This is a genomic window from Pseudooceanicola algae, assembly GCF_003590145.2.
Classification (GTDB): domain Bacteria; phylum Pseudomonadota; class Alphaproteobacteria; order Rhodobacterales; family Rhodobacteraceae; genus Pseudooceanicola; species Pseudooceanicola algae.
Window position 1 is genome coordinate 1,863,898 of the sequence record NZ_CP060436.1, and the last position, 57,671, is coordinate 1,921,568.

Genomic DNA, 57,671 nt, shown 5'->3' on the forward strand with positions numbered 1-57,671 from the left:
GCACCCAGCGGACCTGCCCATCTGTGCGCCGGATCACGCGGAATTCATGGGTCACATGGGCACCCGTCCGAACCCGGTCAATCGCCGTCTGGAAGGACGCGCGGTCGTCGGGGTGAATCACCCCCTGCCACTGATCCAGCCCGGCCGAGATCACCTCGTCACGTGAAATGCCATAGATCGTCTCGAACGCGGGGCTGACATATTCAAAGGCAGCGCGCTCCGCATCGCAGACCCAGACCACGTCCGAGGACGCCTCGCCGATCTGGCGGAACCGCTCTTCGCTTTCGCGCAGTTTGGCATCGGCGCGGGCACGTTCGACGGCGGCCCAGGTCCGGTCAGCGGTTTCCCGGATCAGCGCCACGTCGATATCCGTCCAATGGCGCGGCTTTCGGTCCTGCACGGTCAGGACCGCTTCCAGCCGGCCGCCCTTGATCAGGGGCATCGACAGGAACGAGCCGCGCGATTCAGCGGCCAGCAGGCTTGCGCCCCGCTTGGCACGCGGGTCGGGATCACCCGACAGGTTGACCATTTCGACGGGTTCCCCCCGGCGGAACCGGGCCAGCAGCGGCTTCCCGAAATCGGCCAGCCGATAGCGCATCTGCTGGCTGGGGCTGATGCCATCGGTCCAGTCGACCAGCACACTGGCCTCGCCCCCGGCCTCGTCAATCTCGGCATAGGCCACGCGGCCGACACCCAGATGCTGCCCCAGCACGGTACTGGCCGCATGCATCAGGTCGGAAGGGTCCGAGACGGTCAGCAGGGCATCGTTCAGTTCTCCGACAAAGCGTTGCCGCGCTGCGCCTTCCTTGATCGCATCCATGGCTTCGCGGCGCACACGGCCCAGATCAAGGTTGGAATGCACGCGCGCCAACAGATCCATCGCCTGGAAGGGCTTGACAAGGTAGTCGTCTGCCCCGGCCCGCAGCCCGTCGGCCTGCGCCTCCTCGCCCGCACGGGCGGAAAGCAGGATAAAGGGGATATCGCGGGTTTCAGGCGCGCTGCGCACGGCCTTGAGCAGTTCGAAGCCATCCATCTTCGGCAGCATCACATCGGACAGCACCAGGTCGGCGCGCTGCGCCTGCAACAGCGCCAGGGCCTGCACACCATCCGCCGCGCTGCGCACCCGGTAGCGCGGGGTCAGCAGCTTCTCGATATAGCCGCGCATATCGGCGTTGTCGTCCACCAGCAGCACCTCGGCCGTCCCTTCGCCCCCCTGATCGGCGGCTTGCGGGGACTGCGTCGCGGCGGCGGCCGGTGCCTCGGGCAGCCAGCGTATGGCCTCTTCGACATAGGCCTCGGCGCGGATCGCGGTGTCGGTGTCGGTATCGGACCGGTCGGTCAGACCGCTGCCTGCAGGCAGATGGTCGGTGCCGAAGGGCAGCCGCACGGTGACTTCGGTCCCGCAGCCAAGGGTGCTTTCGACATCGACCGACCCGGCGTGCAGAGCGACAAGATCGTGCACCAGCGCCAACCCGATGCCGGACCCTTCGTGCGACCGGCCACGGGCGTTCTCGACCTGGTGGAAACGCTCGAAGATCCGGGGCAGTTCGTCCTGCGGGATGCCCGTACCGGTGTCGCGCACCCGCAGCACCGCCATGTCGCCCTCGGCCGCGACAGAGATCGCGATGCCGCCCTCGAACGTGAACTTGAAGGCATTGGACATAAGGTTGAGGACGATCTTTTCCCACATGTCGCGGTCCACATGGACCGGCTCCTGCAAGGGCGGCACATCAAGGGTCAGCGACAGCCCGGCAGCGTCGCAGGCAGAGCGGAAGTTGCTGGAAAGCTGGGCGGTCAGCCCGGCAAGATCGACAGGTTCATAGCGCGCCTGCATACGCCCGGCTTCGGCGCGGCTGAAGTCGAGCAGCGTATTGACCAGTTTCAGCAACCGCAGCCCGTTGCGCTGTATCAGCGCGATCTGGTCACGGTCGTCCCCTTCGATGGAATCCCGCGTCAAGAGGTCATCCAGCGGCCCCAGCATCAGGGTCAGCGGTGTGCGGAATTCGTGGCTGACATTGGAAAAGAAGGTGGTCTTGGCGCGGTCGATCTCGGCCAGGGCTTCGGCGCGCTGGCGTTCTTCGTCATGGGCGCGGGCGTTGCCGATGGCCGCAGCGACCTGGCGCTGCAACAGGGTCATGAAGGTCTTGTAGCCCTCGTCCCAGACCAGCCGCGGGCTGAGCCCGGCGACAAGGAAACCTTCGGCCGTGTTCTGTTCGCCCCGCGCCAGGGGCAGCAGGATCGCGTCCAGTGTGGGATCAGGCCAGAAACCGGCCGAAGCATCCCCCATCCGGTCCGCGATGTTTTTCACCAGAACCGGCTGGTTGGTCTGCATCCCCTCATCAAAGGGCCAGGCCGCTGCGGCGGACGCAAGCCGCACCTGTTCGGGGCAGCAGGCATGGCCCGGCTCCACCCCGGTGCGCCCCGCCAGGGTGATGCCCGCCCCATCCGGGTCAAGCCGGTACAGCAGCGCGAAAGGCAGATCCCGTTGCGCCCCCGCAAGGGTGTCGACGATGGCGGCACAGGTCTGTTCCATACCGGCGGCATTCGTCGTCCGGTGGCCCAACTCCTGCAAGATCGCCATGCGCCGGTCGCTGAGCACCCGCTGGGTTTCCTCTGTACAGGCGCAGAACAAACCTCCGATGCTGCCGTCCTCGTTGGGGATCGGGCTGTAGGCGAAGGTGAAATAGACCTCTTCGAGGTAGCCGTTGCGGGTCATCGCCATCTCGAGGTCTTCGCTCCAGGTCGACAGCCCCTCCTGCATGACCGCCTCTGCCAGCGAGCCGACCAGGGGCCAGGCATCCGACCAGACCTCGGGCGCGGGTTTGCCAAGGCCCCAGGGGTGCCGCTTGCCCATGACCGGCGTATAGGCATCGTTGTAAAGCTGGATCAGGTCCGGCCCCCACCAGATGAACATTGGATAACGGGAGGCCAGCATGATCTCCACGGAGGTCCGCAGGTTCTGCGGCCAGGCGCTGCGGGGGCCAAGGGCGGTGTCCGCCCAGTCTTCCCCCTCGATCAGCTGCCGCATCTCGCCCCCGTGAAGAAGGTCAGCCCTTGGCTCGATCTGCTGTTGGCTCACGCGCTGTCTCCCATCCCTTTGCCCGGCCCGACACCCCTGTGGGCGCATCGCAAATGCGCCAACCATGTAACCCGGCGTTCACCGCCGGGTCCTGCATCCAAATGACACGGCGACAACTGCCTCGGTCTCATCAGTTTCCCTGGGGGCGCAGCCGTGACCGGGCCGCCTTCACAGAGCTAATGGTCCGGCCCCCGAAGTCGAGGCTTTTCTTCATGTCCGACGGCGGAAAAATGGCGCCGTCCGTCCGGCGGTTTCCCGGACCCTGCAAGGACCTGCGCCGGTGGGACGGGCAGATAGGGACCCCAGCAGGTGTTGGACCTGGCTTGGGCCCCGAGGGGACGAAAGGGAAATCCGTGCCCCCCGCTCCGACCTCATGTGGAAAGGGCGCCTGTATCCGCCACCAGATCCTGCCCGACCTGCCGAAGGATCGCGCCCAGCGCCCGGAAGACCTCCTCCCGCGCCGTGCCGGGACGCCAGGCGATGGCGACTTGCCGGGGGTAGGCGTCGGGCAAGGGGGAAAGCCGGACATTGGCGTGATCGGCCACACCAGCGGCCACCGCAAGGTTCGGCAACAGCGTGACGCCAAGCCCCTGCGCCACCATCGACACCAACGTGGTCAGGCTGGTGGCGGCAAAGCTGTCATCGGCAGAAAGAAGGCGCTCGGGATAGGCCGCCAGGGCGTGACGCTGAAGGCAATGCCCCTTCTCCAGCAGCATGAGCTGGCCACTTTGCGTCAGCGGCGCCTCTTCATCGGGGGCGGGCCAGTCCGAGGGTGCGGCGAACTGATAGCCGTCCTCCAGCAGCGGCATGATCTGCAAGGCGCCGGTGTCGAACGGCAATGCGATCAGGACCAGATCAAGGCGTCCATCGGTGAGGCCCTCGATCAATGCTTCGGTCATCTCCTCGCGCAGGTAGAGGCGCAGAAGAGGAAACGCCCGGCGGATTTCCGGCAAGGCGTGGGGCAGCAGGTAGGGCCCGATGGTGGGGATCGAGCCAAGCTTCAGGTCGCCCTTGAACGGATCCTTGTGGGCCTGCGCCAAGGTCTCGATCTCGGCGGCATCCAGCAGCAGACGCCGGGCCCGCGCGGCGATCTGCGCGCCCACCGGGGTCAGGATGACGCTGCGCCGCGTGCGCTCGATCAGCCGCACGCCAAGGCGTTCTTCCAGCTCCTTGATGCCCGCGCTCAGCGTCGGCTGGGTCACGAAACAGATCTCGGCCGCGCGCGAAAAGTTCAGGCAATCAGCAACGGCAGTCAGGAACCGCAGTTGGCGCAATGTCATCATTGATAGGCTTCCTCTATTACAGACGTAAATTTATTCAATTTCCCCTATATACCGCAAGGGGCTATCTTTGGGTCAACGCAACGAACCAGAGGAAGAAAGCCGCGAAGGAACGAACGCCCACCCCATGCCCGCGCGTGCAGAGGACCCCGGCCGGTCGGCCTGTCCCGATGTGCGGCGCCCGCACCGGGTGGCGCGCCAGTCCTGGCCCCCTACCTTCTACAGACATCGATACCTTCAGGAGACAGAACAATGACCACCCAGACCCAAACCCATATCGACGCCCTGAATGCCGTTCTGGGCCAGACCTTCCGGCTGTACGTGCAGACGCACGGCTATCACTGGAACGTCGAAGGCCCGATGTTCCGCCAGCTGCACAACCTGTTCGAGGCACAGTACCAGAACCTCTGGGCCGCACTGGACGAGATCGCGGAACGTATCCGGACCCAGGGCGCCTATGCCCCCGCCAGCGTGGCCGACCTGATGGCCCTTGCCGCGCCCGAAGCCGCCCCGGCCCAGTCCGCCAAGGACATGGTTGCCAAGCTGGTCGAGGAACACGAGGCCATTGCCGAAACCCTGCGCGGCGCCATCAGTGCGGCGGGCGAGGCCGGCGACGAAGCCTCCGCAGATCTGCTGACCGGTCGGCTGGCTTGGCATGAAAAGGAACTCTGGATGATGAAGGCAAGTCTGCGCTGAACCGATGGGTGGGCCGCCGGCCCACCCCATTCCACACTGCCAGGAACCACGAAAATGACCAACCCCATCGTCAAATCCTTCTGGGACAAGGCCACCGGAAGCTGGCAATATGTGTTCCACGACCCCCGGACCATGAAGGGCGCGATCGTCGACCCGGTTCTGGATTTCGACCCCCTGGCCGGTGCGACATCCACCGCGAATGCCGAGCGGCTGCTGAACTATGTGCGGCACACCGGGATCGACCTGATCTGGATCCTCGACACGCATCCCCATGCCGATCACTTTTCGGCCGCGCCCTGGCTGAAGGCGCAGACGGGGGCCGCCACGGCCATCGGAGAAAAGGTCACCGGGGTGCAGAAGCTCTGGCAGGATATCTACAACCTGCCCGATGATTTCCCGACCGACGGCAGCCAGTGGGACCGCCTGTTCGCCGATGCCGAGACCTTCATGGTCGGAGAGGTCCCGGTCAGGGTGATGTTCTCGCCCGGCCACACGCTGGCCTCGGTCACCTATATCGCGGGCGATGCGGCCTTCGTGCATGATACGCTGATGATGCCCGACAGCGGATCATCCCGCGCGGATTTCCCCGGCGGCAGTTCCAAGGCGCTGTATGACAGTATCGCGGCGATCCTTGCCCTGCCGGAGGAAACAAGGATTTTCGTCGGCCACGATTACGCTCCGGACCGGGAGGCGCGCTGCGAAGCGACCGTGGCGCAGCACCGCGCGGCGAACATTCACTGGAAAGATGCGCCGACAGAGGCCGAATACCGCGCCCTGCGCGACGCCCGCGACGCGACCTTGCCGCTGCCGAAACTGATGCTGGCAGCGCTGCAAATCAACATCCGGGGCGGCAGAAAACCCGCGCCCGAGGATAACGGTCGGTCCTATCTGAAACTGCCCCTCGACTATTTCGAAAGCCGCTGAGGCGCGGCTCTTTCGACGATCCCGCACCTGGTCCCACGCCCGCGCCCGCAATTGCGGACAAGGCAGGCCGGGCTCGGCCGGGATCGATCGACGCCAGAGGCTGACATCAATTCGGCATGGCCCGACAAGATGTCGCTATCGTACATTCTCCCGTCATCCGCTACCTCATGGACCAGGTCCAAATGCTGAAGGAGGCCGGGATGGCCCGTTTCAAGGAAATCACGGTCGCACTGGTGTTGGTGCTGGCGGTGTGGTGTGGCGTCACCATGCCCCTCGGCATGGCAGGCGACCAGGCGGCGATCTTCGGGATCGTGCTCGTCACGCTCAGCCTCTGGGCCACCGGACTGGTGCCGGGTTACGTCGCTTCGATGTTTTTCTTCACCGCGCTGCTGCTGGGCGGGTTGAGCACACCGGATGTCGTCTTTTCCGGCTTCACCTCTTCGGCGATGTGGCTGATCATCGCGGGCTTCATCATCGGGGCGGCGATCACGATATCCGGCCTCGGTGCGCGGATCGGCGGGCTGACCCGGCGCTACCTGTCCCGCAGCTATCCCGTGTTGATCGGCGGGCTGATGCTGGTCTCCATGGCGCTTGGCTTCGTCATGCCGTCCTCGGTGGGTCGCGCGGCGGTGATGGTGCCGATCGGCATGGCGCTGGCCGAGGTACTGGGCCTGACAAAGGGCACCACCGGGCGTACAGGCGTCGCCGCGGTGATCGCCATCGGGACCAACATGCCGAGCTTTGCGATCCTGCCATCGAACATCCCCAACGTGGTCATGGCGGGGCTGGCCGACCAGCTTTTCGACGTGCATTTCGGCTATACCGAATACCTGTTGCTGCACTACCCGGTACTGGGTCTCTTCAAATCGGCGGTGATCGTCGGGCTGGTGCTGGTGTTCTTCCCCGCCCGGCTGACCGCCCCGCAGGACCAGCCGCCCGCCCCGGAGCCCCCCGTTGGCGGCAAACAGGGGCTGTTGCTGGTCATCCTGCTGGTCACGCTGGTCTTCTGGTCCACCGACCAGATTCACGGGATCAACCCGGCCTGGATCGGGGCGGCCACGGCCCTTGTGCTGATGGTGCCGCAGTTCGGTTTCGTTCCACAGCCTGCCTTCAAGTCCGCGATCGACGTGGGCACGCTGTTCTTCATCGCCGGGGCCCTTGCGCTTGGCGTCGTGGTCAACAAGAGCGGCCTTGGCGACATCATCGCGCGCGAGGCCTTTGCCTGGCTGCCCATGCAACCCGGCGCGGATTTCCGCAACTTCATGTCGCTGGCGCTGATCGGCGCGGGGACTTCGATCTTTACCACGATGCCGGGCGTTCCGGCGGTTCTGACACCGCTGGCGCCCGACCTGGCCGCCGCCACGGGTTTCTCCCTTGAGGCCGTTCTGATGACCCAGGTCATCGGGTTCTCGACCGTCCTCTTCCCCTACCAGATCGGGCCGTTCATCGTCGCCATGGGCCTTGCCGGCGAAGCCCCGCGCCGGCTGCTGAAGGTGACGCTTTCGCTCTTTCTGCTGACGGTCCTCTTTCTGATACCGCTCGATTTCCTGTGGTGGAAACTGCTGGCTGTGATCTGAGCAGGCTGTCGTGGAGGCCACCTCAAGGCAGCCTTCAAGGCAGATTTCCACCGCGGGCAACAGAAAGACATCTGCGTCCGCCGTCAAAAGCGCTGCATCCCGACGGTGGACGCAGCCAAGGCAAGATGAAGCCACTGCACATGTTTTCACCATCAGGCGCCCAATTTCGACCGGCTTCCCCTGCTTTTGTTGATTGCTTCCGGAATTTATTGACCTTTTGATAAAAAATCCGGTCATAGTCCTCAAAACAGCAGGAGGGATGCGCCATGACGATTGATCTGACAACACACTTTACCGGTCTCAAATTCGTAAACCCGTTCGTTCTGGCCTCTGCGCCGCCGACGGAAAGCAAACGCAAGATCATGAAGGCCTTCGACGCCGGCTGGGGCGGGGTCGTCACCAAGACCATCGGCCTGCACCCGGTGGAAAACGTGGCCGGGCCGAAAACGATCTACCAGCGCACCGGGGAAACGAAACCTTACGTGTCGCGCGAAAAGCGGCCCGATACCGTGTCGCATTCCTCCTGGAACTGGGAGTTGATCTCTGATCAACCGCTGGACCAGTGGTTGCCCGACCTGAAAGAGATCAAGACCGCCTATCCGGACCGCATGGTCATCGCCTCGATCATGGCCGGGGCCGGCAATGACGAAGAGATGGCGAACTGGCAAAAGCTCGCCCGGGCCTGCGTTGACGTCGGCTGTGATGCGCTGGAGCTCAACCTGTCCTGCCCGCACATGGACCGCAAGGACATGGGCGCCCATATCGCCAATGACGAAGACATCATCCGCTGGGTACTGAAGGCCGTCACCGATGCCGTCGACGTGCCGATCTGGGTCAAGCTGACGCCCTCGTCCTCGTCCCTCGTCAGCGGCGCCGCAGCGGCCTATGCGGCCGGGGCCTCGTCCATTTCGCTGTGCAACACCTTCCCGTCCCTGCCGCTGATGGACCCCGAGACCCTGAAATTCGAGGTCGAGGTAGACGGGCTGGTCACCTCCGGTGGGCAGGCTGGTCTGGCGATCCTGAACCAGGCGCTGGAGCGTGTCTCGTCGATTTCGCGGGCTCACCCGGATCAGGCGATTTCCGGCATCGGCGGGATCAAGGGCTTCCGCGAGGCCTTCAACTTCATCGTCCATGGTGCCGGCAACCTGCAGATCTGCACCGCCGCGATGGAGGAAAAGGGCAGCGGTGGCGTTGGTGTGAAGCTGATCCAGGAACTGACGGGCGATCTGTCCGACTACCTCGAACGCAAGGGCTATGCCTCGATCGAAGACTTCCGGGGTATCGCCCGCGCACGGATCGTCGAGCATTCGCAGATCCGTCGGAAAAGCGAAGACTACAACGGCGGCTATGCGGAATCGGCCTGATCCAAAGGCCTGTCTGCCGCAGCGAAATATCGAGGGCGGGCGGGTCTTTCCGGCCGCCTTCGCGTTCTTCCCCAAGCATGCAGGTTGGAAACCAGGGCCGCACTTGCCATAGGGGGACCGGCCCTGAAACCACCGCAACCCGCAGGATGAATTGTTCAGGCAGGGCAGAAGGCCCCGCCTGAACCCTGTTGCCCGTCCGACTGCCAGGCCGGGGGTCAGGGGCCCTTGCCCCGCCGCGACGGATGGCTCATGACGGGCCTCTGGCTCGGCCGCGCGCCACGCGCTGGCCGCCGCTTTCGCCGAAAACGGCGGCAGCGCGCCGGGTCAATGGCAAACCAAAGACGGGACAAATCGGTATGAACGTCGAGCAGCCCGGACTGGGCAAACGCGGAACCCTGTTTCTGCTGATCATCCTGGGCGCCTTTCCCCCGCTGACCATGGATCTGTACCTTCCGGCGCTTCCGACGATGGCGGATATCTTCTCTACCAGCCACGCGATGATCAACCTGACGCTTGGCGCCTACATGGTCGCCTTTGCCATCGGGATGCTGTTCTGGGGTCCGCTGAGCGAACGGACGGGGCGCAAGCCGATCCTCTACATCACGCTCGCGATCTATGTTGCCGCCAGCCTGCTGTGCGCCATCGCCTTCAACGTCGAAAGCCTGATTGCCTTCCGCGTCCTTCAGGGGCTTGCAGGCGGCGGGATCACGGTCATCGGCACCTCGATCGTGAAGGATCTGTTTGACGGGCGGGACCGCGAAAAGGTCATGGCCACGGTCATGTCCCTGGTCATCATCGCGCCGATGATCGCGCCTGTCCTCGGGGCCTTCCTGCTGAAAATCGCGTCCTGGCGGGTGATCTTCCTGGTTCTGGCCGTCTTCGCCTGCATCGCGGCGGGGCTGGTCGCGCTGTCCCGGGAAACCATGGTGGACCGATCCACCGCCCCGATCCTGAAATCCTGGAACCGGCTGAGCGTGGTCCTGCGGAACCCGCACTTTGCCACGTTGCTGCTGCTGTTCTCGCCGGTGCGCATGTGCATGATGGCCTTCATCGGCATCGCGGCCTACGTCTATATCGACGGCTTCGGCATGTCCGAGCAGGAATTCAGCTACATCTTCTCGTTCAACGCGGTTTGCGCCACGCTGGGGCCGGTTCTGTACCTGCGGCTTTCCCGCGTCGTGCCGGTGCGGGCGATCATCCTGGGCTGTTTCGTCGTGATCGTTTCGGGCGGTGTCGTGATGTTGTTCTTCGGGGCGCAATCGCCCTGGATCTTCGCGGCGGTCGCGGCCGTGACGACCATCGCCGTCATCGCCATGCGGGTGCCCGGCGCCAATCTGATGCTGGATCAGCAGACCCGGGACACCGGATCGGCCGCCGCCCTGATTCAGTTCAGCGGCACCCTGATGGGGGCCGCTGGCGTGCAGATCGTTTCCGCCAATTCCCATGATCTGATCCGGAACTACGGCATCATGCTGATCGCCATCGGCACCGCCTGCGCCGTGCTCTGGCTGATGGTCCAGAACCGGCCCTTCGTCACGGAAAACCTGTCCGCGCCATCCTGAAGCACGACGGCCGGGACCATCGTTTTGCCGCCAGCAGAAGCCGCAGGTCTTCTTCGGAGCGACCTCAGGGTCGGCTTCGGTCAAAGGGTGAACCCCGGCCAGGGCAGCGGGTTGCAGGCTCAAAGCCTGGGCAAGGCGCATGAACATGGCTTCGGTCGGCGCGACCATCATCGGCAAGGCCCCTTCAAGGCGCGACACCTGCCGTTCGGAAAGCCCGGACAATTTCGTCAGCTTCGGACGGCCAATGCTGCGCAGCTTGCGGATTTCACCAAGATGTTCGGGGGCAATCGCCGGCATGTCGCCTTTTTGCCGGTCAGGGACAGCGCCACATGCGTCTGCCCCCTGTGACCCCCACCCATAGCGGAAGTGGCTCGCACCGCGCGAGTCGGCGCCCTGACGAGCAAGGGCCGGGGGCGCCCGCGCCTACTGACTGGCCATGCCGGCCAGCATGGCGCCCAGAGCGACCAGGTGCACAAGCATGATCGCCCTGTCCTTCCACAGCACCCCGACCATCAACCATCCCAGAACACCCACCAGGAACAGGTAAAGGTTCCACGGGGACCAGCCGAAACCGGTGGCCGCGTAGCCCATGATCTGAATGATCGAGGCGCCCCATTTCACCAGAAAGGCCATCTGCCCGTGGTCACTGGCTCTGCTAATTTCAGTGGCCATGGGGCAACCCTCCGTCGATGCGCCGGTTCCGGCCAGCGACTTGGGCGCCATTCTGCGTCATGAGCCAGGAGATGAGAGAGGCGACGCCCCTCCCCCTGCCACCCAGCGCGCTTGGCAATATTTTTTCTGCCGACATGATCACTGCCTCCTTGCGGCCTGAATAGGCTCGACTGACGTAACAAATCAGATAATAATTGATTTCCGTATCCTTCATCCAGTCAGAAGCCCTGCTGAGAGCATGTAGAAAATCTATCGTGGTGACCAAAACCGACCTGCCCCCTCTGAACGGACTGCGCGCCTTTGCGGCGGCGGGCCGTCACCTGAACTTTCGCGCGGCAGCCGGGGAACTTGGGGTGACTCAGGGCGCCGTGGCACAACAGGTGCGCGGGTTGGAAGACCACCTTGGCCTGCGCCTGTTCCTGCGCGAACCGCGCGGCCTGGTGTTTACCGACGAAGGCCGGGTCTACCACGCGGCCGTGTCCCGCGCCTTTTCCCAACTTGTCGAGGCGACCGGCGCGCTACGGTCCAGCCCGGCCCGGGTCACGATCAGCGTCACCCCGACATTCGCGTCGAAATGGCTGATCCCGCGCCTTGCGGACTTCACGCAGGCGTATCCCGACATCGACCTGCGCATCACCGCGACAGACCGTGTGTCCAGCTTTCATGCAGACGGCATCGATCTGGCGGTCCGGCAGGGTCAGCCCCCGTTCGGGGCCAGCCTGCATGCGGATCTCCTGTTCCCTCAGGAGGTCATCGCGATCTGCTCCCCCAACCTCGTGGCAGAGGATGATCTCCCCCTCGACGCCGCGGCCCTGTCGCGCAGGACATTGCTGAACGATACCCATGATCTGTGGCCGAAGTTCAGCGCAGCCGCCTTCGGGCAGGTGGTCGAAAGCCGCCGCGAACTGCGGTTCAACCAGACGACGCTCAGCCTTGATGCTGCGCTTGCCGGTCAGGGGGTCGCCCTTGCGAGCCGGTTTCTGGTGCAGCGGGACATCGAGGCCGGGCGTCTTGTGCAACCGATCGGCACCGCCCTTGATGGTGGTCTCGACTTCTTTCTGCTTGTGCCCCGTCAGGGTGCTTCCAGCGCCTCGACCCATGTGCGCAGCTGGCTGCTGGAGGTCGCAGCGGGGCAAGGCCGCAGTCAGCCGCAGACCTAGGCGAGGTCAGCTTGCAGCAGGCTGCGCGGGCTGTCGCGGCCTATGCTGAACCTTCGGGCGTCCGCAGGCTATGCCCCAACCGCTTCGCCCCCCGCACCGCGTCGCCTTGCAGGGACCAGGTCTGAGTGAGGCCTTCCAAGATGATCAGCAGCTCGGTCTCCTGCCCGGCAAGACCGGTCGCGACGGCGGCCCGTTGTGCCACCTCCTCCTTGTGTCGCCTCAGCATCTCGCGAAGCGGGCTGCTGCCCGGATCGGCGGCCACGGCACCGTGGAAAAGGCAGCCATGTGCGGTTTCGGTCCGCATCCAGTCCCCGACCCGATCAATCAGCGTCTCCAGAGCCGCTTCGGGCGCCTCCGGCAACCCGTCAAACAAATGCGCCAGGTAGCGCGCATGGCGGCTTTCCAATGCCGCCAGCACCATGTCGGCGCGCGAAGGCATATACTTGTAAAGCGTGCGCAGGCTGACCCCCGCTGCGTCGCGCAGGTCCTCGACGCTGGGATCGGCAAAGCCCCCGGCGGCAAAGGCGCGCTCAAGCCCGGCGGCAATTCTGGTTCTGGTATCCATCATGCTTGACGATGTAGAGAGATCCCTCTACCTACGCAAGTAGAGTAATCATTCTACATGCAGGAGCGGACCATGACATATCCCGAAACGATGAAGGCGATGGTGCTGACGGGCCATGGCGGGCTGGACAAGCTCGAGTGGCGCGAAGATGTGCCCGTGCCCCGGCCCGCGGCGGGCGAGGTGCTGATCCGCGTTGGCGCCGCGGCGGTCAACAATACCGACGTGAACACCCGCACCGGCTGGTATTCCAAGGCGGTGCGCGGCGATACCAATGCCGCCGCCGCCACGGGCTATGACGGTGCTTCGGATGCCGATGGCGGCTGGTCCGGCGCGCTCAGCTTTCCGCGCATCCAGGGGGCCGATTGCTGCGGCCGGATCGTTGGGGTCGGCGACGGGGTCGACGCGGCGCGGATCGGAGAGCGCGTGCTTGTGCGCCCAATGCACCGCCCGGCCGGCGGGGACGAAGACACCCTCGTGACCGTCGGATCGGAACGTGACGGCGGTTTCGCGCAATTCACCACGATGGAAAGCCGCTACGCCCTGCGCATCGATAGCCCCCTGTCGGACCTCGAACTGGCCTCCTTTCCCTGTGCCTTCTCGACCGCCGAAGGCATGATCCAGCGGTCCGGCCTCGGGGCGGAACGGGTGCTGATCACCGGTGCTTCGGGTGGGGTCGGTTCGGCGGCAGTGCAGCTTGCAAAGCGGCGCGGGGCCCATGTCACGGCGATGACCAGCCCGGCCAAGGCCGGGGACCTGAAGGCCCTTGGAGTCGACGTGATCCTGAACCGCGATGACGCCCTGCCCGGGGGCGCGTTTGACGTGGTGCTGGACCTTGTCGGCGGTCCCCGCTGGCCCGCACTGCTGGACGCGCTGGCGGTTCGCGGCCGCTATGTGACCTCGGGGGCCATCGCCGGGCCGATCGTCGAGTTGGACCTGCGCACGCTCTACCTCAGGGACCTGACCCTGATCGGCAGCACTCGCCAGACGCCGGAGGTCTTTGCCGATCTCGTGGGCTATATCGAGCGCGGGGAAATCCGGCCCGTGGTGGCCGCGTCTTACCCGTTGGAAGCGCTGCGCGAGGCCCAGGAAGCCTTCCTTGGCAAGGCACATATGGGCAAGATCGGGATCGAGATCCCGGACTGAAGCGACCCGCCCGGCTTGCCGGGGGGGGTGAAGCGGATCATACCGAAAAGCGGTCGCTTCACCGCCTCTGCGCGCCGCTTTTCGGCAAGGCGCGCAGGGCAGACACCGCCTGCCCTGCCCGCTCCCATCGGCCCGAACCTGTGGCAGTGGCGCGGCGAACGCCTCCGAAAGCGCTTCGGCGGCCGGACCGGGCGGCGCAGTGCCGCCTGATCACCCATCCTGTCGGCGGTGATACGGACGGCCCCGCCCAAGGTCTGGTATATAGCGCGCAAACTGCCTAGATACCTCGGGATTTCCCAGGAGCCGGGCCGAAGATGCGTCAGTACCTTTCAGATTTTCTCGACCGTCCCACGACGCGTTACACGATCATGGGGGTGATCCTGTTCAACGCGATCATTCTCGGCCTCGAAACTTCGGGAACGGTCATGAACAGGGCCGGCGGGCTGATCGTCGCGCTGGACACCGCCTGCCTCGCGATCTTCGTGGCAGAGCTTCTGGCAAAGCTCTACGCACGCGGTCTGCGCTTTTTCCGCAATGCCTGGAACATCTTCGATTTCCTCGTGGTCGGCATCGCCCTAGTGCCGGCCGCCGGCGGGCTGTCGGTCCTTCGGGCGCTGCGTATCCTGCGGCTGATGCGGGTGATCTCGGTCGCGCCGACGCTGCGCCGCGTGGTCGAAGGCTTCATCTCGGCGCTGCCGGGGATGGCCTCGGTCTTTCTGCTCATGGGGGTGATCTTCTACATCGCCGCCGTGATCGCGACCAAGCTTTTCGCCACGACCTTCCCCGACTGGTTCGGCTCCCTCGGCGGGTCGCTTTACACGCTGTTCCAGGTGATGACGCTGGAAAGCTGGTCGATGGGCATCGTCCGCCCGGTGATGGAGGCCCATCCCGCCGCCTGGATGTTCTTTGTACCCTTCATCCTGATCACCACCTTCGCGGTCGTGAACCTGCTGGTCGGCCTGATCGTCAATTCGATGCAGGATGCCCATGCCGCGGAAACCAACGCCGCGACGGATACCTACCGCGACGAGGTCATCCGCCGCCTCGCCGCGATCGAAGAACGGCTGAAAGACGACCCGTAAGCCTGCGCTGCCGCGTCCCGGTCAGTGCAGGATTGGAACCCCGTCGCCCGAAACAGGCTGCCGCAACTCGGCGCGGGCCTGGCGGATGATCGTCACCGCCCCCTGAAGCGCCAGCAGCGCCATGATGCCGGCCACGATGATGTCGGGCCACCCGCTGCCGGTGCCGAAGACACCAAGCGCCGCCCCCATGACCGCCAGGTTCGCCACCACGTCGTTGCGCGAACAAATCCAGACCGAGCGCATGTTCGCATCCCCGTCACGCCAGGCATAAAGCAGCGCCAGGCAGGCCGCGTTCGCGATCAGGGCGGCAATGCCGACGGCCCCCATGGTGCCCCAGGCAGGCACCGTGCCGGCGAGCGCGTGCCAGATGACAGTGCCGATCACCCAAAGACCGAACAGCCCCATCGAGGCCCCCTTGACCATGGCGGCGCGGGCGCGCCAGTGCAGCCCCAGACCCAACACGAACAGACTGATCCCGTAATTCGCCGCGTCCGCGAAGAAATCGAGCGCATCCGCCTGAAGCGCGGCCGATCCGGCGGCAACCCCGGCCACGATCTCGACAAGGAACATCGTGGCATTGATCGCCAGCACGATCCACAGGACCGCGCGGTAGCGCCCGGTCGCAGCGGTGTTGGACGAACATGTATCGGTGGAACAGCAGGGCATGGGATCTGGACTCGCTTTTTGACTTACGCATCTTAAGTTGGGGTCTATAGCCACTATAGGGTCAAGGGGGCGCCATGACGGACCACGCATTGAAGATCGGCGATCTGGCCCGGAAAACCGGGACCAAGGTCGTTACCATCCGCTATTACGAGAAGATCGGCCTGCTGCCGGAGCCGCAGCGCAGTGCGGGCAATTACCGTGCCTATACGGGCGACGACCTGGACCGGTTGCACTTCATCCGGCGCTGCCGGGCGCTCGGCTTTCCGCTGGACCAGATCCGCGCCCTGCTGGACCTGTCTTCGGAGGGCGCGCAGCCCTGCGACGATGTCGACCGGATGGCCGCTGCTCACCTGGCCCGGATCGAGCAGAAGATCGCGGATCTGACACGACTGGCGCAGCAGTTGCGCAGTATCTCCGCCTCTTGCCAGGGCGGCGGAACGATTTCGAATTGCTGTATCGTCGATGCGCTGTCGCCCCATCAGGATGCGGACGCGGCCTGAGGCAGCTGTTCAGCGGTGATCCGACCCGCCGGGTGCATGCCCGCCGGGTCGGATCTGTTTCAGGGCGGCCCTTACCAGGAGGTCAGGACGGTGCCCTTGTATTTTTCATCGATGAAGGCCTTCACCTCGTCCGAATGGTAGGCCTTGACCAGCGGTTCCACCCAGGGTTCGTTTTCGTCACCGGCGCGCACCACGATGATGTTCACATAGGGGCTGTCGGTTTCCGTGGCGATGGCGTCATTGACCGGGTCAAGACCCGAGGCGATGGCGTAGTTGGTGTTTATCATCGCCGCGTCCAGATCCTGAAGCGAACGCGGCAGTTGCGCGGCATCCAGCTCCTGGATGCGGATGTCGCGCGGGTTCTCGGCAATGTCGAGAACGCTGGGGACAAGCCCCACGCCTTCGGCCAGGGTCAGAAGACCCTTCTGTTGCAGCACCAGCAGCGCGCGCCCCCCATTGGTGGGATCGTTCGGAATGCCGATGGTCGCGCCGTCGGGGATCTCCTCGGGCGAGGCGAAGTCTTCGGAATACAGGCTCATCGGCGTGTTGATGGTTGTGCCCACCTCGACCAGGTCAAAGCCGCGATCCTCCATCTGACGTTCCAGATAGGGGCGGTGCTGAAAGCTGTTGGCTTCGATGTCGCCATCGGCCAGCGCCTGGTTCGGCACGACATAGTCGGAAAATTCGACGATATCGATGTTCAGCCCGTCCTTGGCCGCGATCTTGGCGACCTGTTCCATGATCTCGCCATGCTGGCCGGGCGACACGCCGACAGAGATGTCCTGGGCTGCAGCGGCTCCGGCGGTCAGGGCCAGCACGGAGGCAAGCGTCATCAGTTTCTTCATATCGGGTACTCCTTCTTGAGGGGGCGGGTCAGGCGCCGCGGTTGCTGGGCGCCCGCTTGTCCACGCGTCGGGCGATCCATTCACCGATGGTCTGCACCAGTTGCACGAGGACAATGAGAATAAGAACCACGAGGCCCATGACCTCGGGCATGAAGCGTTGATAGCCGTAGCGGATACCGAGATCGCCCAGGCCTTCGCCGCCCACGGCCCCAACCATGGCCGAATAGCCAAGCAGGCTGACCACGGCAAGCGTCAGGCCCAGCGTGATGCCCGACAGCGCTTCGGGGATCAGCACCTTGCGGATGATCTGCATCGGCGTGGCGCCCATGGACCGGGCGGCCTCGATCAGGCCGCTGTCGACCTCGCGGATCGCGTTTTCGATCAGCCGCGCGATGAAGGGGACCGCGGCGATGGTCAGCGGTACGATGGCCGCCGTGGTGCCGATCGACGTGCCGGCGACGATCCGCGTGAAGGGGATGATCGCCACGACAAGGATGATGAAGGGCACCGACCGCGTCGCGTTCACGATGATGCCCAGCACCTTGTTCACCCAAGGCGCCGAGAGCAGTTCGCCCTTCTGGGAACAGGCCAGGAAGACACCGATCGGCAGCCCGCCAAGCGTGCCCAGCATCGCGGAAACGACGACCATGTAGATGGTCTGCCAGGTTGCCTCCATCAGCATGTTGATCAGGTTAGCGGACATAGCCAAGGACCTCCGTGCGTTGTTCGTGCTGGCCAAGGAAGGCGCGGGCGGCGTCGGCGCGGTCCGCATCGACCGAAATCAGCAGATTGCCGAAGGGGCGCGGACCGATCTCTTCGACGGCGCCGGCCAGGATATTGACGTGAATGCCCATTTCGGTGCCCATCCGCGCCAGCAGCGGCTCGGTGGCCTTTTCCCCGACGAAGGTGATGCGCAGCACTTCCTGCGCGGGGCCTTCGGGCCGGGTCTCAACCAGTTGGCGGGCGATGAAATTGGGCATCGTCACGCCGGTCACGCTGGACAGGAAGCTTTTCGTCGTGGGGTGGCGCGGCGCGGTGAAGACGTCGTAGGTCGCACCCTCTTCGACGATCCGGCCGCCTTCGATCACCGCCACGTGGCTGGCGATATCGCGCACGACGGCCATTTCGTGGGTGATCAGAAGGATCGTCAGGCCGAGGTCGCGGTTGATGTCCGCCAGCAGCTTCAGCACCGTCTGCGTCGTCTCGGGATCAAGCGCGGATGTCGCTTCGTCCGACAACAGCACCTTGGGCCGCGTGGCCAGCGCCCGCGCGACGCCGACGCGCTGTTTCTGCCCGCCCGACAATTCGGAAGGATAGCGGTTGCGAAACGCCTCCAGTCCGACGCGGGCGATCAGATCGTCCACACGGGCCCTGATCTCTGGCGTGGGCGTGCCGGCGATTTCCAGCGGCAGGGCCACGTTTTCGGCCACCGTGCGCGATGACAGCAGGTTGAAGTGCTGGAAGATCATGCCGACTTCGCGGCGGATATCGCGCAGCCCTGCGGCGCCGGCGGCGCCGACGTCCCGGCCCGCAACGACGACCTGGCCCGAGGTCGGCTTTTCCAGACCGTTGACCATGCGCAGCAAGGTGGACTTGCCCGCCCCCGATCGCCCGATGATGCCGGTGATGGTGCCCGGCTCGACGCTCAGCGAGATGCCTTCCAGCGCCATGACATTGCCACCGCCCTTCTTGGGGAATGTCTTCCCGACCGCGTCGAAGGTAATGGCCGCTCCTGTCGTGGTATCAGTCTGCATTCCGCTTCGGGTGCCTCCGGCTGTTGCTGTTGGCGGCGGTAGACCGGAACCGCCGGCGAGGGGCAACCCCCCCTCGTGGAACTCTGGGAAAAGGTCCCGAAAGCCCATGAAACTGCGAATAAAACAGGCTTCCGTGATGAAAGCCCCGGCCTGTGGGAAACCTCCCCGCCCCTATGTCAGACGCTGCTTTCCCGGTTGCAGGGGGCAGCGATTTCGCCGTTTGGCGGCCATGGCGGACCCTGGAACATTGTCCGCCCCGGCCGAACGGCAAGAGCCTGGTTGCGCAAATTCTTCCTACCTCATCCACCAGAAAGCAGCCCGGGGCGCCTTCTGCAACGCTGCCCTATTGCCATCAGTTGACGGACTTCACCAGCCCGAACCCTAAGGTACCCCATCAGATTTCCGAGGCGTCTGTGCGCGTTTCCACGACTGGAGCCGTCGCAGCCCACCCCCCGACATCCGGCAAGCGAGAGATTGGCGGCAGGTGCAGACCATCGCCGGGCTGCCACAAGGGCGGCGCGGCCTACTGCCCCCAGGTGCGCTCCAGCGTCGCGACCCAGTTGCGATGCGCGATCTTGGCAATGTCCTCATCGGAGTAGCCCGCACGCGCCAGGGCGCCAAGCAGGTGCTGCACGTCCGAGACGTCGCGCATCTGGCGGGCCATGAAGGTCCCGTCGAAATCCGAGCCGAGCGCCACGTGGTCGATGCCCACCCGCTCGACCAGGTAGTCGATATGGCGCAGCATGACATCCAGACCCATCTCGGGATCGCGGATGCCTTCCGGATGCAGGAAGCGCACGCCGAAGTTCAGCCCGACCAGCCCGCCCGTGTCGCGGATCGCGTCCAGCTGGCGGTCGGTGGCGTTGCGGCTGTGCGGGCAGATCGCGAAGGCGTTGGAATGCGAGGCGACCAGCGGCGCATCCGAGATCGCGGCGATGTCCCGGAACCCGGCATCGTTCATGTGCGACAGGTCGACCATGATCTTCAGCTCGTTGCAAAGCCGGATCAGGTCCTTGCCTGCCGCGCTCAGCCCGCCGCCCAAGTCCGGGTCGTGGCCCATCACGAAGGGCACGCCATGGGCAAAGATGTTCGGGCGGCTCCAGACCGGGCCAAGCGTGCGCAGACCGGCGGCATGCAGCACGTGGATCAGGTCCAGGTCCGGCGTCGCGGCCTCGATCCCTTCGATATGGAAGACGGCGGCGAAACTGCCGGCGGCCATGGCGGCGCGGATCTCGGCGGCGCTGCGGCACAGGGTGACTGCGCCGTTGGACTGGCGGGTGATGCGGTGCAGCAGCGCCGCCTGCGCGAGGGTCTGTTGCAGCGCGGCAGGCTGGGGCACCGGGGGCAGGTCGCCATTGGCGTCCAGCGTCTGGTCATCCGTGCTGACCCAGACGGCGCAAAGCCCGCCCGCAAACCCCGATGCCTGGGCGCGCGGCAGATCCACCTGCATGTCGGGCGCGCCTTCCAGGAACCGGGTCTCGGCCCCTGCGGGGCCGCGCAGCAGCTTGGACAAGACGTCGTTGTGACCGTCGAAGACGGGGATTGGGGCGGTCATGGCTGCACCTCGTGGATCTCGTCATGGGTGGCGACGAAGGCGCGGCCCTCGGGGGTGACCCAGCCCCGGAACATGCCGGCGGTGTTGTAGGGGGCGCTGACCGCGCCGTTGCCGTCCAGCGCCACCAGCCCGGCGCCGACGATCCCCGTGGTCTGCGACGAGCCCGACAGATCCACGTGGACCACGTGTTCGGCGGCCTGCGACAGGCTTTCCCCCAGGTAGGAGACCCGCGCGGCGATCTCGTGGCCCACCACGTGGCGGATGAAGAATTCGCCCTTGCCGGTGCCCGAAACGGCGCAGACGCCGTCCCTTGCATAGGTGCCCGCGCCGATCACCGGGGTATCCCCGACCCGACCCGCCGGTTTGTTGGTATAGCCCCCGGTCGAGGTCGCGGCCGCCAGGTGCCCGGCCGCGTCCAGCGCGACCGCGCCGACCGTGCCGTGCTTCTCGTTCTCGCTGGCCTCTGTCCCGGCGGCGGCATGGGCCTTCATCGCGGCCAGCGCCTCGATCCGCTTCGGCGTGGTGAAGTAGTCCTGCGGCATCACCTGCAGGCCCGTTTGGGCCGCGAAATCATCCGCGGCAGCACCGGTCAGGAAGACCGCGCGACCGTCCTTCATCAGGGCACGGGCGGCCCGCACCGGGTTGCGGATGCCGCGCGCCGCGCTGAGCGCGCCGGCTTCCAGCGTGGCCCCGTCCATGATCGAGGCGTCCAGCTCGTGAATCCCGTCCTCGTTCAGCGCGGCGCCGTGGCCGGCGTTGAAATGGGGGCTGTCCTCCATCACCACGACCGCGGCTTCGACCGCCTCCACCGAGGTGCCGCCGCCCTTCAGCACCGACCAGCCGGCGGACAGGGCGCGGCCAAGATCCTGCCGCGCCTCGGCCCAGTCCGCGTCGCTCATGCTGTCGAGCGGCAGCACGCCGCAGCCTCCGTGGATCGCAAGTGCAGTGGTCGTCATGTCGCGTGTCCTGTTCTGATGCGGGACCGCCCGGGCCGGGCGGCCCGTTGGTCAGCCAAAGCTGATATCACCGATGACCCGCACGCGCACCCGCCGGGCGCCGCCGGGCAGGTAGGCGATGGGGATGTCCTCGACCTCGAGGACCTGCAGGCTGGCCTCATCTGCCCCGGCATCGATGGCGGCCCTGCGCGCAGCGGCCTCGGCCTCTGCCAGGGCCTGTTCGCGGGTCATGTCGGAAAAGACCTGGTCGACCTCGCCCGACACCTGCGCCATGGCCGCGCCCAGGGCATTGGCGACCCCCGCATTCTCGACCCGGATCACGGCGCTGGCACCCGGAACCTCGTCCGGGATCAGGAAGGCCCCGCCCCCCACCGCGATCAGCGGAACGTCTTCGGCCGAGGTCTTCATCTGGTCGAAGTTCTCGGCCACCATGGCACGGATCCGCGCCAGCGCGGTCTGCACGAAATCGGGGTCCAGATCGGCCACAAGCGCCGGGTCGCCCATCTCGATCAACCCCGCCGCCACGGCGATGTCCGAGGTGGTCAGCGTCGCGCCGCCAAAGACGCGGGCGTCCTGCAGGATGCGGTAGCCGACCGATTTCGGCCCGATGGCGCCGGTTTCGGGATCGACGATCGTGCCGCCGCCAAGCGCGACCGGCAGCAGGTCGGGCATGCGGAACAGGGTGCGCACCCCGCCGATATGGACGATGTTGTTCGCCTCGCGCGGGAAGCCCCCGACAAGGCAGCCGATATCCGAGGTGGTCCCGCCGACATCCACCACCATCGCGTCGCTCAACCCCGTCAGGAAGGCCGCGCCACGCATGGAATTCGTCGGCCCGGAGGCAAAGCTGAACACCGGATTGGCCGCGGCCACATCCGCCAGCGCCACGGTGCCGTCGTTCTGGGTCAGGAAGAAGGGCGCCTGCAGCCCGATGTCGTCCAGCGCGGTCTTGAAGGCCTGCACCGTGGTCTTGCCAAGCGACTGCAGGGCGGCATTCAGCAGCGCGACGTTTTCGCGCTCCAGCAGGCCGATCCGGCCCAGGCTGTTGGACAGGGTGATGCGCGCCTCGGGGATGACCGAGCGGACGATCTCGGCAGCGCGGTCCTCGCATTCGGTGGTCAGGGGCGAAAAGGTCGCCGAAATCGCCACCGAGGTCACCCCGGCATCGCGGATCTTCAGCGCCGCATCGCGCACCTCGTCCTCGCGCATCGGGACCAGCGGGCTGCCGTCGTATTCATGTCCGCCATGCACCATGAAGATCATCGGATCGACGGCGCGGTAGAGGTCCTCGGGCCAGTCGCACATCGGCGGCAGGGAGGCCCCGGTGGGCAATGCGACGCGGATGGCCGCCACCCGTTCCAGCCGGGACCTTTCGACCACGGCATTGGTGAAATGCGTCGTGCCGATCATCACCGCGTCCAGCGGGCGGGGCGTGTCGTTGATATGCGCCGCCACATGGGCCAGCGCGGCCTTGACGCCGGACATCACATCCTGCGTCGTGGGAACCTTGATCGAGGCGATGATGCTGTCACCGTCGATCAGCACGGCGTCCGTATTGGTGCCGCCGACATCAATGCCGATACGTTTCATTGGAATACCGATTCAAAGTCAATGTCATAGCCGAAGGCACGGGGACCGACAGCCGCCACGCCCGCGGGCGTCGTCAGGATCTTGGGCGCCGGCAGGGCCACCACGCTGACGCGCTGGCCATAGCGCACGGCCTCGGTGCCGATGGCGCCGCCCGACAGGCTGTCCAGCAGGCACAGCAGATCCGGGGTCATCGCCACCGGCACGCCGTCGCGGATGGCCACGGCCCATTCGTTCTGGAACGCCAGTTCAAGCGTCGCGCCGCGATCCGCGTCAATCCCCTCGATCACGGTCTTGCCGCGCAGGAAGCCGCCCGTGGTCGTGCGGTCCACATCGACCACCTTGCCGCGAAACACCTGCTTGCCCTGCGCATGGTCAAGCACGGCCGCCACCGGGTCATCGTGGCGCGCGCGCGCGTCCAGCACCACGCGGCCAAGCGCGGTCGCCTGGGTGATCGTGTGGTGGATGCCCCAGTCCTTCACCTCGCGCCCCGTGCGGGGGGCCTTGCAGGTCGCGGCAGTCGAGCCGACGGCGGTACAGGCCGCACGAGAGATCTTCTCCATCCATTTCCAGCTTTCGGCGCGGGCGACGATCACCTCGTTGTCGCGCACGTCCACCATCGACAGCGGGAACATCGACAGCCCGCCGATCGCGAAGGAGGTCATCTGCGCCTCGGGATAGGCGCGGCCCATGCAATCGGCATTCACCACCGGACGCCCCAGCAGCGCGGCCGCCAGGAAGGGCGACAGCGCATTGGCCCCGCCGATTTCCAGCGCCATGATGGCGCGGAAAGGGCGGCCCAGGTAATCCTCCATCAGCTCGACCGCGCGGGCCATGTGGCGCGGATCCTTCAGGCGCTCCTGCCCGACCAGCGGTGCGCCCATGCCCGAGACCACGGCGACCATGTCGTCATCGGCCAGGTCCTCGGGCTGGATCACCTGCACCCGCGCGCCATCGGCATAAAGGCGGCGCAGGTTCAGCGTCGAAAGATAGGGGTTGCCGCCGCCACCCGTACCCAGAATCCACGCGCCGGTGGCGAGGGATTCGATATTCTCTTCGGGAAATTCCTGGAGCATGTGTCTGCCTTGGCCTTGTGTCTGCCGGCCCCGCAAAAGGCGGGACCGGCGTTGTCCATCGGGTCTGCTCGGGCCGATCAGTCGACCGGGCATTCCCAGGTCATGGTCCAGAAGTTCAGACCCCAGCTTTGCATCGGGCGGAACTCATAGCCCTGCAGGCAGGCGTTGGCAGCGTAGCGGCGCATCGGGGCCACGGCCCAGACGGCCGGCTGCAGGTCGTAGATCTCCTGCTGCAGTTCCTTGTAGGTGGCGTTGATCTCTGCCGGGTCGGTCTGGTCACGCGACGTGTCGATCAGGGCGTCGATCTCGGGGTTCTGCAGCCATTCCATGGACCACCAGGTGCCTGCGGCCTTGGAATGGTACTGGTTGAAGAACATCGAATCCGGCGAAGGGTAGCTGGGGCTGACGTTGACCTGGGTCGAAGCCGGAGTCGTTTCCGGGCTGGAGGCCAGTTCGACGATGCGGTTCCAGGGCTCGGGCCGGATATCGAGGGTGATTCCGATCTGGGCAAGGTTGGCCTGCATCAGCAGCGCGATTTCCTGTTCGAAGGCCAGCGAGGCGACGTAGCTGTTGACCAGCGTGATGTCTTCCCCGGCGTATTTCGACAGGGCCAGTTCTTCACGCGCCTTGTCGAGGTCATATTCCCCGGCCGGGAGATCACCCTTGAAGGCTTCCTCGAAACGATCCGACAGGGGGCCGTGCATCGGCACACCGGGATAGATGATCTCCTGGATGGTCTCGTAATCCGTCGCATAGGCGATGGCCCGGCGCACGTGAACGTCATCGGTCGGGTAAGTCTGGGTGTTCAGTTTGATCTGGAAGCCCCCGGCGGTGCGGGACTCGAGCAGCTTGTAACCCGACATGCTGCCGATGGCCTCGAAGGTGTCGTTGCCGAGCCCGTGCGAGGACAGGCCAAGCTGGCCCTGTTCGGCCAGCGCGCGCACCGTCGCGTCGTCAGACGTCTGCACGAAGCGGACCTCGTCGATGGGCGTGCCCTTGTCCCAGCCCAGGAAGTAATCCGGGTTGCGTTCGATCACCATGTCGGCCGAGCGGTTGTAGCTGGTCAGCGCATAGGGGCCCGAACCTGCCGAGTTGTCGCCGACGAAGGCTTCGCCATAGGGATCTTCGTCGGTCGCGTTGGCCTCGATCAGCGACTGGTTCAGGACCAGCAGCACCGGGGACGAAGCCAGGAAGGGCGAGAACGGACGGTTCAGCGTGATTTCGACGGTGGTGTCATCGGGGGCGGTGACGTTTTCGGGGTCGATCAGGTCGATCAGCAGGTTCGACGGACCCTTGTTGATCTTCAGCAGGCGCTGGATGGACCAGACCGCGTCAGAGGCGCCGAGCGCGCTGCCGTCCTGGAAGGTCACGTCGTCGCGCAGGTGGAAGGTATAGGTCAGACCGTCTTCGGAGATGTCCCAGGAGTTCGCCAGGTGCGGCACGATCTCGCCCGCGGGGGTGACCGTGGTCAGACCGTCGTACATGTTCACGGCCGCCATGTAGCCGGTGTAATCCGAGATCTTCGCCGGATCGAGCGAGCTGAAGATCTGCATCGTGTTGACCACGGTCGAGATACGCTCCTGCGCAGTCGCCAGCGGCGCGGCACCAAGGCCAAGCGCCACCGAAAGGGCAAGGGCGGACAGCCCTGATTTGCTGAATTTTGCAGTCATTTTTTTACTCCTGTTGGGTCGTTTATCGGTTCAGGCCGTCTGCGTATGTGCGGCAAGCGGCGCGAAGGGGATCTCGGGATAGCCGAAGGCAGCGGGGCCGACGACTTCCAGCGCCTTGCGGGTGCGCAGCAGGTCGTGACAGGGCACCGCAAGCACGGCAACCCGCTGGCCGTAGCGCAGCATTTCGGTGGTGATCGGGTAGCCGGTGTCGACGTCCAGCACGATGATCAGGTCGGGCACCGTGACCTCGACCTCACCTTCGCGGCGGAAGATCAGGAACTCGTTCTGGATCGCGATGCTAGCCGTTTCGCCCTGGAAGGCATCAAAGCCGCCCAGTTCCAGGTCGCCCACCGCAAAGCCGCCCTTGAGGTGCCGCTTGAGGTCGGTGATCTTGCCGGTGAAGACATGCCGCCCGCCTTCCAGCGCGCAGACCGTCGCCACCGGGTCGTCGCCGGTGCGCCGCGCATCCAGAACCGCCCGGCCCAGCCGGATCGCCTTGGTGTAGCTGCGCGGGATCGCGTTGGCATGGACGAAGCTGGCCTGCATCGGGGCCGTGGCCAGCATTGCCGCGCCGCCCTGTGACACGACACAGGCGCGCGCCATGCGCTCGTGAAAGACCTCGGTCACGGCGTTCTGGAAGACCACGCTGTTGCCATGCAAATCGCACATCACCGACGGGGTCGAGCTGTGCCCGTAGATCGAAAAGGTCGTCATCTGCATTTCCGGAAACGCGCGGCCCATGCCGTCGCAATCCAGCACCGGCAATCCGCCAAGCGCCGCCGTCACCAGCGGGTTCATCGCGTTCGCGCCGCCGATCTCCTCGCAGACGATCGCGTCGATCTTGCGGCCGGTCAGCTGCTCCATGCCCTGCAGGCAGCGCAGGCCCTCGCGGCCCTCGCGGATGCGTTCGGTGCCCACCACCGGCGCGCCGATGCCGCCGATGGACATGCAAAGCGCGTCCCCGGCGATCTTGTCGGTGGCCAGGATGGACATCTTGTGTCCGGCCTTCATCGCCTCGCGCGTCAGCAGCTTGCCCTGATAGGGATTGCCGCCGCCGCCCGTCCCGAGGATCCCCGCGCCGACTTCCAGCGCGTCCAGATCCTCGAATGTCAGCTCCCACAGGTCGGCGGGATCATAGGTCAGTTCCGGGGTCTCAGACATTTTCGGCTTCCATTTCTGCAAGGGCACCCATCTCTCCCACGACCTTGACGTGGATGCGGGTGGCGTTTCCGGGCAGGTACGCGAGCGGCATGTCCTCGCGTTCGATGACCTCGAGGGTCTCGGCCAGCGCCCCGGCGGCGATGGCCTGGGTGCGGGCCTCGGCCTCGGCTTCGGCCAGGGCGCTGTCGCGGGTCACGCCGTCGGTCAGGCTGAAGATGCGGTCCGTCTCGCCCGAGATCTGCGCGATGGCGGCCCCCACGGCATTGGCCACGGCGAAGTTTTCCGGGCGGGTCACCTGCAGGTCCCCGATCCGGTCGGGCATCAGGACGGACCCGCCGCCGACCGCGATGACCGGCACAGGATCTGCGGAAATCCGGGCGCGTTCGACGCAGGTCTCGAACATCTCGGTCACCCGCGCGGCGGCCGCCGCGACCAGTGCGGGGTCAAGATCGGCCAGCAGGCCCGCATCGCCGATCTCGGCCTTGCCGGAGGCGACGGCGATATCGGTGGCCGTCAGGATCTGCCCCCCGAAGACCCGCGCATCCTGGCGCACGCGGTAGCCCACGGATTGCGGCCCGATCGCGACGTTTTCGGCAGAGCCCGTGACCCGCGACCCGCCGCCCAGCCCGATGGAAAAGACGTCGGGCATGCGGAAGTTCGTGCGCACCCCGCCGATATCGACCGAGGTCGAGGCCTGGCGCGGGAACCCGTGCGACAGCGCGCCGACGTCCGACGTGGTGCCGCCCACGTCGACCACGATCGCCTCTTTCAGCCCGGTCAGGAAAGCCGCCCCGCGCATCGAATTCGTTGGGCCCGAGGCAAAGGTCAGCACCGGGAAGGCGCGCACCGTGTCGGCGGCCATCAGCGTGCCGTCGTTCTGGGTGATGAAGAAGGGCGCATCGACCCCGGCCTGCTCCAGCGCCTGGCCGAAGGCCCGCACCGTCTTGTCCGCCAGCCGCAGAAGCGAGGCGTTCATGATCGCTGCACTTTCCCGCGCCAGCAGCCCGTGGCGTCCGATGTCGCGCGACAGCACCACGCTCAGATCCGGGCATTCCTCTTGCAGGATCTCTCGCGCGCGCAGCTCCATCGCGTCGTTCACGCCCGAGAAGATGCAGGTGACGGAGGCGGCGCGGATGTCCTTTTCGCGGATCTCGCCGGCGATCCGGCGGATCTCGTCCTCGTCCAGCGGCGACAGCACGCGGCCGTCGAATTCATAGCCGCCCCGCACCTGGTAGCCGTGATCGCCGACGATGGCGCGGATATCCTCGGGCCAGTCGACCATCGGCGGCAGGCCCGCCCCGGCCGGCAGGCCCAGCCGGATCGCGGCCACCGGGTCAAGGTGGCGCCGTTCGATCACGGCATTGGTGAAATGGGTCGTGCCGATCATCACCGCGCCGATCCGGGCCCGGTCGATACCGGCGGCCCCGATCACCTGTTCCAGCGCCTCGAGCACGCCCGAAGTCACGTCCTCGGTCGTCGGAGCCTTGATCCCGGCCAGGACGGTTTTGCCCTGCAGCACGACGGCATCGGTATTCGTGCCGCCTACGTCAATTCCTACGCGATACACCTGGGGCTCCTTCATCAATCGGTTGTTTGCACCAGGAAAGCGGCGCGCTCTTCCTGGCTGACTGCGGGCTTCAGGCGGTCCTCGTCGTCGGTAACGACCGGGATCGCCGAGATCAGCGCGCGGGTATAGGGATGTTGCGGATCGGCAAAGACGTCCGGCGTGGCGCCTTCCTCGACAATCTCGCCGCGCAGCATGATCGCCAGCCGCGAGCAGAAATTGCGCATCAGCGACAGGTCGTGCGAGATCATGAAATAGGTCAGGCCAAGGTCGCGGCGCAGCTGCAGCAGAAGGTCGATCACCGTCTTCTGCACCGAGACGTCCAGCGCCGCCGTCGGCTCGTCCAGGATCAGCACCTTCGGATCCGCGGCCAACGCGCGGGCAATGGCGACACGCTGCTTCTGACCGCCCGAAAGCTCGTGCGGATACTTCGCAAGGTAGGATTCTGGCAGGCGTACCAGACCCATCAGCTCTGCCATCCGCGCCGCGCGGGCGTCACCTGTCAGCCCGGCGTGTTTCAGCGGCAGCGACAGGGTCTGCTTGACCGTCCGCTTGGGGTTCAGCGAGGTGCCCGGGTTCTGGTAGACGATCTGTGCCAGCGGCCGCCCGGCAATGGGGGTCCCGTCCTGCGTGACGGTGCCGGCGGTGGGTTGCGACAGCCCCATCATCATCCGCGCCACGGTGGTCTTGCCGGACCCGGATTCACCCGCCAGGCCAAAGATCTCGCCCTCGCGCAGGGTGATCGAGACATCGCGCACCGCGGCAAAGCGCTTGCCCCGGCGGCCGAACGACTTGTCCAGCCCGCTGGCGGTGACGATGGGCGCCGCGGCGCTGACCTGCTGCGTCTGAACGCGCGGGCCGTAAAGCGGCGGCACCGCCTCCAGCAGGCCCTTGGTATAGGCGTGCTCGGGCGCCTTCAGGATCGTGTCCACGGGCCCGGTTTCGACGATATCGCCATGGCGCATCACCACCACCCGGTCCGACACCTTGCGCACCACCCCGAGGTTATGGGTGATCATCAGCAGCGCCATGCCCTCTTCCGCGACAAGGGTGTTGATCAGGTTCAGGATCTCGTCCTGGGTGGTCACGTCCAGCGCGGTGCCCGGTTCGTCCGCGATCAGCAGCTTGGGCTGGTGCAGCAGCGCGAGGCCGATCAGCACGCGCTGGCGCATGCCGCCCGACAGTTCGGACGGATAGGCGTTCATCACCCGCTCGGGGTCGGCCAGCTGGACCCGCCGCAACACGGCGGCGATCCGGTCGTGGCGCCGCGACCGGCTGTCGTTCACACCGTTGCGGCGGTCCGCGAAACGCAGCACGTCGTCAAGGTGCGTGCCGATCTTGAACACCGGATTGAAGGACGACAGGGGGTCCTGCATGATCAGCGAAAAGGCCGTGCCCTTCAGCGCGTCGCGCGCTCCGCGCGACATTTGCAGCACATCGCGGCCCTCGACCTCGACCCGCCCGGCGCTGACCGTGGCATTGCGCGGCAGCGTGCCCAGAATGGCCTTGGCGGTGACGGACTTGCCCGACCCGGTTTCCCCGATCAGCGAGACCCGTTCGCCGGCACCGACCGTGAAGGAGATGTCGCGCAGCACCTGGTTGGTGCGCCCGTAAGCGGTGAACAGAACATCCAGCCCTGCGACTTTCAGAAGCGGAGTATTCATCTCAGCCCTCCATATCGAAGACGTCGCGCAGACCGTCGCCCAGCAGGTTGAACCCAAGCGTCACGTAGAAGATCACGCCCCCGGGGCAGAGCACCTCCCACCAGAAATCCGGCATGAACTGGCGCCCGTCGGCCACCATCGAACCAAGGTCCGGCGTCGGCGGCTTGACCCCGAAACCAAGGAAGCTGAGCGTCGCGCCGAACAGGATCACGAAGGCAGCGTCCAGCGTCGTCTTGACGGAAATCACCGAAACGCAATTGGGCAGGATCTCGCGGAACAGGATGTGCATCGGTCCGGCGCCCGCGATGCGGGCCGCTTCGATGTAGTCTTCCGAGGCGATGGATTTCGACACCGCGTAGATCAGCCGGGCGTGCCAGGTCCACCACAGCAGGGTGATGGCGATCATCGCGTTGGCCAGCGTCGGCTCCAGCAGGTTGGAGACGGCCAGCGCCATGACCAGCGGCGGCATGGCCAGCATCACGTTGGTCAGCCCGGTGATCAGCCGCTCGGTCCAGCCGCCGAAATAGCCCGCGATCAGGCCCAGCACCGTCCCCACGGGCACCGAGATGCCCAGCACCCCGAGGACCAGCAAAAGAGAGACCCGCAGCCCGAAGACCGCCCGGGAAAAGATGTCGCGGCCGACCTTGTCGGTGCCGAACCAATGGGTCGCATCGGGCGGCAGGTGGCGGGCGCGAAAGTTGACCACGGCGCCGACATCCTGCGGGTGCGGGGTGACAAAGGGGGCAAGGATCGCGAAAAGGATCGCGGACAGGACGATCAGGCTGCCGATCACCGCCGCCGGGTTGCGGCTGAAGCGGTACCAGGTCATGTAGCCGGCGCTCAGCTCCTTGTTGGCTCCGTCCAGAGCCATGTTAATCTCGGACATCAGCTGGCCTCCTTTCGGCGCATGCGGGGATCAAGGATCGAGATCAGGATGTCGACCACCAGGTTGGCGGCGATGAAGAACAGGCCGGAAACCAGCACCACGGCCGTGACCGCGTTCAGGTCCTTCTGCAGGATCGCGTTCAGCCCGTAAGAGGCGAACCCACCCCAGGAAAAGACCATCTCGATCACGAAGGCATTGCCGATCAGCGAGGCGAACTCGAGCCCCATGATCGTCAGCGGCGCGATCGACGACAGCTTCAGCAGGTAGCGGAAGATGATCACCCGTTCGGGCACGCCGAAGCTTTGCAGGGTCAGGACGTGGTCCTTGCGGCGGTTCTCCAGCATGGCAGAGCGTGTGATGCGGGTGATCTGCCCGATCCCGGCCATCGCCAAAGCAATGGCAGGCAGCGCCAGGTGCTGAAGCGCACTGACAAAGACGTCGAACCGCCCGGCCAGCAGCGAATCCACCAGCATCAGCCCCGTCGGCCCGCCCGAAAACTGCAAGGCGTGGTCCATCCGCCCGATGATCGGCCAGTCGCCGAAGTGACGCGCGGCCACCAGTTGCAGCGAGATGGCAAAGAGGAAGCTGGGGATCGTCACGCCGATCAGCGACACCAGCCGCCCGACGTGATCGACCCAGCCATCACGGAAATGCGCCGTCATGACCCCCAGCGGGATGGCCACGGCGAACATGATGATCACCGCCACCAGCACCAGCTCGACCGTGGCGGGGACCGTCTGGCCCAGGTCCGCCGTCACCGGGCGCTGCGACATCAGGGACATGCCGAGGTCGCCGCGGATGGCACCGCTCATGTAGGACAGGTACTGCACCCCCAGGGACTGATCGAGGCCCATCTGGGTGCGCAGGGCGCCCACCTGTTCCGGCGTCGCAGTCGGCCCCAGGGCCATACGCGCCGGATCGCCCGGAACCACGCGTGCCAGCACGAAGATCATGATCGACAGCACGATCATGACCAGCAGGAACGTGCCAAGCCGCGTCAGGATTGCAAGAAACGGATTTTGCTGCATTGGCTGGAAACCCTTCGAGGTTGGTCGCTTTGCAACAGATTAATCCGCATCCCCGGGGGCTCGACAATTTGGGTATGGGATAGGTTTTTTGAAAAATGGTATAGGTTTTTTCATGACTTCTCCCCCCGCGCTTCTTCGCCCCCTTGGGCGCCCCCTTCTGGTTGACCGGATCCTGCGCGCCGCGCCCGGCAGCACGGTCTTCCTGCGCGCGCCCGCCGGGGCCGGCAAGTCGGTGCTGATGCATCAGGCCGCAGAGCGGGCCGGAGTCACGGTCTGCGACCTGCACCACCCGCGCCTCAGCGACGTACAGGACGGCTGGCTGTTCTGGGACGTGCCGGGATCGGCCCGCACGGCGCGCCTGTCCGCGCAGGTCGCCGAGACGGTCGAGCATCTGGTGATCGCCCACCGCCCGGCGCAGAAGATCACCGGGCTGGCGCGGCGCATCCTGCACGGCGGCTCGGGGACGGTCGATGCCGATGCCCTTGGCCTGAGCGCCGCAGAGATCGGCACGCGCCTGCCCGCCGCTGTTACCCGCCGTCTGTGCCGGGAGTATGCGGGCTGGCCGGCCTTCCTGCCGCTTGCGGCCATGCGCGCCCCCACCGCTGGCCCCACCCCCGACACGGACACGGACCTGGCCACCAGTTACGTCAGCGAAACCTTCCTGGCCCAGCTTTCGCCCGGCCCGACGACCCGGCTGTCGCTCTGGCTGGAGGCCCCGGAGCCCGACCCGCGTCAGGACCCCGCCCAGGACTGGTGCGATGCCCTGCCCCCCTTTGTCCTTGCGGCGCCGGATCCGCAGTCCGACCTGTTCGCGGCCCTGCGCCGTGCGGTGGCGGCGCGGCTTGAGGGGTTCACCAACTCCGGCGCGGTGACCGAGGTCGCCCGTGCGCTGGAGGCCGCGCAGCGCCCCTTGGCGGCCATGGAACTGCTGCTGGATCACGGGCATGAATCCCATGCCGCGCAGGTGCTGGAGCGGTCCCGCGGGCTGGAGTTGATCTACGACACCAACCTCGAAGGGTTCAGCCATGCCGTGCTGCGCTTTTCACAGGAGATCATCGCCACCAACGAGACGGTCCTGTTTGCCATCACCCGCACGCTGATGAAGCAGGGAGAATTCCAGCGGGTCCGGCATCTGGTGGTCAAGCACCTCGGCTCGGACTACCTCGACCCGCTCAAGGTGCTGTCACGTGGCGCGCGCTTCAGCTTTGCGGCGCGGCGGTTTCGGCTGAACATGATGATCAGCGAAGACATGATGCCGTCGGATGCCATGATGCAGCGCCTTGGCGAATTCATGGCCGATTACCCTGTGGGCGACGAACAGAAGTGGGCCGCCTTCTACAACGCCCTGCTGGAATTCGAGGTCCGGCGCCGCAACTTTCGCGCCGCAGAAGCCGCCGCCGCCCGGGCGCTGATCTACTTTCGCAAGATGGGCGGGCACCCGCTGCTGGAATTCTTCATCCACCTGCATCTTGCCGTGCTGCACCTGACCAATGGCGACGCCCGTCTGGCCCGTCCGGCGGCCCGGGATGCGCGCTCGGGGCTGGAGCGCGTCACCCATCCGGTCGCGCAGGAATACCGGATGCTGCGCCTCATCGAGGCCGCCCTGGCCTATGAAGAAGGCCAGCCGCAACGCCTGGTCACCTTCCTGCAGGATGAATTCAACGACTTCGCAAGGGCCGAGATCTGGCCAAGCCTGTTTCACTTTGCCATCCGGTATGCCTCTCAGGTGGTGATGGACCAATACCCGGCCAGCATACGGCCCGGGTTCCTCGACGGTCTCTGGCTGCATGTGGCCGAACGGATGAACCTGCTGCCCACGATCCAGATCCGTACCGCCACCGCCTATCAGAACGAAGGCCGGATCAGCGAGGCCGAGGTCACCCTTCAGGCCCTTGGCACCGCCCGCAACACCCCGGCCGAGGAGATGACGCCGGACGGGCTGTATCGCCTGGCGGACCGCGACGACATCGGTCTGGCCATGGCCCGCCTGCGCTGCAGCGTGCAGCATCCCGCCCCCGGGCCGCTGGTGGACCGGCAGATCGACGCGCTGGAAAGCAACCCGAAGATCACCCTGCGCGAGGCGATTGCCCTCAAGATCTGGCGGGCTCATCTGGCCCGAAAGCGCCGCGATACGGCAGCGGCGCGCACCCACCTGCAGGCCGCCTTCACCTCGGCTTCACGGCTGGGCTGCTTTGGGGTGCTGTCGGAACAGCGGATCTTTCTTGCGCCGCTGCTGCGCGAAGCCCGGATTCGCAATCACCTGGAGACACGGCCGGACATCCGGGCCACGCTGACGATCTATACCGGCTCCATTTCCTCGCCCAATGCCAAGGCGCGCGCCGGCGGGCTGACCGAACGCGAGGCGCAGTTGCTGCACCTGATCGCCGGCGGACACCCCAACAAGCGGATCGCGCAAATGCTGCACATCGCGGAACCGACCGTGAAGTTTCACCTGTCGCGCCTCTATGCCAAGCTTGGCGCAAGCAAACGCGCCGAGGCGATAAAGACGGCGCATGCGTTGGGGTGGCTTTGATGACGGGGTGGCCTTGGCAATGTCATCGTCACGGCCGGCCGACCGCACCAATCAGACGCCACCTTCGCAGCCGTTGGGGAAGCACAAAGGGCAACTGCGGCAAGGGTCACCGGGCGACCCCCACGTTCCCGCGGGCCACAGGGCACATCCTGGAGCCAACTGCGCGAGGGCCCTCAGATTACTTGCCGGTGCTGGGCAGGATGAAACCTTGCGCCGGATAGACGCTGCCGTACTGGTTCGGAGTGCTTTCGAGACGCACCTTGGACCAGTCGTTCTTTTCGGACACATCGATCACATCCATGGCGACCGAAATCTTGTTGCGCTCCCAATTGGCATGATCGACCCGGATTTCGCGGCTCGACTTGATGCTGGAGACGACAGCGACATGGCCCAGAGGCATCTTGTTGGTCGCCTTGAAGGCCATCACTGCGCCGACTTTCGGCGTCTGGGATTGCGGGAACCGACCACGGGCCTGCGACCACCAGGTACGGGCATCACCGTAGATATCGATACCGCTGATATTTCGCGCGAAGGGCACGCACCAGACCCGGCGACCAGCAGCCTGGAGGTCATGCACCTGGGCAAAGGCGAATGCCGCACGGTCCGGATCAAGGCCGTCAGGGGAATCCATGGTCGTTTGCGAACAGGCCGCAGCGGTCAGAAGGAGTGCGCAGACGAATGGCAGTTTCAGCCAGGTCGCACGGGCGTGTTTCACGCTCATTCGATCTCTCTAGTCCAGGTTGCAAACAGGCCCCTGTCCCGAGCGGCCCAAGCAGACCATCGGAGACTTCATGGTAAATTCAAAGTGCGTTGTTGGTGAACGGCAGATTTCCGCCGCCCGCTTTCGCGGCGCTTCCCGGATGCCAGGCAGATGCACAGAGGTTTGCTGAGGAAAGCCTGATTTCCCTCGTCGGCGACGGCCCGCGGCACGAGGCATCTTGAGAGGTTCAAATCCCCAAACGTGGGGTACGGCGCGGGGTATCAAGCAAGGGCGCGTCTGGGCGCTTCTTACGACTGGGTACCCAACAAGCTACGCAATTGGGAGGGAAAGAGCTGCATCATCCAGGTCTCTGTTCCCGCCTTGCCGTTGGCTTCGACATACATGCGCAGATCAATCGGCGTGTCGTCATCTTCGGCAACGTCGGAAAAATCCAGATCGAACATGGCCCGCCAATAGGTTTCGTCCACAACGTCATAGGCTGCGAGGTTTGCGATTGTTCCGCGCGACGCTGTCACGACGGGTTTGATCGTGGGATCACGCTTCAGATCCTCGAAACCAAGATTGTCGAAGTCGCAGACGATCTTGACAACCCCTTCCGGGCGCGGCTGACCAGGGACGCCGCCCGCGCCGATACGGGTAGAGGTAAACCGCGCGGCATTGGGTGTCACCGGCGCATCTTCGAACCACGTCAGCCGATAGTTGAAGGTATAGGCGTTGCCCTGCGTGGCCGCCTCTGCCGGGGTCCACATTGCAACAATGTTGTCATGGATTTCATCATTCGTGGACAGTTCTATCAGGGAAACAGAACCATCGCCCCAATCACCGATCGGTTCAATCCAGGCGGAGGCGCGCTTTTCGTAAAATACGCCATCGTCCTGGTAGTTTTCAAAATCGCGTTCGCGCTGCATCAAGCCGAAACCCTTGAGGCTCGGTGCATGAAAACTGTTCGCCATGGGGCGCGGCGGATTATTGAGTGGACGCCAGATCCGTTCGCCATTGGCCGTGTGGATTTCGAGCCCATCACTATCGTGGACTTCAGGACGCCAGTCAGGCGCCGAATGGGCGTCTGGTTTCCCGAACCAGTACATCGAGGTGAGCGGTGCAACCCCTAGACGTTCGACATTGTCGCGCAGGAAGATATGGGCTTCGACATCCTGTGACGCCCCCTTTTCGGTCTGCACCGAGGCGATCTTGTATGCACCGGTGGCCCGCGGACTTTCCAGAAGCGCATAGGCGGTCAGCGCGCCGCCCTCGCCTTGCTCTAGCCAGAACCGGGTGAAGCGCGGAAACTCCTCCGGCCCGTCCGCAATCGCGGTATCAAGCGCCAGACCACGCGCCGACAGGCCGAACTGCCCCGAATATCCGGAAGTTCGCCAATATGACGCGCCCAGGAAGGCCATCCAATCGTCCCCGCCGGGCTTGTCCTGCACGCGAAACCCGGCAAACCCTTCGGTTTGGTCCAGCGCCCGGGCCGGGTTTGCCTCAGGGATCTGGAAATAATCGACCGAGAAAGGCACTTCACGCGCCATGCCATCGTTCAATGCATAAATATGCACGGGCTCCGGGAAATACATTCCGGGAAAGAAAAACTGGACGGGGGAAGATCCTTCTTCATTCCAAAGCGCGTGATCCTGCAGAAATGAAATCTGATTGTGCCGGTCATAATCGATTTGATCGAGCACCTCCCGGTCAGCGACGCGCATCGGCGTATAGGGTTCGCCGGCAAGCCCCTTTGCGGTATTTCGAAGCTGATCAAAGGAGAACGGCTTAGGCTGACCGAGATCAATGCCACCGGATTGTTCCGCCTGCTGCGCACGGGCCACTTCAGGTAGCAGAAAGAAAGCGCCCGCCCCAAGAGCGGAGGCAAGCGTTTCACGTCGGTTCAGGTGCGTCTTCGTCATCCAGACATCTCCAGCGTTTCTCTTTCCAGAGGAAGATGACCGTAACGGATAGGAATGCCAATTTCCCATCTCGCAGTCGGCAAAAGCATGCTGATCGCTACGAAATACCGCTGACGGCGGCGCCTGTTCCGCACATTTCAGTCGTCCAAACGGCTTTGTTGCACACATCTTGGGAGGTCCATTTCCGACCGAATTTCCCGGTCGCCTGAAGCACAGGCTTCGGATTTGCCCCGCTTGCCCTCGGGGAGGTCCTTGGGGGGCTACATCTGTCATCCCGGAACGCTCACGACCATCTCGATCTCAAGCTGCAGGTCCGGGGATGCCAGCGCACTGACGCCGATGCCGGTCAGGCTGGGCTGCGCACCGGCCAGGAATGCGCCAAGTTGCGCCATGACCACCCCCTGCGTTTCCGCGCGCAGATCGGTCATGTAGATACGCATCTGCACAATCTGCGCCGGTCCGGCCTGCAGCGCATCCAGCGCATGTGACAGATTTTCGATGACGACCCGGGTTTGCTCTGCCAGGTCAGCAGAGACCGCGCCGCCGTCGCGCTGCCAGGCAACCTGCCCGGACACAAAGGCCAACCGCCCCGGGCAAACCACCGAAATCTGGGAATAGCCCACAAGACCGGCATCGGGCAGTGTGATCGGGTTCTGACGGGTAACGGGAACGTCCATTCTTGTTTTCCTTTTCTGAACACGGGCGATTGGAGATGAATGTCGCCTCAGGCCCCCTATCTAAGGACGTGTTCGACGAATGGAGTTCACCACCATGACGACCCACAGGCACCAATGAACCGCCCTGCCCTGTCCGGAACGCAGGTTGATGAAATGCTGACCTTCCTCGCCGTGGTCGAGGCCGGAAGCTTTGTTGCGGCGGGCCGTAGCCTCGGCCTGTCGCGCTCGGCCGCCGGCAAGGCCATCGCGCGGCTCGAGTCGCATTGCGGCGCCCGCCTGTTGAACCGCACCACCCGAACCCTGAGCCTGACGGAAGACGGGCGCCGGGTTCTCGCCCACGCCCTGACCTTGCGCGGGGCACTCGAGGCTGTCGGCAGCGACATCACGACGGGTGGCGGTGATCCGCGCGGAGAGCTGCGCATCAGCGCGCCCGATGCCCTGGGGCGACGGTTGATATTGCCGATTGTGGGCCGATTCCTGAAACAATGGCCGCAGGTGCAGGTCGAGATGAGCCTGTCGGACCGGATCACGGATATGGTGTCGGATGGGGCGGACCTTGCCATCCGGATCAGGGTCAGCACCCCGAACCCGGGGCTGATCTGCCGGACGCTGCGAAAGGAACCATTGGTGCTATGCGCCAGTCCTGAATATCTGGACCGGACCGAGGCCCCGACCCGTGTCGAACACCTCAGCCGCCACGACCTGCTGATCCACACCAGTCAGACCAGGCGACTGACCTGGAAGGTGCAGGAAAGCGACGGCACCTGGGTGCGTGTCACGGGGCGATCCCGTCTGCGGCTGGATTCCGGCGAAGCCCTGCGGGAGGCCGCCCTGTCCGGACTGGGTGTGGCCCTGTTGCCGACCAGTGTCGTTCATGGTGACCTTGACGCAGGCCAGTTACGGCGCGTCCTGCCTGACCACGACGCGGGATCGGTCGAGATCGTGGCGCTTTATCCGCACAAGCGATTGCTGGATGGAAAGGTCCGTCATTTCGTCGACATGCTCGCAGCCGACCTAGCGGACTGAGGACCTTGGCAGGGGCAGGGGCAGGGGCAGATCGCCATGCATGGACAAGGCTGCCCGGCAAGCTTCCCACCGCCGATAGCCGCCCCCCCTGAAAGTGAACGCGTCATGGAAAAGCTGGATGCCGGCACAACAGGCCTCTGCCGGAAGGGCCCGGTCTTCTTGCGGCGACAGGATCGGCAGGCACCCCTTCGCAGACCATCAGGGCCGCGTAACCGGCGGTATCCTGAGGAAAGGCATGCTTGCTTGTGCCTGCCTTTGTCACAGGTGCATCTGCGGGCCGACAAGAGAGCGGTGAGGTTTCCGACCCGCCAAGGCCAGGTCACCACAGGCATGCACGCCCCTCGCATAAGAAACTGGAACGGACCTTCGTACACGCTAAAGTTGCAGGGCGGCCACCATGCCCGCGCAGCTTCCCGCGATGACGAAGACATCTAAAATCATTCAGGGCTCTTTCCGGTTGGACCGCGCAGCGTGGCGCGCGACGACATCCGTGGCGAGGTCTGTCTGACAGCGTGATTTCTCCGAAACGCGCCAGCAACAGGGCCCCGGCCTCGCCAAAGCTTTGGTCCAGCGCCGCGTTGACCGCCTGCTCGACCAGACAGGCCGGCGCGCCGTTGCGATTTCCGTCGGCGAACAGCGCGGGTTCTCCCAGGGCATTGCACAACTGGCGTTTCGAAACCTTGGACAGATCCGCCGACGGCCGTTTTTGCCCCCCGTCCTTCCCGTTGTCGGGGGGCGTCTTTTCAGGCGGCCTTGTTCCCGCTCCAGATGTGTCTGTCGGTGAGGCCTGCGATGCGTTCGATGAGGGTTGAGAGGGCCTGTCCTTCGGCGGCGATGCTCAGGGCCTGCATGCTGGAGGTGAACAGGGCCCAGTGGGCTTGGGGATCCGTGCGGATATCATGCGCGCGCCAGCGCATCACGCGCCAGAAGGCGGCCGTTCCGGCGGCGCGGATGACCTGGTCGGGGACGTCCTCGACGATCGCCATGTGAACGCCGGTAGTCAACCTGACGTAGTCGTCCGCCGTCTTGTCTCCGGCGCCGTTCAGAACGGCCACGACGCCGCTCAGCTCGATCCGGGTTCTGGCTTGCAGGGGGATGCCGTCGCAGTGCCGCGCCGCGATCAGCATGAAGTCCCGGTAGAGCGCCAGGCAGCTTTGACGCGAATCCTCGGCAAGGCGCACAACCTCCGCCCCGATGCTGGGCTTCACTTCCACCAGCCCTTCGCGGACCAGCTGCTGGACGACCTGACGGACCGGAGTCCGCGACAATCCGAACTCCTGCGCCAGCTTGCTTTCGAACAGCGCAAAGCTCTCCGTGGGCGGCGTCAGGCAGATCCGCATGCGCAGCGCATCCAGGATGGATTGATGTGTGGCGGTCTCTAAGGGCATATGCCGATCTCCCATGTTTCGCGTATAGCGGTATACAGGCGACCTGATTTCCGGACAAGCCCACTGCCCCCCGACTATCCGTCCAAAGGGCCGACCTACCCCTTCGGATAGGCTTTGGAGCAAAGGAGTAACCATGTTTGTAGGGGTTTGACAGCCGGTCCGACTTGGCGCTAAACCGCCAACACCAGTATACAGGTTGTTAACCAACCAAAGCTGGACGCAATTGCCTGAGGGACCCGGACAGCGCAGCGACATCCGCCGCGCCTCCCCCGATCAGGCTTAAGGTAACTTGGTTTGATGGTCGGACCTGTCCCGGCCCAAAGGATACGAACATGAACAACATCCTCGTACTCGGCGGCGACGGTTTCTGCGGTTGGCCGACGGCTCTGCACCTCTCGGCCCAGGGCCATCGCGTCACCATCGCCGACAACCTGTCGCGCCGGGACATCGACGTCGCGCTTGGCGCCGACAGCCTGACCCCGATCGCCTCGGCAGAAGAGCGCGTCGCAGCCTGGAAAGAGGTCTCCGGCAAGGACATCGCCTTCCACAAGGTCGACGTATCCGACTTCGACGCCCTGCACGCCCTGCTGGCCGAGCTGCGTCCCGACACCATCATCCAGTTCGCCGAACAACGCGCCGCGCCCTATTCCATGAAGGACGCCGCCGGCAAGATCTACACCGTCAACAACAACATCAACGCCACCCACAACCTGCTGGTCGCCACCACCGAGCTGGGCCTGGACGCGCATATCGTCCACCTCGGCACCATGGGCGTCTACGGCTATGACGGCGACGGCCTGGAGATCCCGGAAGGCTATCTCGACGTCTATGTGCCCGGCGACAACCGCGAGATCTTCAAGCGCTCGATCCTCTACCCGACCAACCCGGGCAGCGTCTACCACATGACCAAGTCGATGGATCAGCTGCTGTTCCAGTTCTACGCCAAGAACGACAAGCTGCGCATCACCGACCTGCACCAGGGCATCGTCTGGGGCACCCAGACCGAAGAGACCCGGATGGACGAGCGTCTGGTGAACCGCTTCGACTATGACGGCGACTACGGCACCGTGCTGAACCGCTTCCTGATGCAGGCCGCTGTCGGTCACCCGCTGACGGTGCATGGCACCGGCGGCCAGACCCGCGCCTTCATCAACATCCAGGACACCGTGCAATGCGTCGCCCTGGCCGTGGCCAACCCGCCCGAAGCCGGCTCGCGCGTCGAGATCCGCAACCAGATGACCGAGACCCACCGCGTCCGTGATCTGGCCCACATGGTGGCCCGCGTCACCGGTGCCACCGTCGCCATGGTCGACAACCCGCGCAACGAAGCCGCAGAGAACGACCTGCGCGTCTCGAACCGCTCCTTCATCGACCTCGGCCTCGACCCGATCACCCTGGAGCAGGGCCTGCTGGGCGAAACGCTGGAGATCTCGCGGAAATACGCGGATCGCTGCCGTATGGACATGATCCCCTGCCTGTCGACCTGGACCCAGAACCAGCGTCCCGGTGTCGTCACCGCCGAAGAGGCCATCCACAACGCCGCCTGAGCGTCCTCGGGTCGCCATGGGATCGCCACAGGATCGGGCCCGCATCCGGGCCTGACCGCAAGATCCCGCGCGCGCACCGCCTGAAATGCAGATGCCAGATCCCGGCTCCGGGGTCTGGCCACATGCCTGCCCTGCCGGTCTCCTCCCGGCCCTCTGGTCCCTCTCCATCTGGCCTCTCCTTCTGGCCTCTCCTTCTGGCCTCTCCATTCTGCTCCCCCGGCGCCCACCTGCCGTGCGGAGACTCTGCACATCCTCCGGGTCTGCTCCGGTAAAAGGTTCTTCTTGCCATGCGTATGATCGGTCTCGCCCTTGTCGTCTTCATCTTCGCCGGAGCCGCCGTGGCCCTGTCCATGATCGGTGTCCGCGATCTGGGCGCGCGGGCGGAAGCCCTGCTGCGCCCGACCGGCCTGGTCTTCGAGGAAACCGTCGCCCAGGACGCCCCCGAGGGCGAAGAGGCGACCATCCTGCGCGCCTGGCCGCGTCAGGCCATGGTGATGTCGGGCCTGCCCGCCTACCAGGGCGCGCGCTTTGCCCTGCCCCGGGACGCCCGCCCCCTGGGCGGGATCCTGCATGTCGATGCCACCGCCCAGGTCAGCGACGGCGCCGACGCCATGCTGCGGATCTCGATCGACAACATGCGCCGCGCCGAAGTGCTGCTGGCCCCCGGTGACACGCGCCGCAGCTTCCAGATCCCGCTGACGGCGATGGAACTGTCCGGCGGCCTGCTGCCGGTCTCCTTCAGCCTGCAGGGCCGGGGCGCCGAAGGCCCCTGCTCTGCCCCCGGCATCGGCGCCGTGGTCGAGATCGAGCCCACCACCCGCATCGAACTGATCGTCGACGAACCGCTGGACAGCGTGACCGACCGGGCCATTTCCTGGGGCTCCGTCGCCCGCGTCGGCTGGCCGCGCTGGCTGGTCGCCTCCGAACAGCCCAAGCGGCTGGCGCTGGCGGCCGACCTGCTGCGCGACGGTCAGCCCGTCCAGTTCTGGGACGGCCCCGACGCCGAAGCCCTGAGCACGGACGAGCTGCGCGCCCTGGCCACCACCCTGGCGGCCAATGGGTCCGCCCTGCCCGGCGTGGCCACCGACACCAGAACCCGCCTCGGCGTCCCCGTCGGCTTCCCCATGGCCCTGACCGATCAGGCGGCCAATGACGGGCTGCGCCGCTTTACCCGCAGCACCACCTGGCGCGCCCGGATCGAAGCCGAGGACATGCCCGCTAGCGAAGTCCCCGGCCGCCTGGACCTTGGTCTCTACCTCGGCCCGCTGCCTGCCCAAGCCCATTGGACCGTGACCGTGCAGATGAACGGCCGCCTCGTGCAGGCCGACCGGGTGACCGGTGGCGAACACGATTACCAGCGCCGCATCACCCTGCCGACCATCGCCCCGCGCGAAGCGGCCAGCCTGGAGATCACCGCAAGCTCGGATTACGAGATCGAAGGCATCTGCAACGACGGCCCCGAACTGCTGGCCGAGATGCGCCCCACGACCCTGCTGCAGGGCGCAGGCGCCGCACAGGATGACCTCGAGGTCCTTCGCATGACCCTGGCGCAGACCGAAAGCCAGCTGGACGTCGCGCTCGGCTCGGCCCTGACCGCGCCCGAAGCGATGCGCGCGGCCCGGATGCTGACCGCCCTTGCCCCGCAGGGTCTGGCCCTGGTGGCGGGGGCCGATGACAACCAGCCTCAGGCCCACCCTCAGGCCCTGGCCCATGCCGGCCTGCCGCCCGCCGAGATGCTGACGGCCGCGCTTGACCGGGACGACGAAAGCCATTGGCTGCTCTGGAGCGAACCGGTCAGCGGTGTCACCTATGCCCGCGCCCTGCGCGACGCCGGGGACCTGACCGACCTGCCCGCCCGTCCCGTCACCCTGTTCGTCACCCTGCCGGTGCGCAGCCTGGCTGCGGGTGATCTGCGGAGCACGCAATAATGGCCGACACCGCCAGCCCAAAGGACACCGCCACCCCGGAGACCGCCGCCCCTGAGGCCATTGCCGCCCCCGAAGGCGCCGGGTCCGAAGGCACGACCGGATCGGAAAGCGCCGACGCCGCGGACAACCGCGACCAGATCGCCTTTCATTCGGTCGACAGCGCCCCCAAGCGCTTTGCCGTCTTCGTGCCGCAATGGAAGGGCCTCGCGGTCCTCGGCCTGTTCTGCCTGGTCTCGACCCTGCTGCTCTGGCTCAAGTCCGCCTACCTGACCAACAGCATCTTCCCCCATCACGACCTCGTGGTCACCCAGTTCGCGGGTAACCATTCGATCGCCGTGCGGATCTTCGTGATCTCCTTCTACATCGCCTTCTCGGCCTTCGCGGCCGCCTCCCTGCTGGGCCGGGTGCTCTTTGCGCTGGACCTGCTGCTGACCTATGCGGTGCTCTGCGCGGCCTTCGACATGACCGGCGCCCTGGCGGCCTGGAGCCTCGATCTGACCTATTCGCTGCACTTCGTGGAAATCGTCAGCGGCATCACCGGCTTTGCCGTCTATTCCTTCAAGCTGATGGAACGCGGCCATATGCCCTCGCGCATTCCCGTCGAACACCGCCCCAAGCAGATGCGCCGCGCCTTCCTGAGGCTCGGCTTTGCGCTGATCCTGGCGGGCGGCCTGTCGATCTGGGTCGGCGGCATGGACCTGGAAATCGTGAAATGGATGCGCGAAGTCACGCTTCTGGGCGGCATCGGTCCCGGCGTCTTCCTGTTCCTGCCGGTCTGTTTCTTCACCCTCTACGGGTTTGCCCTGTGGGACGACTGGCGCCAGCGGCACCGGGTCTTTGCCCCCGACATCAGCGTCATCGTGCCCGCCCACAACGAAGAATACATCATCGAGCGCACCATCCAGGGCCTCGACCGGGCCGCCGCGAACTATGCCGGTCAGGTCCATATCCTGATCATGGAGAACAACTCCACCGACGACACCGCCGCCATCGCCGCCCGGGCCCTGGCCGCCTGCGAAAGCGCGACAGGCCGGGTCATCCCGGTGCCCACACCGGGCAAATCCAATGCGCTGAACGCCGGGCTGGACGCGGCCGAGACCGAATTCCTGGTCCGCGTCGATGCCGATACCGTGCTGGGCCAAGACAACCTGACCCGCGCCATGCAGCACTTTGCCGACCCCGCGGTCGGCACCGTCGGCGGCGTGCCGATCCCCCCGGGCGGCGCCCTGTTCGACCGCCCCCGCCTGCTGGAAGTGCTGGTCAAGCACGGCTTCTACTCCGTCGCCTTCAGCGCCGTCGAAAGCGTCGTCGGCATCCCCGGCATGTTCGTCGTCTACCGCACCGAACACCCGCGCTACCTCGGCGGCTTCGTCGAGGGCATGAACGGCGAGGACACCGACATCTCGCTGCGGATCGGAGAGCTCGGCTTTCATTCCGTGGTCGATCCCAAGATCCGCTATGTCTCGGAAGTGCCGGCAACCTATGGCCATATGCGCGAACAGCGGATGCGCTGGTTCCGCTCGGTCTACCACGTCAGCTCGCGTTGCCGCGACCTGATCTATTCCGACTGGCCCACCCTGCGCGGCAAGGTGCTGCTGCCCTTCATGCTGGTCAATTCCGGCCGCCGGGCCATGCTGGTGCCGCTGATCCTGTTCGGCGTCATCGAATACGCCGGCGGCTTCAACCCCGGAAGCCCGCTTGCCTGGCAGGCCGTCGTCGCCGTCATGATCGGCGCCCCCGCCATGATGGCCGTCGTCGCCGCCCTCTTCAACGGCATGCCAAAGGCAATCCTCAACCTGCCACACTACCTCCTCTTCCGCATCCTGCGCGCCTACTTCACCCTCGAATCCATGCTCTCAATCTCGATCCGCACAAACCGGGAAGACATCGCACGCGCATACCTGCGAAACATCATCCCGGATAAACCCGTCAGGGTCGCATGACAAAACAACTCAAAAACTGAAAATACAAAAACGTCAAAAAAACCGAAAAAGGCTCGGCATCGTCGTCGGCGCAGGGGACATCCCAGGCGAAACGCTCAAGGCCCCGGAGCCGTGGATCAGGCCGCTGCAGCCGATGACGAGGATATCGCAAGGTGGCCCCTCGACCGGCATGGACCCCGTTGCCTCGTGGGTCTCAGTGTCGATCCGCCGCACGAGGCTGTTGTTCGGATCGGCAAGCGCGATGCGATCCCCGACCATGGCCTGACGCGGGCGCAGATCGACCGATGCCCCTCTGTCCAACAGGGCTGCGTGCCCCGGACCGAAGGTCACTTCACCCAGAGCGGCCGCGCCCCCATGACGGCCCGGTCCTGCCGGAAATCTTTCGCAACAGACCGGACAGGAGCGGGACGCGCAGCCCGCAAGCGCCTCCCGCAGCCTGGTTCCGTCAGTCTGCCATGGAAATACCATAGTCGATGCCCTGGGCCATCATCGGAATGGTCGGCCGTTGCAGGCCCTGGGTCAGGCGCGGCACTTCGGAGGAGGTATAGATCACCATCTCCTGCAGCGAATTCTGGCCATCTCGATTACCGGTGTCGGCGTCCGCCATTCCCCGAAGCGCCTCGAGCAAGGCAGCCGTGAAGGCACCGTGGCCACCACCGAAACTGGAATCCTCATAGGCCAGCCCGGACCCCGAGGAGGACGAGAAGACGATCGCACCGGTCCCCTCTGCCAGCTTCTGCACGGCATCCTCGGATACCACGCGTCCGGCGGCGCCCGAATGGCAGATGTCGATCAGCAGAAGGGCGCTTTGATTCAACGGGCGGTTTTCCAGGACCGAACGAAAGCGTTCGACCTCCATCCCGGTGTAGGGCCGCGCGAGGTCCGCATCATGGGTGACGAAATAGAGGTTCTGTTCCTCGTCCGTCACGCCATGCCCGGCGATGAAGACGATGACCACGTCATCGGGGGCCGACTGGGCGAGGAACTCGTTCATCTCGATCCGGACATCGCGTTCGGTGGCCTCGGCGTCGGTCAGCACCTTGGTGTGCACTTGCGAGAACATGTCGCGGCTCTGGGTTTGCAAAAGCTCGGCAAGGGCCGTCGCATCCTTGGCCGCGAATTCAAGGTTCTGCGCGGGGTTCTCGTATTCCGACACGCCGACCCCGAAGAACCAGAGCGCCCCCTTGCCGGATTGCACATCCGTCTGCGCCATCTCGCGCTGCGCCTCGACGCGGAAGGTCGACACCTCGGCGCCGTTCCAGATCAGGCTGGCCTCAATCGTGTTGGCACCGGGGCGCAGATCGAAGCGACGTGACAAGGTGACCGTTTCGCTGTCCTCGAAGAAGGATTCCTCTTCGAAGCCGCGCGACCGGACAACCTGACGCCCGTTCAGGACATAGCGGAACTCGGGGTCCGGCAGATCCGGGCTGTCCTTGGTGACCTTCAACTCGATCATCATGCTGTCTTCTTCGGTTGTCAGGCGGGCCGGAGTGACCTGTTCGACCTGATAGGGCGCATCGAAGGTATCGGGTTCGACCTTCGGGTCGCGCACATCCTCATCGGTCAGGGCCCCTGCGGTCAGTTTGCGCAACAGGTCCTGCACCAGCGATGGCCTGGAGAACTGGTTCGCCAGCGCATCGAAGGGCAGGTAATTGTCCCCCAGCGTCCAATAGACCCCTTCGGTCCCCTGCAGCGAGGCGGTGTAATTACCCGCCGGCGTATAGGCGATCCATTCGCCGTTCGTGAAGGGCATGATCGTCAGCGCGGTTTCCAACCGCGACAGGTCGATGAAATGGATCTTGCTGGTGTGGGTCTGGCCGACAAGGACGTTGTTGCGCTCGCTCAGGGACAGGCTGCGCAGGCTCATCGGGAAAGTCAGCACCTTGTCGTCCAGCGTGACCCGGTCCCAGAACCAGCGGATCTTGCGGCCGTCCTCAAGTGTCAGGGAAAAGATCGGATCGTAGGGGGCGGTATCGATACTGCGCGCGGTGGCGACATCGTAGACGCTGTAATTCCCGGTGCCGCGCACCCTGACCTCTGCCCCCTCTGCCATCACGCTGAAGCCCTCGATGGGCGCGTTTCGGGCGACCGAGGGCAGGGCCGCGCCGGTCTGCACATCAAAGAGCTGAAGCAGCGCGCTGCTGTCGATCGAATGCCCCAGGCCGTCTGAATAGGAGGTAACCAGCCCAAGCGAGTCGCCCTCAAGGTCGACCCTGGCACGATAATTGTAGGCCGCGTCGTAGCGCATCGGCCCGGTGACGATATCGGTGGTGATCCGGCGCAGGGTCTCCATGGTCGCAAGGTCGATGACATGCAGGGTGATCTGCGGATCGGCCGCGCCACGGCGGGCGCTGCCCGCCGGCACCGTCGCGACCACGAGCCGGGTGCCGTCCATGGTCAGATCGGCGATTTCGTCTTCAGTCTGCCAGATCGTGTCGGCGGTGAATTCCGCGCTGTCGAAGATGATCAGGGCACGCTTGTCGTCGCGGATCGCCATGACCTCGGCCGCGCGGTTCGGAACCGCCAGCCAGCTTCCATCGGGCACGGCGTCAAAGACGTGGACGCGCCGCCCGGTCTGCAGGCTCCAGACCGCGCTGCCGGAGGCGTCAGAGGACAGAACCAACCCGCTGTCATCGAAGACATGCACATCCCGCCCGATGGACGAAGCGCTTTCACGGCGCGCGACGACCTCAAGCGTGCGGGTGTCCAGTTCCAGCAGTTCGTCCCCCGACCCGGTGATGAAACGGTCACCGTCAGGGGTGAACCCACCGCCTTCGATCTTCAGCGGCGACCGGGCAAGGATGGATCCGTCGGTCAGGTCCATCAGCAGGACATTCGTATCGGCATCGAACTTCGCGTACATAAGAACCCAGGGTTCGGTGGGATGGGTGTAGATCTTGCGCGCGATCATCGGCAGGCGCCCCGAGGCGACCTCGGCCCAGTCGTTCTGCCGGTCCCAGACCGTGAAGGAAGAATTGTTCCGGCTGGCGATCAGATAGCGGCCGCTCCGGTCCTGGCCCATGGCGTGGAACCAGCCCGATTGCGGGATCACACGGGTTTCACCCAGGCCGTCGGGATCCAGCAGGTACATGTCGCCTTGGTTGGCGCCGACCTTTGCCACCAGGGTGGCGCCATCGTTTGTCCAGGCAAGCTCGGCGGGAATCCTGGCCGTCGTCAGGCGGGAAACCCCGGTCACGGCACGGGCGGCCATGTCATATACACGGATATACCCCTCGCTCGCGGAAAAGGCGATCCTGTCGCTGAACGGGCTCCAGCTGTAGGATCCGATTTCCCCTTCCAACGCGACCAGATCCACCAACTTGCCACTGCGCAGATCGTAGAGGTAAAGCGTGTGGCTCACCGCGCCGCCCGGACGTTCGAAGGACGACGCTGAGGCAAGATAGCGCCCGTTGGGAGAAATCTTGTGATCCAGCCCGGCGGATATCTCGTGCAGGATGACATTGCGTTCCAGGTCCCAGACCTGGGTCGGGGAATTTCCCATCACCGCGATGCGGCCGTCCTTGCTGATGTCGAGCCATGTGAAGTCATAGGCTCCCGGCGTGGCGACCTGGGGGTCGTTCACATTGCCCATGGGGCGGATCTCGACCCGGCGATTTTCCTGCCGTCCTGCCTCTGTCGCATTGGGGGCGACGGGGTTGCCGGGGCCGAAACCCCGGGTCTGGATCCGCGCCGCATCAAGCCCGAGCTGGCCGACCAGCGCATCCTTCACGGCGGCGGCACGGGCCGCGCTCAGCGGGAAATTCACCGCATCCGAGCCGCGGTTGTCGGTATGGCCCTCGATCTGGAAAACGTAATCCTCGCCCCCCGGCGCGTTCAACGCATCGGCAGCGGTCTCGATCACGTCGAAAGACTCCGGCAGGATGGTGGCCTGACCGGTTTCGAACTGGATCGCGGCGCGCAGACTTTCGCCAAAGCGGGCTTCCCAGTCGCGCAGGAAGGGCTGCGAGGCCAGCCACTGATCGCGGTCATCAACAAGCCCGCTGAAATAGGCGATCTGGTCGGCGCGTTTCGCAACCCAGACGGAGGAGGCGCCTGCCGCCTCGCAATCGGCCAAGGCCTGACGCGCCCGCGTGAGATCCTTGGCATCGATCCGGTTGTCGAGATAGCTGCACACCAGGCTGCGGCGATCCCCACCGGAAAGTTGCGGCAGCAGCCGGTCCATCAACTGGGGGGCGCTGTCGTAGTCCCCCAGCCGCGCACGGTTCGCAAGGACATGGCTCCCGACCTGCGCGACCGTATGACCTGTCGTCGTGTTCGCAAGACCACGCGTGGCGGCGGCATCGGCGCGGGCGCGGTCGATGCGGAACATCGAATAGGCCGAAAGCTCGGTTATCGCGATGTCGTAGTTATAGGGAAAGTCCTCCAACCCGCGTTCCAGCATGTCGAAGGCATAATCGGGGTAATAGTTGGCAACATCAAAGAAGGCTCCGGCCACCAGTTCCGGCAGCGCCATGGCGGCGATCCCTTCGCGCCGCGCGAAGAAGGCCTTGGAGATGTCGTTCATGTGTTCCCTGGCAAACAGGCCGATCTTTTCATAGGCCATCGGCGTCTCGGCCCGCGCGGCAAACTCCATCGCCAGGTCATAGGTGCGCTGGCGTTGGTTCTTGCTTGCCCTTTGGCCGGACTCGATCCGGCGACGATTGCCAAGCCAACGGTCGAAGACAACGTAGCTGACGACATCGCTGTTCTGCATGGCGTCAAGGAAATGCGCATCGGCGGCCGCCCGGTCATTGTCGGATACGGCCAGCTGCCCACGGATTGCGGCGGGGACCCAGCGCGGCTGCGTCCCGTCGCTTTCCCATGTTTCAAGATAGCGGAAGGCCTCGTCCTGACGGTCACCGTTGTAGAGATTGAAGAACACGTTCCACATCGGCGTCAAACCCGCATCGGGATTGCCCACCAGCGGCAACATGATCGCATTGCCCGCGTCAACGCCGCTGGTGTCCTCGACCCGAATGGAAAGGTTATTGGCCGCGACGAAAAGCGCCGGATCGATCGCCAGGGCCTGCTGGTAAAGGCGCACCGCCGCGTCCTCGTCCCCCGCCGCACTGGCCATCCACGCCTGCCCGGCCAGCCCTCCGGCGGTGTCGGGTCGATGTTCGGCGACCCAGCCGCGGATCTGGTGGCGCAGGGCGCTGGAATTGAGCGTGGACGACAGTTCGAACAGCGCGGTCGGGTCGTCATATGTCTCGCAGATGCGGCAGTCGACGGCAAAGGCGGTCTGCGGCGCGAAAAGCGCGCTCGCAGAGGTCATGCCGAACAGGGCAAGCCCCAGAAAATGGCGGGTGATCATGGCGTGGCCTTTCGTATTTCAGGTCAGGTCTGGTCAGGTCAGTTTCGCATCTGGAACCAAAGCGTTCTGGTGGCGGAATTGCCGGCGACATCGGTCGCCTCGATGGTGATTTCATGCGGTCCGTCGCCGGGCGGCAAGGTGACCTGCGCCCGGAAAGGGCCCCGGTCGGACTGCCGCATCGACTGCGCGCCGGGGATCGCAAGCGACGCGATCCGGCTGTCGTCCTGTGCGCGGCCTTCGATGGTCACCTCGCGGGACGCTACCATGAAGGGCGCATCCGTCGCGGCATCGAAGGCGTCGCGCATCGGGTGGGTCAGCACGATCAGGGGGGCCGCGCTGTCCCCCGCATCCGGGGCGGCGGCAACATGATCGATCTTCACGGGCATGGCCGCAACATCGCCGGTCTGCACGGCGACCTCGAACCCGATACCCGCGCTGGCGGGCACCATTTCGCCCGGATCGACCAGCCGCGACCCAAGGGCGGCGCGCAGCCGGTCCGGCAACGGTTGACCCGTCGTTTCATTCAGCGCCGACAAGACCGGCGCAAGCTCGAGGCTCAGCCCCGCGACAAGGACAAGGTAGGTGTCCTGCCCCGCAGACTGGTCGAGCTGGGTAAAATGCCCGTCGGTCGGGCCGGGCAGAAGCAGGGTGTCCTCGGCGCCGACACGGGTCGAGATCAGTTGCGAGCGCGGGAACAGCTCGACGTAGCGTCCGTCGGATCCCGCCCCCAGCACATAGAGGTTGGCGGAGGCACCCGGCGTGGCTTCGACCCGGAAACTGGTGCCGGAGGCCAGGGGGCGCGTCAGCGTCCAGCCGGTGGCATCGATGCGGGCCGGGATCTCTGTCCCTTGAAGGTCGAGGAACCGCAAGGCAGCACTCATGTCCCGGACGGAGGGAGCGGGCTTGGGTGCCGGTTCGGGTTCTGGTTCTGGTTTCGGCTCGGGCCTCGGCTCTGGCCGGGGTTTGGGCTCGGGTTTCGGTTTCGGCTCAGGTTTCGGGGCGGGCCCCGGCTCAGGTTCGGGCTCAGGTTCAGGTTCGGGCGCTGGCGCTGGTGCTGGTGCTGGCGCCGGTTCGGGAACCGGGGCGGGGGCGGGTGCGGACAGGGGCATCACCTCGTAGGCTTCCATGACGAAGGTATTGAAATCATCCCAGGAGACCCGCGCATAACCGCGCTCTCCCCAGTCCTGGCTCCAGGAATTGATGATCTCGATCCATTGTCCTTCGTCGTCATATCCGATGGCGGTCATCGCGTGCCCGCCCGCAATATGGCGGGCCACGGCATCGCGTGACCCGGAAACGGCCGCCGCCCGTTCCGCCGTCGTCGCATTGAAGACGCCGCCATCATACTCCATGAAGCTCATGGGCAGCCGCATCGAAATCGGAACCGGGTGGCCTGCCGCCAGGGCACGGCGCACCGGGATATGCTTGTTGACCGACGAGACATCGAACAGCCTGCGCCATTCACCGATCCGATAGGCGCTGGCAAGCTGCCTTTGCGAGGGGCTGGGAACCAGGCTGCAATTGCCATCGTCATAGGGGAAATCGGTCAGCGGCGCGACGCCGTCCCCCGACATCAGGCGCATCGCATCGCTCAGCCGGCTGCCGCCATCGCAGCCTTCGACACGGATCTGGTTATAGACATATGAGGGCGAGAATGACTGGCCACCTCCCGTGACTGAACCGGTCGAGGTCGCAAGGATCGTGCGGGCCGCATAGGCCGTGGCCCAACCGACGCAGGACCCCTGCTGCCCCTGGTCTCCGGGCGGTGGCGCGAAGGCTTTCAAGGAGGCCCGCAGCGGCAGGTTCGCATAATCGCCCCGTGACAGCGGGGGCGCCTTGGGTGTCGCGGAAAAGGCGTCCGGATCAATCACGGCGCCAAGGTATTGCGCCATCACCGGAGAAACGGACAGAACAATCAGGAACCCTGCAAGATGCACTGATCTGAAAACAGCCATTTCAAAATCCTCAAAAGGATCATTTAAAGACGTCCTTTCAGATTTTTGCACCTGCCAATGTCACGATTTACCGGGGCTCGATCCATTTGTTGCATGGAGCACACATCGAGGGCCTCGGGGAGGGCCTCGGCCAGTGGTCAGCTTTCGCAACCTGCAAGGCGGCTCTGAGGGAGCGATCAAGTAGGCGAAATTCATCCCGCGCTTGAAGCTGCGGATTTCGCCGTCCTGTGGTCAAACGGCCGTTGCTGCGCGAAATCGCTGACGGACAATCCCCTCTTCCCAGAGCATCAGCAGGTTGTCGTGATCGGGCTGCCAAGGGCGGTGTCGCCGGTCAGGGACCTGTCGCGCACCTGAACCTCGGCGACTTGGCGGTCAAGGTCGCGCGCCGTCAGCCGCCGGCCCACGTGCCGGTCGCCCAAGGGGTTTCAGGCCGGATCCACAACCTCCTTGTCGCAGGTCACCTTGATCCCGCCCGCTTCGCGGCTGACGACGATCCGCTGTTCGTGCCCGCCGATCCTGACCCGCGCCGAGAACCCCGGCCAGCTTTCCGGCAATGACGGCTCCACCCGCAGGCGGTCGCCGTTGTCGAGCTGGATGCCCAGGATGCCTTCGACCGCCGCACGGTACAGCCAGCTTGCCGAGCCGGTGTACCAGGTCCAGCCGCCCCGCCCGGTGAGGTCCCCGACGCCATAGACATCGGCGGCGACGACATAGGGTTCCACGCGGTAGCGCTCGACTTCTTCGGGGGTCAGGGCGTGGGCGATGGGGTTGATCAGGTCGAACATCTCCATCGCCTCGGTGCCGCGCCCCGCGCGACCAAGGGCATGCACGACCCATGTCGCCGCGTGGGTGTACTGGCCGCCGTTTTCGCGCACGCCCGGCGGATAGCCCTTGATATAGCCCGGCTCCTTGTCGCCTGTTTCGAAGGGCGGTTTCAGAAGGCGCAGCACGCCGTCGTCACGGTCGGCCAGTTCGCGCATCACGGCATCGAGGGCCATGCGGGCGCGATCCGGATCGCCCGCGCCGGACAGGTTCGCCCAGGACTGCGCGATGGAGTCGATCTGGCAATCCTCGCTTTCGGTGGACCCAAGCGGCGTGCCGTCGTCATAGGTCGCGCGCCGATACCATCCGCCGTCCCAACCGGCGGTTTCGAGCGCCTCCAACAGGGCCACGCGATGCGCGGTCCAGGCCGTGACCCGCTCGGTGTCTCCGCGCGCCTCGGCGATCGGCAGGAAGGCGTCCAGCGTCGTCATCAGGAACCAGCCCAGCCAGACGCTTTCGCCCTGCCCGCCTTCGCCGACGCGGTTCATCCCGTCGTTCCAGTCGCCGCCCAGCATCAGGGGCAGCCCCTGCGGCCCCATCCGCGCGATGGCAAGGTCAAGCGCCAGCGCGCAATGCTCGTAGACCGGGACCGAGCGTTCGGACCGCTCGGGCGTGAAGAAGGCGTCATGGGCACCGGGTTCCAGCGCAGGGCCTTCCAGGAAGGGCAGTTCCTCGTCCAGGATCGCCTGGTCGCCGGTCATGGTCACATAGCGCGCCGTGATGTGGCCCAGCCAGACCACGTCATCCGAAATCATCGTCCGCACGCCGGCGCCCGAGTTCGGCAGCCACCAGTGCTGCACGTCGCCTTCCGGGAACTGGCGGCCGGCGGCATTCAGGATCTGGCGCCGCGCAAGGCTCCGGTCCTGCAGGATCAGCGCAGAGCTGTCCTGAAGCTGGTCGCGGAACCCATAGGCCCCCGAGGCCTGGTAGAAGGCGCTGCGGGCCTTCAGGCGGCAGGTCAGCGCCTGGTAGGGCAGCCAGGTGTTCACCAGAAGGTTCATCTGGGGGTCCGGCGTGTCGATCTGAAGCTGGCCGAGGAAGGCCTCCCATGTCGCCGCGGTCTTCTTCAAGGCCTGCGACAGGGCGTCTTCGACGCGGGCCTGCGCCAGGACGTCTGCCATCGCACCTTTCTCGGCATCGGCCAGGATGAAGGTCACCGACCGTTCCTGCCCCTTCGACACGGTCAGGCCGACGCGGGCGGCAAGGCATGGATCGCCTTCGGTGCCGTCGACCTCGGGCCAGTCGTGCAGCGCCTCGGGACGCCCAAGCGCCCCGTTGCGCCCCAGGAAGGCACCGCGCGAGACCGTGACATCCTGCAAGGGCAGGCTGGCGGCCAGCGCCGTGACGCGCCCCGTCACACCGGTGCCGAAGTCGTTGCGCCCCAGCACGGCGTCAAGGTCGGTATCATGCCCGGCCCGGATCACGGCCGAGGTCCGGTCGCGGTTGTTGCCCAGCACCAGTTCGACATAGGCGGTGACCTCGACCTTCAGATCCCCGGCCCCCTTGTGTCGCAGGGTCAGCCCCGTCAGGCGCGCGGGCGCGCCCGGCAGCAGGGTCATCACAGCCTCGGCCTCGACCCAGTCGGTCCAGACGCGGAAGGTCGAGCGGCCCAACCCATGCCGCGCCTCGTGCAGGGCCACCGGGTCGTCCGAAAGCGCGGCGAAGGGGGAAATCACCTGCCCGGTCGTCGCGTTGCGGATCAGGATTGCCTCGCCGGGGCGGTTGATCACAGGGTCGTTGCTCCACGGGCTGATCTGGTAATCGCGCGAGTTCACGGCCCAGTTGAAGGCCGCCCCCCCGGCCGAGACGTGGAAGCCGAAGTCGTCCTGCGCGATGACGTTGATCCAGGGGTGCGGCGTACGTTCGCCATGGCGCATGCGTATGACGTACTCCTTGCCGTCGGCCGAAAAGCCCCCGGTGCCGTTCCATGCCTGGAAATCCTCCTGCGGGAAGGTGGCGGTTCCGCGCTGCCGGACAGGCAGCAGCGTGGGGCGCGGGCTTTCCGCGTCCTGCGCCGGCTCGGCCTGGCTGAGCAGGCGCGCCATCTGGTCGCTGATCTTGCCGTTGCGGGTGTGCAGCACGATCCGCGCGGTGGCCAGCAGGGTCGCGAAGCTTTCGTCGGACATCTGGTCGCGCCGCACGGCAAAGACGTTGCGCTGCGACGGGTCGAGGTGACCGGCGCGGGCCGCCATGTCGCACATGTTCTGGATCGCCGATTGCAGGTCCTGCGTATAGGACGACTGGCGTTCGTTCAGGATGACCAGATCGGCCTGCAAGCCGTGCATGCGGAAGTAATCGGCCATCCGGATCGCCTTGCGCACGATCTCGAGGTCGGTCTCGTCATCGGTGCGCAGCAGCAGGATCGGATGGTCGCCCGAGATCCCCATCGGCCAGAGCGCGCTTTGCCGGCCAACGCTGTCGTGCAGGGTCTCGTCCTGGATCGCCAGGCGCGGGTCGGGCCAGATGAGGCCCGCGGCCACCTGCCGGAACAGGGCCGCTTCGGGCAGAGAGATCGCCGCGTGGCGCAGTTGCACCTGGCTCATGCTCCAGGCCATGCGATCTTCATGGGCAAAGGTATCGTCCTGGCGGTGATGGCGGATGACCTCCTCCAGCGCCTCGGCACTGTCGGCCACCAGCGTCCAGAAGGTCAGGCTGACCGATTTGCCCGCAGGGATCGTGACACGCCTGCGGATCGCGAAGATCGGGTCCAGCGTGAACCCGTCCGCCCCGCCCAGCCGCGCGCCCTTGTCGAAGGCCGCCGCATGCCCCAGGTCCCGGCCCCGGCCGATGAAGGCGCGTCGGTCGGTTTCGGCCTCGGCAGGGCGGATGTCGGAGGCCCCGGCCAGGATATGCGCCATGTGCAGGACCCGGTCGTCGGGCTTTCTGCGGTTGCGGAAGGCCGTGATGGTGCGGCCGTCGTCGCGGATCGCCGTCTTGACGAACATCTTGGAATAGGCCGGATGCGCGATGTCGGCATCCGCACGGTCCAGCACGATTTCGCCATAGCTCGTCACCTCGATTGTCCGCTTGCGAGACGAGGCATTGCGCAGGGTCAGGCGGCGGCCTTCGCCCATGGCCTCGCTGGCGACGATGACCTCCATGCAGCTTTCGATGCCATGCGCGGTCTTGAAGAACTCGGCCTTGTGGTCGCAGAAGACGGCCTGGGCGGTTTCGCCCTTTGCGGCCCGCGGTGTGGTGGTGGCGGACCACCAGTCGCCGCTGTCCTGATCGCTCAGGAACAGGAAGATCCCCCCGGTGTCGAGCGTCGGATCGGGCCGCCAGCGGGTCACGGCAACATGGTCGAGCCAGAGCGGCCCCGCCCCGGTGCCCGAGACCAGCGAGGAAAGCCGCCCGTTCGAAAGCAGCGCCAGCATGGGGGTATCGGATGCGGGGTCGTCGGACCGGGTGATCGCCGGATCCTCGTCTTCGCCGTCGCCTTCACGCGGCTCGAAGGGGGCGGCGCGGGTCAGGGGGACCACGTCGCGGTGGGTTTTCTCCTGCAACAGCAGCTCGGCCGCCTTGATCACCGGGTCGGCGTGGAAACGATCGCGGTGGATGCCGTCCAGGACCACGTTCGCGATGGCGACGATGGACATGCCGTGATGGTGCGCCATGACGGTGCGCACGACGACATGTTCCTGTCCTTCCGGCATCCGTGAGGCAGTGAAATCCACCGCATCGAAATAGCCGTAGGGCCCGAAGGCGCCCAGCCCGTTCAGGCGCTGCAGGTTGCGCACCGCGGCCCGGGGGAAGAATTGTGCGGCCATCAGCGTGGCATAGGGCGCGATGACGTGGTCCGTGGTCTGCATCCGCTTCAGGGCAAGCATGGGCACGCCGAAGGCATAATACTGGTAGTTCATCTCGCGGTCGCGCGCCGAGAAGGCGCTTTCGGACACGCCC

Annotated in this window: 39 protein-coding genes and 1 pseudogene (2 of these 40 only partly in view); 14 read left to right on the forward strand and 26 right to left on the reverse strand. The window is 65.5% G+C overall.

Annotated elements, in window-relative coordinates; translation table 11 throughout:
• On the reverse strand, nucleotides 1-3,079 hold the 5' portion of the coding sequence (locus PSAL_RS08750; protein WP_196222776.1) for an ATP-binding protein. It extends 713 nt beyond the left edge of the window; only the first 3,079 of its 3,792 coding nucleotides appear in the window; its start codon is at nucleotides 3,077-3,079; its stop codon lies beyond the left edge, outside the window.
• A 371-nt stretch (nucleotides 3,080-3,450) separates the two neighbouring features.
• On the reverse strand, nucleotides 3,451-4,362 hold the full coding sequence (locus tag PSAL_RS08755; protein ID WP_119839037.1) for a hydrogen peroxide-inducible genes activator: 912 nt from the start codon (nucleotides 4,360-4,362) through the stop codon (nucleotides 3,451-3,453).
• 249 nt (nucleotides 4,363-4,611) lie between these two features.
• On the opposite strand from PSAL_RS08755, the gene PSAL_RS08760 reads away from it, so the two are divergent.
• From PSAL_RS08760 to PSAL_RS08780, 5 genes are all read left to right on the forward strand, one after another.
• Nucleotides 4,612-5,055, forward strand: a complete 444-nt coding sequence (locus PSAL_RS08760; RefSeq protein ID WP_119839038.1) for a Dps family protein — start codon at nucleotides 4,612-4,614, stop codon at nucleotides 5,053-5,055.
• A 54-nt stretch (nucleotides 5,056-5,109) separates the two neighbouring features.
• Nucleotides 5,110-5,979 (forward strand): MBL fold metallo-hydrolase, encoded by an 870-nt coding sequence (locus PSAL_RS08765; protein WP_119839039.1) that lies wholly within the window; start codon nucleotides 5,110-5,112, stop codon nucleotides 5,977-5,979.
• A gap of 116 nt (nucleotides 5,980-6,095) precedes the next feature.
• Nucleotides 6,096-7,556, forward strand: a complete 1,461-nt coding sequence (locus tag PSAL_RS08770) for an SLC13 family permease (RefSeq protein WP_231388469.1) — start codon at nucleotides 6,096-6,098, stop codon at nucleotides 7,554-7,556.
• A gap of 266 nt (nucleotides 7,557-7,822) precedes the next feature.
• Entirely contained in the window at nucleotides 7,823-8,920 is a 1,098-nt protein-coding gene (locus tag PSAL_RS08775; protein WP_119839040.1) for a tRNA-dihydrouridine synthase, read from the forward strand.
• A gap of 356 nt (nucleotides 8,921-9,276) precedes the next feature.
• Nucleotides 9,277-10,482: a Bcr/CflA family efflux MFS transporter gene (locus PSAL_RS08780; RefSeq protein WP_119839041.1), complete on the forward strand. Its 1,206-nt coding sequence runs from the start codon at nucleotides 9,277-9,279 to the stop codon at nucleotides 10,480-10,482.
• Nucleotides 10,483-10,905: 423 nt separating this feature from the next.
• Here the strand turns inward: PSAL_RS08780 and PSAL_RS08785 are convergent, their stop codons facing one another.
• On the reverse strand, nucleotides 10,906-11,154 hold the full coding sequence (locus tag PSAL_RS08785; protein ID WP_119839043.1) for a DUF6552 family protein: 249 nt from the start codon (nucleotides 11,152-11,154) through the stop codon (nucleotides 10,906-10,908).
• A 254-nt stretch (nucleotides 11,155-11,408) separates the two neighbouring features.
• On the opposite strand from PSAL_RS08785, the gene PSAL_RS08790 reads away from it, so the two are divergent.
• Entirely contained in the window at nucleotides 11,409-12,314 is a 906-nt protein-coding gene (locus PSAL_RS08790) for a LysR substrate-binding domain-containing protein (protein WP_119839045.1), read from the forward strand.
• Between the two features lie 40 nt (nucleotides 12,315-12,354).
• Here PSAL_RS08790 and PSAL_RS08795 read toward each other — a convergent pair whose 3' ends face one another.
• A complete protein-coding gene (locus PSAL_RS08795) occupies nucleotides 12,355-12,882 on the reverse strand; it encodes a TetR/AcrR family transcriptional regulator (protein ID WP_119839046.1) in 528 nt (175 codons plus the stop codon).
• 69 nt (nucleotides 12,883-12,951) lie between these two features.
• Here PSAL_RS08795 and PSAL_RS08800 point away from each other — a divergent pair, with 69 nt between their 5' ends.
• Together PSAL_RS08800 and PSAL_RS08805 are read left to right on the forward strand one after the other, a co-directional pair.
• Nucleotides 12,952-14,022: an alcohol dehydrogenase family protein gene (locus PSAL_RS08800; protein ID WP_119839047.1), complete on the forward strand. Its 1,071-nt coding sequence runs from the start codon at nucleotides 12,952-12,954 to the stop codon at nucleotides 14,020-14,022.
• 314 nt (nucleotides 14,023-14,336) lie between these two features.
• The gene (locus tag PSAL_RS08805) at nucleotides 14,337-15,104 is read left to right on the forward strand and encodes an ion transporter (RefSeq protein ID WP_119839048.1); all 768 of its coding nucleotides are present in this window, start codon (nucleotides 14,337-14,339) and stop codon (nucleotides 15,102-15,104) included.
• 21 nt (nucleotides 15,105-15,125) lie between these two features.
• On the opposite strand, the gene PSAL_RS08810 is transcribed toward PSAL_RS08805, so the two are convergent.
• The gene (locus PSAL_RS08810) at nucleotides 15,126-15,770 is read right to left on the reverse strand and encodes a cation transporter (RefSeq protein WP_119839049.1); all 645 of its coding nucleotides are present in this window, start codon (nucleotides 15,768-15,770) and stop codon (nucleotides 15,126-15,128) included.
• Nucleotides 15,771-15,844: 74 nt separating this feature from the next.
• Between PSAL_RS08810 and PSAL_RS08815 the strand changes: the two genes are divergently transcribed.
• Nucleotides 15,845-16,270, forward strand: a complete 426-nt coding sequence (locus PSAL_RS08815) for a MerR family transcriptional regulator (RefSeq protein ID WP_119839050.1) — start codon at nucleotides 15,845-15,847, stop codon at nucleotides 16,268-16,270.
• A gap of 71 nt (nucleotides 16,271-16,341) precedes the next feature.
• On the opposite strand, the gene PSAL_RS08820 is transcribed toward PSAL_RS08815, so the two are convergent.
• From PSAL_RS08820 to PSAL_RS08880, 13 genes are all read right to left on the reverse strand, one after another.
• On the reverse strand, nucleotides 16,342-17,115 hold the full coding sequence (locus PSAL_RS08820; protein WP_119839051.1) for a MetQ/NlpA family ABC transporter substrate-binding protein: 774 nt from the start codon (nucleotides 17,113-17,115) through the stop codon (nucleotides 16,342-16,344).
• 28 nt (nucleotides 17,116-17,143) lie between these two features.
• Nucleotides 17,144-17,818 carry a methionine ABC transporter permease gene (locus tag PSAL_RS08825; RefSeq protein WP_119839052.1) on the reverse strand — a complete coding sequence of 225 codons (675 nt, stop codon included), beginning with the start codon at nucleotides 17,816-17,818 and terminating at the stop codon, nucleotides 17,144-17,146.
• Complete coding sequence (locus tag PSAL_RS08830; protein ID WP_119839053.1) at nucleotides 17,808-18,869, reverse strand: methionine ABC transporter ATP-binding protein; 1,062 nt, start codon at nucleotides 18,867-18,869, stop codon at nucleotides 17,808-17,810. The genes PSAL_RS08825 and PSAL_RS08830 overlap by 11 nt, the downstream gene beginning before the upstream one ends.
• A 523-nt stretch (nucleotides 18,870-19,392) precedes the next feature.
• The gene (locus tag PSAL_RS08835) at nucleotides 19,393-20,424 is read right to left on the reverse strand and encodes a dipeptidase (protein ID WP_119839054.1); all 1,032 of its coding nucleotides are present in this window, start codon (nucleotides 20,422-20,424) and stop codon (nucleotides 19,393-19,395) included.
• On the reverse strand, nucleotides 20,421-21,380 hold the full coding sequence (locus tag PSAL_RS08840) for an isoaspartyl peptidase/L-asparaginase family protein (RefSeq protein WP_119839055.1): 960 nt from the start codon (nucleotides 21,378-21,380) through the stop codon (nucleotides 20,421-20,423). Before PSAL_RS08840 ends, PSAL_RS08835 begins: the two co-directional genes overlap by 4 nt.
• Before the next feature lie 51 nt (nucleotides 21,381-21,431).
• Complete coding sequence (locus tag PSAL_RS08845) at nucleotides 21,432-22,970, reverse strand: hydantoinase/oxoprolinase N-terminal domain-containing protein (RefSeq protein ID WP_119839056.1); 1,539 nt, start codon at nucleotides 22,968-22,970, stop codon at nucleotides 21,432-21,434.
• A complete protein-coding gene (locus PSAL_RS08850) occupies nucleotides 22,967-24,043 on the reverse strand; it encodes a DUF917 domain-containing protein (protein ID WP_119839057.1) in 1,077 nt (358 codons plus the stop codon). Before PSAL_RS08850 ends, PSAL_RS08845 begins: the two co-directional genes overlap by 4 nt.
• A gap of 77 nt (nucleotides 24,044-24,120) precedes the next feature.
• Nucleotides 24,121-25,713, reverse strand: a complete 1,593-nt coding sequence (locus PSAL_RS08855) for an ABC transporter substrate-binding protein (RefSeq protein ID WP_119839058.1) — start codon at nucleotides 25,711-25,713, stop codon at nucleotides 24,121-24,123.
• A 30-nt stretch (nucleotides 25,714-25,743) separates the two neighbouring features.
• Nucleotides 25,744-26,874 (reverse strand): DUF917 domain-containing protein, encoded by a 1,131-nt coding sequence (locus PSAL_RS08860; RefSeq protein WP_119839059.1) that lies wholly within the window; start codon nucleotides 26,872-26,874, stop codon nucleotides 25,744-25,746.
• Nucleotides 26,867-28,441, reverse strand: coding sequence for a hydantoinase/oxoprolinase N-terminal domain-containing protein (locus PSAL_RS08865; RefSeq protein ID WP_119839093.1), 1,575 nt, complete (start codon nucleotides 28,439-28,441; stop codon nucleotides 26,867-26,869). The genes PSAL_RS08860 and PSAL_RS08865 overlap by 8 nt, the downstream gene beginning before the upstream one ends.
• Nucleotides 28,442-28,455: 14 nt before the next feature.
• Nucleotides 28,456-30,102, reverse strand: coding sequence for an ATP-binding cassette domain-containing protein (locus PSAL_RS08870; protein WP_119839060.1), 1,647 nt, complete (start codon nucleotides 30,100-30,102; stop codon nucleotides 28,456-28,458).
• A 1-nt stretch (nucleotide 30,103) separates the two neighbouring features.
• Nucleotides 30,104-30,988 (reverse strand): ABC transporter permease, encoded by an 885-nt coding sequence (locus PSAL_RS08875; RefSeq protein ID WP_119839061.1) that lies wholly within the window; start codon nucleotides 30,986-30,988, stop codon nucleotides 30,104-30,106.
• On the reverse strand, nucleotides 30,988-32,016 hold the full coding sequence (locus PSAL_RS08880) for an ABC transporter permease (protein WP_119839062.1): 1,029 nt from the start codon (nucleotides 32,014-32,016) through the stop codon (nucleotides 30,988-30,990). The genes PSAL_RS08875 and PSAL_RS08880 overlap by 1 nt, the downstream gene beginning before the upstream one ends.
• Nucleotides 32,017-32,128: 112 nt before the next feature.
• Here PSAL_RS08880 and PSAL_RS08885 point away from each other — a divergent pair, with 112 nt between their 5' ends.
• Nucleotides 32,129-34,549, forward strand: a complete 2,421-nt coding sequence (locus PSAL_RS08885) for a helix-turn-helix transcriptional regulator (RefSeq protein WP_119839063.1) — start codon at nucleotides 32,129-32,131, stop codon at nucleotides 34,547-34,549.
• Nucleotides 34,550-34,727: 178 nt separating this feature from the next.
• Here PSAL_RS08885 and PSAL_RS08890 read toward each other — a convergent pair whose 3' ends face one another.
• The 3 genes from PSAL_RS08890 to PSAL_RS08900 form a co-directional block, all read right to left on the reverse strand.
• Complete coding sequence (locus PSAL_RS08890) at nucleotides 34,728-35,270, reverse strand: CHAP domain-containing protein (protein WP_119839064.1); 543 nt, start codon at nucleotides 35,268-35,270, stop codon at nucleotides 34,728-34,730.
• A gap of 287 nt (nucleotides 35,271-35,557) precedes the next feature.
• Entirely contained in the window at nucleotides 35,558-37,171 is a 1,614-nt protein-coding gene (locus tag PSAL_RS08895; RefSeq protein ID WP_119839065.1) for a glucan biosynthesis protein, read from the reverse strand.
• 269 nt (nucleotides 37,172-37,440) lie between these two features.
• Nucleotides 37,441-37,848 (reverse strand): RidA family protein, encoded by a 408-nt coding sequence (locus PSAL_RS08900; RefSeq protein WP_119839066.1) that lies wholly within the window; start codon nucleotides 37,846-37,848, stop codon nucleotides 37,441-37,443.
• Nucleotides 37,849-37,962: 114 nt separating this feature from the next.
• On the opposite strand from PSAL_RS08900, the gene PSAL_RS08905 reads away from it, so the two are divergent.
• Nucleotides 37,963-38,874, forward strand: coding sequence for a LysR family transcriptional regulator (locus PSAL_RS08905; protein ID WP_196941835.1), 912 nt, complete (start codon nucleotides 37,963-37,965; stop codon nucleotides 38,872-38,874).
• A 743-nt stretch (nucleotides 38,875-39,617) separates the two neighbouring features.
• Here PSAL_RS08905 and PSAL_RS08910 read toward each other — a convergent pair.
• Nucleotides 39,618-40,262 (reverse strand): GntR family transcriptional regulator, encoded by a 645-nt coding sequence (locus tag PSAL_RS08910; RefSeq protein WP_196222777.1) that lies wholly within the window; start codon nucleotides 40,260-40,262, stop codon nucleotides 39,618-39,620.
• A gap of 332 nt (nucleotides 40,263-40,594) precedes the next feature.
• On the opposite strand from PSAL_RS08910, the gene PSAL_RS08915 reads away from it, so the two are divergent.
• From PSAL_RS08915 to PSAL_RS08925, 3 genes are all read left to right on the forward strand, one after another.
• Nucleotides 40,595-41,809: an NAD-dependent epimerase/dehydratase family protein gene (locus PSAL_RS08915; protein WP_196941836.1), complete on the forward strand. Its 1,215-nt coding sequence runs from the start codon at nucleotides 40,595-40,597 to the stop codon at nucleotides 41,807-41,809.
• A gap of 287 nt (nucleotides 41,810-42,096) precedes the next feature.
• Nucleotides 42,097-43,737, forward strand: a complete 1,641-nt coding sequence (locus PSAL_RS08920) for a hypothetical protein (protein ID WP_119839204.1) — start codon at nucleotides 42,097-42,099, stop codon at nucleotides 43,735-43,737.
• Nucleotides 43,737-45,680 (forward strand): glycosyltransferase, encoded by a 1,944-nt coding sequence (locus PSAL_RS08925; protein ID WP_119839205.1) that lies wholly within the window; start codon nucleotides 43,737-43,739, stop codon nucleotides 45,678-45,680. Before PSAL_RS08920 ends, PSAL_RS08925 begins: the two co-directional genes overlap by 1 nt.
• A 445-nt stretch (nucleotides 45,681-46,125) precedes the next feature.
• Here the strand turns inward: PSAL_RS08925 and PSAL_RS08930 are convergent, their stop codons facing one another.
• From PSAL_RS08930 to PSAL_RS08940, 4 genes and pseudogenes are all read right to left on the reverse strand, one after another.
• On the reverse strand, nucleotides 46,126-50,994 hold the full coding sequence (locus PSAL_RS08930; protein ID WP_196222672.1) for an OmpA family protein: 4,869 nt from the start codon (nucleotides 50,992-50,994) through the stop codon (nucleotides 46,126-46,128).
• A 38-nt stretch (nucleotides 50,995-51,032) separates the two neighbouring features.
• Nucleotides 51,033-52,949, reverse strand: coding sequence for a C1 family peptidase (locus tag PSAL_RS08935; protein ID WP_119837604.1), 1,917 nt, complete (start codon nucleotides 52,947-52,949; stop codon nucleotides 51,033-51,035).
• Between the two features lie 287 nt (nucleotides 52,950-53,236).
• Nucleotides 53,237-53,353 (reverse strand): annotated as a pseudogene (locus PSAL_RS19250) (IS5/IS1182 family transposase); the annotation flags it as partial.
• Between the two features lie 21 nt (nucleotides 53,354-53,374).
• Nucleotides 53,375-57,671: the 3' portion of a GH36-type glycosyl hydrolase domain-containing protein gene (locus tag PSAL_RS08940; protein WP_196222671.1), read on the reverse strand. Its footprint extends 4,067 nt past the window's final position; 4,297 of the gene's 8,364 nt are visible here — the last part of the coding sequence; its start codon lies beyond the right edge, outside the window; the stop codon is at nucleotides 53,375-53,377.

Bases quoted from the DNA above. Each gene is read 5' to 3' on its own strand.
- PSAL_RS08755 (WP_119839037.1), bottom strand. From the start codon at position 4,362: ATGATGACATTGCGCCAACTGCGGTTCCTGACTGCCGTTGCTGATTGC.
- PSAL_RS08760 (WP_119839038.1), top strand. From the start codon at position 4,612: ATGACCACCCAGACCCAAACCCATATCGACGCCCTGAATGCCGTTCTG.
- PSAL_RS08765 (WP_119839039.1), top strand. From the start codon at position 5,110: ATGACCAACCCCATCGTCAAATCCTTCTGGGACAAGGCCACCGGAAGC.
- PSAL_RS08770 (WP_231388469.1), top strand. From the start codon at position 6,096: ATGGCCCGACAAGATGTCGCTATCGTACATTCTCCCGTCATCCGCTAC.
- PSAL_RS08775 (WP_119839040.1), top strand. From the start codon at position 7,823: ATGACGATTGATCTGACAACACACTTTACCGGTCTCAAATTCGTAAAC.
- PSAL_RS08780 (WP_119839041.1), top strand. From the start codon at position 9,277: ATGAACGTCGAGCAGCCCGGACTGGGCAAACGCGGAACCCTGTTTCTG.
- PSAL_RS08785 (WP_119839043.1), bottom strand. From the start codon at position 11,154: ATGGCCACTGAAATTAGCAGAGCCAGTGACCACGGGCAGATGGCCTTT.
- PSAL_RS08795 (WP_119839046.1), bottom strand. From the start codon at position 12,882: ATGATGGATACCAGAACCAGAATTGCCGCCGGGCTTGAGCGCGCCTTT.
- PSAL_RS08800 (WP_119839047.1), top strand. From the start codon at position 12,952: ATGACATATCCCGAAACGATGAAGGCGATGGTGCTGACGGGCCATGGC.
- PSAL_RS08805 (WP_119839048.1), top strand. From the start codon at position 14,337: ATGCGTCAGTACCTTTCAGATTTTCTCGACCGTCCCACGACGCGTTAC.
- PSAL_RS08810 (WP_119839049.1), bottom strand. From the start codon at position 15,770: ATGCCCTGCTGTTCCACCGATACATGTTCGTCCAACACCGCTGCGACC.
- PSAL_RS08815 (WP_119839050.1), top strand. From the start codon at position 15,845: ATGACGGACCACGCATTGAAGATCGGCGATCTGGCCCGGAAAACCGGG.
- PSAL_RS08820 (WP_119839051.1), bottom strand. From the start codon at position 17,115: ATGAAGAAACTGATGACGCTTGCCTCCGTGCTGGCCCTGACCGCCGGA.
- PSAL_RS08825 (WP_119839052.1), bottom strand. From the start codon at position 17,818: ATGTCCGCTAACCTGATCAACATGCTGATGGAGGCAACCTGGCAGACC.
- PSAL_RS08830 (WP_119839053.1), bottom strand. From the start codon at position 18,869: ATGCAGACTGATACCACGACAGGAGCGGCCATTACCTTCGACGCGGTC.
- PSAL_RS08835 (WP_119839054.1), bottom strand. From the start codon at position 20,424: ATGACCGCCCCAATCCCCGTCTTCGACGGTCACAACGACGTCTTGTCC.
- PSAL_RS08840 (WP_119839055.1), bottom strand. From the start codon at position 21,380: ATGACGACCACTGCACTTGCGATCCACGGAGGCTGCGGCGTGCTGCCG.
- PSAL_RS08845 (WP_119839056.1), bottom strand. From the start codon at position 22,970: ATGAAACGTATCGGCATTGATGTCGGCGGCACCAATACGGACGCCGTG.
- PSAL_RS08850 (WP_119839057.1), bottom strand. From the start codon at position 24,043: ATGCTCCAGGAATTTCCCGAAGAGAATATCGAATCCCTCGCCACCGGC.
- PSAL_RS08855 (WP_119839058.1), bottom strand. From the start codon at position 25,713: ATGACTGCAAAATTCAGCAAATCAGGGCTGTCCGCCCTTGCCCTTTCG.
- PSAL_RS08860 (WP_119839059.1), bottom strand. From the start codon at position 26,874: ATGTCTGAGACCCCGGAACTGACCTATGATCCCGCCGACCTGTGGGAG.
- PSAL_RS08870 (WP_119839060.1), bottom strand. From the start codon at position 30,102: ATGAATACTCCGCTTCTGAAAGTCGCAGGGCTGGATGTTCTGTTCACC.
- PSAL_RS08875 (WP_119839061.1), bottom strand. From the start codon at position 30,988: ATGTCCGAGATTAACATGGCTCTGGACGGAGCCAACAAGGAGCTGAGC.
- PSAL_RS08880 (WP_119839062.1), bottom strand. From the start codon at position 32,016: ATGCAGCAAAATCCGTTTCTTGCAATCCTGACGCGGCTTGGCACGTTC.
- PSAL_RS08885 (WP_119839063.1), top strand. From the start codon at position 32,129: ATGACTTCTCCCCCCGCGCTTCTTCGCCCCCTTGGGCGCCCCCTTCTG.
- PSAL_RS08890 (WP_119839064.1), bottom strand. From the start codon at position 35,270: ATGAGCGTGAAACACGCCCGTGCGACCTGGCTGAAACTGCCATTCGTC.
- PSAL_RS08895 (WP_119839065.1), bottom strand. From the start codon at position 37,171: ATGACGAAGACGCACCTGAACCGACGTGAAACGCTTGCCTCCGCTCTT.
- PSAL_RS08900 (WP_119839066.1), bottom strand. From the start codon at position 37,848: ATGGACGTTCCCGTTACCCGTCAGAACCCGATCACACTGCCCGATGCC.
- PSAL_RS08905 (WP_196941835.1), top strand. From the start codon at position 37,963: ATGAACCGCCCTGCCCTGTCCGGAACGCAGGTTGATGAAATGCTGACC.
- PSAL_RS08910 (WP_196222777.1), bottom strand. From the start codon at position 40,262: ATGCCCTTAGAGACCGCCACACATCAATCCATCCTGGATGCGCTGCGC.
- PSAL_RS08915 (WP_196941836.1), top strand. From the start codon at position 40,595: ATGAACAACATCCTCGTACTCGGCGGCGACGGTTTCTGCGGTTGGCCG.
- PSAL_RS08920 (WP_119839204.1), top strand. From the start codon at position 42,097: ATGCGTATGATCGGTCTCGCCCTTGTCGTCTTCATCTTCGCCGGAGCC.
- PSAL_RS08925 (WP_119839205.1), top strand. From the start codon at position 43,737: ATGGCCGACACCGCCAGCCCAAAGGACACCGCCACCCCGGAGACCGCC.
- PSAL_RS08930 (WP_196222672.1), bottom strand. From the start codon at position 50,994: ATGATCACCCGCCATTTTCTGGGGCTTGCCCTGTTCGGCATGACCTCT.
- PSAL_RS08935 (WP_119837604.1), bottom strand. From the start codon at position 52,949: ATGGCTGTTTTCAGATCAGTGCATCTTGCAGGGTTCCTGATTGTTCTG.